At 74.8% G+C, this 57,164-nt stretch carries 51 protein-coding genes and 2 tRNA genes (1 of these 53 running past the window's edge); 35 read left to right on the plus strand and 18 right to left on the minus strand.

Going from position 1 to position 57,164, the window contains the following annotated elements; translation table 11 throughout:
- Positions 1–99 precede the first annotated feature (99 nt).
- Complete coding sequence (locus tag Q5530_RS15735) at positions 100–1,440, plus strand: endo-1,4-beta-xylanase (RefSeq protein WP_415362969.1); 1,341 nt, start codon at positions 100–102, stop codon at positions 1,438–1,440.
- A 178-nt stretch (positions 1,441–1,618) separates the two neighbouring features.
- On the opposite strand, the gene Q5530_RS15740 is transcribed toward Q5530_RS15735, so the two are convergent.
- On the minus strand, positions 1,619–2,923 hold the full coding sequence (locus tag Q5530_RS15740) for a hypothetical protein (RefSeq protein WP_415362970.1): 1,305 nt from the start codon (positions 2,921–2,923) through the stop codon (positions 1,619–1,621).
- 465 nt (positions 2,924–3,388) lie between these two features.
- On the opposite strand from Q5530_RS15740, the gene Q5530_RS15745 reads away from it, so the two are divergent.
- Both Q5530_RS15745 and Q5530_RS15750 read left to right on the plus strand, forming a co-directional pair.
- On the plus strand, positions 3,389–3,799 hold the full coding sequence (locus tag Q5530_RS15745) for a MarR family winged helix-turn-helix transcriptional regulator (RefSeq protein WP_415362971.1): 411 nt from the start codon (positions 3,389–3,391) through the stop codon (positions 3,797–3,799).
- Positions 3,800–3,865: 66 nt separating this feature from the next.
- A complete protein-coding gene (locus Q5530_RS15750; protein ID WP_415362972.1) occupies positions 3,866–4,495 on the plus strand; it encodes a hypothetical protein in 630 nt (209 codons plus the stop codon).
- A gap of 117 nt (positions 4,496–4,612) precedes the next feature.
- Here the strand turns inward: Q5530_RS15750 and Q5530_RS15755 are convergent, their stop codons facing one another.
- A complete protein-coding gene (locus tag Q5530_RS15755; RefSeq protein WP_415362973.1) occupies positions 4,613–6,202 on the minus strand; it encodes an amidohydrolase in 1,590 nt (529 codons plus the stop codon).
- Between the two features lie 69 nt (positions 6,203–6,271).
- Here Q5530_RS15755 and Q5530_RS15760 point away from each other — a divergent pair, with 69 nt between their 5' ends.
- A complete protein-coding gene (locus Q5530_RS15760; RefSeq protein WP_415362975.1) occupies positions 6,272–7,219 on the plus strand; it encodes a methionyl-tRNA formyltransferase in 948 nt (315 codons plus the stop codon).
- Here the strand turns inward: Q5530_RS15760 and Q5530_RS15765 are convergent.
- The 3 genes from Q5530_RS15765 to Q5530_RS15775 form a co-directional block, all read right to left on the minus strand.
- Positions 7,182–8,102, minus strand: a complete 921-nt coding sequence (locus Q5530_RS15765; RefSeq protein WP_415362977.1) for a hypothetical protein — start codon at positions 8,100–8,102, stop codon at positions 7,182–7,184. The genes Q5530_RS15760 and Q5530_RS15765 overlap by 38 nt on opposite strands.
- Before the next feature lie 67 nt (positions 8,103–8,169).
- Positions 8,170–8,823: a response regulator gene (locus tag Q5530_RS15770; protein WP_415362978.1), complete on the minus strand. Its 654-nt coding sequence runs from the start codon at positions 8,821–8,823 to the stop codon at positions 8,170–8,172.
- Positions 8,820–9,860, minus strand: coding sequence for a sensor histidine kinase (locus Q5530_RS15775; protein WP_415362980.1), 1,041 nt, complete (start codon positions 9,858–9,860; stop codon positions 8,820–8,822). Before Q5530_RS15775 ends, Q5530_RS15770 begins: the two co-directional genes overlap by 4 nt.
- 83 nt (positions 9,861–9,943) lie before the next feature.
- On the opposite strand from Q5530_RS15775, the gene Q5530_RS15780 reads away from it, so the two are divergent.
- Complete coding sequence (locus Q5530_RS15780; RefSeq protein WP_415362981.1) at positions 9,944–10,612, plus strand: HNH endonuclease family protein; 669 nt, start codon at positions 9,944–9,946, stop codon at positions 10,610–10,612.
- A 103-nt stretch (positions 10,613–10,715) separates the two neighbouring features.
- Here Q5530_RS15780 and Q5530_RS15785 read toward each other — a convergent pair whose 3' ends face one another.
- Positions 10,716–11,507 carry a hypothetical protein gene (locus Q5530_RS15785; protein ID WP_380638360.1) on the minus strand — a complete coding sequence of 264 codons (792 nt, stop codon included), beginning with the start codon at positions 11,505–11,507 and terminating at the stop codon, positions 10,716–10,718.
- Between the two features lie 149 nt (positions 11,508–11,656).
- On the opposite strand from Q5530_RS15785, the gene Q5530_RS15790 reads away from it, so the two are divergent.
- Complete coding sequence (locus Q5530_RS15790; protein ID WP_415362982.1) at positions 11,657–13,144, plus strand: CHAD domain-containing protein; 1,488 nt, start codon at positions 11,657–11,659, stop codon at positions 13,142–13,144.
- Between the two features lie 167 nt (positions 13,145–13,311).
- A complete protein-coding gene (locus tag Q5530_RS15795) occupies positions 13,312–14,904 on the plus strand; it encodes a beta-N-acetylhexosaminidase (RefSeq protein WP_415362983.1) in 1,593 nt (530 codons plus the stop codon).
- A gap of 129 nt (positions 14,905–15,033) precedes the next feature.
- On the opposite strand, the gene Q5530_RS15800 is transcribed toward Q5530_RS15795, so the two are convergent.
- Complete coding sequence (locus Q5530_RS15800; RefSeq protein WP_415362984.1) at positions 15,034–16,524, minus strand: aldehyde dehydrogenase family protein; 1,491 nt, start codon at positions 16,522–16,524, stop codon at positions 15,034–15,036.
- 137 nt (positions 16,525–16,661) lie between these two features.
- Here Q5530_RS15800 and Q5530_RS15805 point away from each other — a divergent pair, with 137 nt between their 5' ends.
- The 6 genes from Q5530_RS15805 to Q5530_RS15830 all read left to right on the plus strand — a co-directional run bounded on the left by Q5530_RS15805 (position 16,662) and on the right by Q5530_RS15830 (position 20,431).
- Complete coding sequence (locus Q5530_RS15805) at positions 16,662–17,609, plus strand: GAF domain-containing protein (protein ID WP_415362985.1); 948 nt, start codon at positions 16,662–16,664, stop codon at positions 17,607–17,609.
- A complete protein-coding gene (locus tag Q5530_RS15810) occupies positions 17,522–18,073 on the plus strand; it encodes a hypothetical protein (RefSeq protein WP_415362987.1) in 552 nt (183 codons plus the stop codon). Before Q5530_RS15805 ends, Q5530_RS15810 begins: the two co-directional genes overlap by 88 nt.
- A 158-nt stretch (positions 18,074–18,231) precedes the next feature.
- Positions 18,232–18,828 carry a DUF402 domain-containing protein gene (locus Q5530_RS15815; protein WP_415362988.1) on the plus strand — a complete coding sequence of 199 codons (597 nt, stop codon included), beginning with the start codon at positions 18,232–18,234 and terminating at the stop codon, positions 18,826–18,828.
- Positions 18,825–19,439 (plus strand): uridine kinase, encoded by a 615-nt coding sequence (locus Q5530_RS15820; protein ID WP_415362989.1) that lies wholly within the window; start codon positions 18,825–18,827, stop codon positions 19,437–19,439. The genes Q5530_RS15815 and Q5530_RS15820 overlap by 4 nt, the downstream gene beginning before the upstream one ends.
- 13 nt (positions 19,440–19,452) lie before the next feature.
- Complete coding sequence (locus tag Q5530_RS15825; RefSeq protein ID WP_415362990.1) at positions 19,453–19,719, plus strand: DUF6412 domain-containing protein; 267 nt, start codon at positions 19,453–19,455, stop codon at positions 19,717–19,719.
- A gap of 43 nt (positions 19,720–19,762) precedes the next feature.
- Positions 19,763–20,431 (plus strand): YidC/Oxa1 family membrane protein insertase, encoded by a 669-nt coding sequence (locus tag Q5530_RS15830; protein WP_415362992.1) that lies wholly within the window; start codon positions 19,763–19,765, stop codon positions 20,429–20,431.
- On the opposite strand, the gene Q5530_RS15835 is transcribed toward Q5530_RS15830, so the two are convergent.
- Positions 20,340–21,329, minus strand: coding sequence for a fatty acid desaturase family protein (locus Q5530_RS15835; protein ID WP_415362994.1), 990 nt, complete (start codon positions 21,327–21,329; stop codon positions 20,340–20,342). The genes Q5530_RS15830 and Q5530_RS15835 overlap by 92 nt on opposite strands.
- 71 nt (positions 21,330–21,400) lie before the next feature.
- Positions 21,401–22,942 carry a PucR family transcriptional regulator gene (locus tag Q5530_RS15840; RefSeq protein WP_415362996.1) on the minus strand — a complete coding sequence of 514 codons (1,542 nt, stop codon included), beginning with the start codon at positions 22,940–22,942 and terminating at the stop codon, positions 21,401–21,403.
- 137 nt (positions 22,943–23,079) lie between these two features.
- Here Q5530_RS15840 and pruA point away from each other — a divergent pair, with 137 nt between their 5' ends.
- Complete coding sequence (pruA, locus tag Q5530_RS15845) at positions 23,080–24,705, plus strand: L-glutamate gamma-semialdehyde dehydrogenase (protein WP_380638351.1); 1,626 nt, start codon at positions 23,080–23,082, stop codon at positions 24,703–24,705.
- Positions 24,706–24,707: 2 nt separating this feature from the next.
- Positions 24,708–25,631 carry a proline dehydrogenase family protein gene (locus Q5530_RS15850; RefSeq protein WP_415362998.1) on the plus strand — a complete coding sequence of 308 codons (924 nt, stop codon included), beginning with the start codon at positions 24,708–24,710 and terminating at the stop codon, positions 25,629–25,631.
- On the opposite strand, the gene Q5530_RS15855 is transcribed toward Q5530_RS15850, so the two are convergent.
- Positions 25,618–28,326 carry an AAA family ATPase gene (locus Q5530_RS15855; RefSeq protein WP_415363000.1) on the minus strand — a complete coding sequence of 903 codons (2,709 nt, stop codon included), beginning with the start codon at positions 28,324–28,326 and terminating at the stop codon, positions 25,618–25,620. The two genes, Q5530_RS15850 and Q5530_RS15855, sit on opposite strands and share 14 nt — an antisense overlap.
- A 40-nt stretch (positions 28,327–28,366) precedes the next feature.
- Here Q5530_RS15855 and Q5530_RS15860 point away from each other — a divergent pair, with 40 nt between their 5' ends.
- The 3 genes from Q5530_RS15860 (at position 28,367) to Q5530_RS15870 (ending at position 32,372) form a co-directional block, all read left to right on the plus strand.
- A complete protein-coding gene (locus Q5530_RS15860; protein ID WP_415363002.1) occupies positions 28,367–30,040 on the plus strand; it encodes a bifunctional 3'-5' exonuclease/DNA polymerase in 1,674 nt (557 codons plus the stop codon).
- 199 nt (positions 30,041–30,239) lie between these two features.
- The gene (locus Q5530_RS15865) at positions 30,240–31,634 is read left to right on the plus strand and encodes a carbohydrate-binding protein (protein WP_415363003.1); all 1,395 of its coding nucleotides are present in this window, start codon (positions 30,240–30,242) and stop codon (positions 31,632–31,634) included.
- A gap of 66 nt (positions 31,635–31,700) precedes the next feature.
- Positions 31,701–32,372: a helix-turn-helix transcriptional regulator gene (locus tag Q5530_RS15870; RefSeq protein ID WP_380638346.1), complete on the plus strand. Its 672-nt coding sequence runs from the start codon at positions 31,701–31,703 to the stop codon at positions 32,370–32,372.
- Here the strand turns inward: Q5530_RS15870 and Q5530_RS15875 are convergent.
- From Q5530_RS15875 to Q5530_RS15895, 5 genes are all read right to left on the minus strand, one after another.
- Positions 32,354–33,211: a hypothetical protein gene (locus tag Q5530_RS15875; protein WP_415363005.1), complete on the minus strand. Its 858-nt coding sequence runs from the start codon at positions 33,209–33,211 to the stop codon at positions 32,354–32,356. The two genes, Q5530_RS15870 and Q5530_RS15875, sit on opposite strands and share 19 nt — an antisense overlap.
- 66 nt (positions 33,212–33,277) lie before the next feature.
- Positions 33,278–34,444 (minus strand): lactate 2-monooxygenase, encoded by a 1,167-nt coding sequence (locus Q5530_RS15880; protein ID WP_415363007.1) that lies wholly within the window; start codon positions 34,442–34,444, stop codon positions 33,278–33,280.
- A gap of 117 nt (positions 34,445–34,561) precedes the next feature.
- Entirely contained in the window at positions 34,562–36,718 is a 2,157-nt protein-coding gene (gene secD / locus Q5530_RS15885; RefSeq protein WP_415363008.1) for a protein translocase subunit SecD, read from the minus strand.
- A gap of 36 nt (positions 36,719–36,754) precedes the next feature.
- A complete protein-coding gene (locus tag Q5530_RS15890; protein WP_415363010.1) occupies positions 36,755–37,096 on the minus strand; it encodes a hypothetical protein in 342 nt (113 codons plus the stop codon).
- Positions 37,097–37,121: 25 nt separating this feature from the next.
- The gene (locus Q5530_RS15895; protein ID WP_415363012.1) at positions 37,122–38,114 is read right to left on the minus strand and encodes a tetratricopeptide repeat protein; all 993 of its coding nucleotides are present in this window, start codon (positions 38,112–38,114) and stop codon (positions 37,122–37,124) included.
- 262 nt (positions 38,115–38,376) lie between these two features.
- On the opposite strand from Q5530_RS15895, the gene Q5530_RS15900 reads away from it, so the two are divergent.
- From Q5530_RS15900 to Q5530_RS15925, 6 genes are all read left to right on the plus strand, one after another.
- Entirely contained in the window at positions 38,377–38,850 is a 474-nt protein-coding gene (locus Q5530_RS15900) for a MarR family winged helix-turn-helix transcriptional regulator (RefSeq protein WP_415363013.1), read from the plus strand.
- A gap of 199 nt (positions 38,851–39,049) precedes the next feature.
- Positions 39,050–39,253, plus strand: a complete 204-nt coding sequence (locus Q5530_RS15905; RefSeq protein ID WP_380638327.1) for a hypothetical protein — start codon at positions 39,050–39,052, stop codon at positions 39,251–39,253.
- Positions 39,254–39,526: 273 nt separating this feature from the next.
- Positions 39,527–41,119: an AMP-binding protein gene (locus Q5530_RS15910; RefSeq protein ID WP_415363015.1), complete on the plus strand. Its 1,593-nt coding sequence runs from the start codon at positions 39,527–39,529 to the stop codon at positions 41,117–41,119.
- 306 nt (positions 41,120–41,425) lie between these two features.
- The gene (locus Q5530_RS15915) at positions 41,426–41,575 is read left to right on the plus strand and encodes a hypothetical protein (RefSeq protein WP_380638325.1); all 150 of its coding nucleotides are present in this window, start codon (positions 41,426–41,428) and stop codon (positions 41,573–41,575) included.
- 61 nt (positions 41,576–41,636) lie between these two features.
- Positions 41,637–42,128 carry a PH domain-containing protein gene (locus Q5530_RS15920; protein ID WP_415363016.1) on the plus strand — a complete coding sequence of 164 codons (492 nt, stop codon included), beginning with the start codon at positions 41,637–41,639 and terminating at the stop codon, positions 42,126–42,128.
- A gap of 131 nt (positions 42,129–42,259) precedes the next feature.
- Positions 42,260–43,825: a PH domain-containing protein gene (locus Q5530_RS15925; RefSeq protein ID WP_415363070.1), complete on the plus strand. Its 1,566-nt coding sequence runs from the start codon at positions 42,260–42,262 to the stop codon at positions 43,823–43,825.
- Here the strand turns inward: Q5530_RS15925 and Q5530_RS15930 are convergent.
- Positions 43,795–44,766, minus strand: a complete 972-nt coding sequence (locus tag Q5530_RS15930) for a GlxA family transcriptional regulator (protein ID WP_415363018.1) — start codon at positions 44,764–44,766, stop codon at positions 43,795–43,797. The two genes, Q5530_RS15925 and Q5530_RS15930, sit on opposite strands and share 31 nt — an antisense overlap.
- Before the next feature lie 73 nt (positions 44,767–44,839).
- Between Q5530_RS15930 and Q5530_RS15935 the strand changes: the two genes are divergently transcribed.
- From Q5530_RS15935 to Q5530_RS15950, 4 genes are all read left to right on the plus strand, one after another.
- Complete coding sequence (locus Q5530_RS15935; protein WP_415363019.1) at positions 44,840–46,129, plus strand: MFS transporter; 1,290 nt, start codon at positions 44,840–44,842, stop codon at positions 46,127–46,129.
- Between the two features lie 10 nt (positions 46,130–46,139).
- Positions 46,140–46,751, plus strand: a complete 612-nt coding sequence (gene orn / locus Q5530_RS15940; protein ID WP_415363021.1) for an oligoribonuclease — start codon at positions 46,140–46,142, stop codon at positions 46,749–46,751.
- A gap of 63 nt (positions 46,752–46,814) precedes the next feature.
- Positions 46,815–46,890 (plus strand) — tRNA-His (locus Q5530_RS15945).
- Positions 46,891–46,951: 61 nt separating this feature from the next.
- A complete protein-coding gene (locus Q5530_RS15950; RefSeq protein WP_380638321.1) occupies positions 46,952–48,586 on the plus strand; it encodes an ABC-F family ATP-binding cassette domain-containing protein in 1,635 nt (544 codons plus the stop codon).
- Here Q5530_RS15950 and Q5530_RS15955 read toward each other — a convergent pair.
- Positions 48,583–49,626, minus strand: a complete 1,044-nt coding sequence (locus Q5530_RS15955) for a L,D-transpeptidase (protein WP_415363023.1) — start codon at positions 49,624–49,626, stop codon at positions 48,583–48,585. The two genes, Q5530_RS15950 and Q5530_RS15955, sit on opposite strands and share 4 nt — an antisense overlap.
- Before the next feature lie 378 nt (positions 49,627–50,004).
- Here Q5530_RS15955 and Q5530_RS15960 point away from each other — a divergent pair.
- Positions 50,005–50,077, plus strand: a tRNA-Lys gene (locus Q5530_RS15960).
- Positions 50,078–50,309: 232 nt separating this feature from the next.
- Here Q5530_RS15960 and Q5530_RS15965 read toward each other — a convergent pair.
- On the minus strand, positions 50,310–50,954 hold the full coding sequence (locus Q5530_RS15965) for a hypothetical protein (protein ID WP_415363025.1): 645 nt from the start codon (positions 50,952–50,954) through the stop codon (positions 50,310–50,312).
- Positions 50,955–51,044: 90 nt separating this feature from the next.
- On the opposite strand from Q5530_RS15965, the gene Q5530_RS15970 reads away from it, so the two are divergent.
- From Q5530_RS15970 to Q5530_RS15995, 6 genes are all read left to right on the plus strand, one after another.
- A complete protein-coding gene (locus tag Q5530_RS15970; protein ID WP_415363026.1) occupies positions 51,045–52,157 on the plus strand; it encodes a DUF2786 domain-containing protein in 1,113 nt (370 codons plus the stop codon).
- A 142-nt stretch (positions 52,158–52,299) separates the two neighbouring features.
- Positions 52,300–52,686: a very short patch repair endonuclease gene (locus Q5530_RS15975; protein ID WP_415363071.1), complete on the plus strand. Its 387-nt coding sequence runs from the start codon at positions 52,300–52,302 to the stop codon at positions 52,684–52,686.
- A gap of 4 nt (positions 52,687–52,690) precedes the next feature.
- A complete protein-coding gene (locus Q5530_RS15980; protein ID WP_415363027.1) occupies positions 52,691–53,788 on the plus strand; it encodes a DNA cytosine methyltransferase in 1,098 nt (365 codons plus the stop codon).
- Between the two features lie 58 nt (positions 53,789–53,846).
- Positions 53,847–54,377, plus strand: coding sequence for a hypothetical protein (locus tag Q5530_RS15985; protein WP_415363028.1), 531 nt, complete (start codon positions 53,847–53,849; stop codon positions 54,375–54,377).
- 39 nt (positions 54,378–54,416) lie between these two features.
- Positions 54,417–54,686: a GlsB/YeaQ/YmgE family stress response membrane protein gene (locus Q5530_RS15990; RefSeq protein ID WP_415363030.1), complete on the plus strand. Its 270-nt coding sequence runs from the start codon at positions 54,417–54,419 to the stop codon at positions 54,684–54,686.
- A gap of 704 nt (positions 54,687–55,390) precedes the next feature.
- Positions 55,391–57,164, plus strand: the 5' portion of a protein-coding gene (locus Q5530_RS15995) for a DEAD/DEAH box helicase (RefSeq protein WP_415363032.1). The gene runs 947 nt beyond the window's last position; the window shows 1,774 of its 2,721 coding nt (coding positions 1–1,774); it begins with the start codon at positions 55,391–55,393; its stop codon lies off the right edge, out of view.

Below are 57,164 nucleotides of genomic sequence, written 5' to 3' on the forward strand. Positions count from 1 at the left end.
TGTCTCGCCCGTCTTTTTCGGTTGATACTGCTGAAAGTTTCAGTCGATCACCCGCTCCACCTGCGCCGACCGCAGGTGCTCCCCAGAAGGTGCCAACACATGAAGCTGACAGTGAAGTCAGTCTCACGGGTCGCGCTCGTGTCGACACTGGTGGCCGCCGCCACGGGTGCGGCGGTGCTCGTGGCCTCGCCCGCCAGCGCCGCGACCACCCTCGGGGCCTCGGCTGCCGAGAGGGGGCGTTATTTCGGTACGGCGGTGGCGGCGAACAAGCTGTCGGACTCGACCTACGTGGGCATCCTCAACCGTGAGTTCGACATGGTCACGGCCGAGAACGAGATGAAGATCGACGCCCTGGAACCGCAGCAGAACCAGTTCAGCTACGCCAACGCCGACCGCATCGTCAACCACGCCCGCAACCAGGGCAAGAAGGTCCGCGGGCACACGTTGGCGTGGCACTCGCAGCAGCCCGGCTGGATGCAGAACATGAGCGGCACGGCGTTGCGCAACGCCATGCTCAACCACGTCACCAAGGTCGCCACCTACTACCGGGGCAAGATCCACTCCTGGGACGTGGTGAACGAGGCGTTCGCGGACGGCAGCGGTGGCGGGCGGCGTGACTCCAACCTCCAGCGCACCGGCAACGACTGGATCGAGGCCGCGTTCCGGGCGGCGCGGGCGGCCGACCCGGGCGCGAAGCTCTGCTACAACGACTACAACACCGACAACTGGTCGCACGCCAAGACCCAGGGCGTCTACCGGATGGTCCAGGACTTCAAGTCCCGCGGCGTCCCCATCGACTGCGTCGGGTTCCAGGCCCACTTCAACAGCGGCAACCCCGTGCCGTCGAACTACCACACCACGCTCCAGAACTTCGCCAACCTCGGCGTGGACGTCCAGATCACCGAACTCGACATCGAGGGCTCCGGCTCGACCCAGGCCCAGCAGTACCAGGGTGTGGTGCAGGCTTGTCTGGCCGTGTCGCGCTGCAACGGCGTCACCGTGTGGGGCATCCGCGACAGCGACTCGTGGCGCGCCTCGGGCACCCCGCTGCTGTTCGACGGCAGCGGCAACAAGAAGGCCGCCTACAACTCGGTGCTCTCCGCGCTGAACAACGGCTCGTCGACGAACCCGACCACGCCGACCAGCCCCACCACGCCGACCAACCCGGGTGGCGGCTGCACCGCGACCTACTCCGCCGGCCAGAGCTGGAGCGACCGCTTCAACGGCCAGGTGACCGTCTCCGGCGCGAGCAACTGGATCGTCACGGTCACGACGTCCTCGCCGCAGAAGATCATCGCCACCTGGAACACCGCCGCGAGCTGGGACTCCAGCGGCAACGTGATGACCGCCCGCCCCAACGGCAACGGTGACGTCTTCGGCTTCACCGTCCAGCACGGCGGCAACACGAGCCGGCCCACCGTGTCCTGCCGGGTCGGCTGACCGACCGCGATGACCGAGGGGGGTCCGGCAGCGTCGCCGGGCCCTCCTCCCCGTTCCCGGGGTCCGGGTGGAGTGACCAGTGCGGTTCCCCAGCGCGGAGGGGAACCGCCGGCGTGGGGTTCGGGGAGTTCACCGCGTGAAGGCGCGGCGCGGGCGGTGTCCCGGCGCGGCAAGGGGGTCACGCGGTTCGGCAGCAGGTCTTCGCCCGGCACGGCCAGCTGACCGCGGAGCCCACGGTGACCAGGGCGGCGTGGGTGAGGAACTGGTCGCGCCGGGCGCGTTCGTCCAGGTGCGAGCAGCCGCACGGCTCGGCGGGGACCGGCCGCTCGTGGTGGGCCAGGCCCATGTAGCCCGGCGGGATGCCCAGGCCGTGCGCGATGGCGGCGAGGGTGTCGTAGTCCTCGACCCGACCGCCGTCGAGCACCCGGTGGACCTCCCGCGCCGGCCGGTCGGTCAGCTCGGCGATGCGCCGCGCGGGCACGCCGTGCCCGATCAGCAGGCGGTAGGCGGTGGTGATGTCGCGCGACGCCAGCGCGGCGCGCATCTCGTGCTGCTCCCACAGGTCCGGCAGGTCGGGGTGGGCGCGGACCGGGCGCACGGCCCGTTCCCGCACGGCCGGGCCCGGCGCGGTGGCGGCCAGCCACTCGACCCAGGCCCAGTCCGGTTCACCGGTGGTGGTGGTGGTCGGGCGCCGGTGGGCGGTGGTCAGGGCCACGCCGCGCACCGCGTCGCGGAACTCGTGCGCCACCGCCGCGGCGCCCGCGATGCCGCAGGCGGACCGGGTCAGGATGGCGGCGACCGACCGGCTGGGCGGACCGCCGCGCCAGTGCAGCTCCAGCACGTCGCCGACGACCACGCCGTCCAGCCAGGCCGCGCCCCGCCACAGCGGCAGGCGGCGCAGGACGCCGCTCATCAGGCCGGCGGGTGTGGGTAGCGGCGGGACCGGGGCGAGCCCGGCGGGTTCGGTGAGCCCGGCAAGCCCGGCGGGTTCGGTTAGCCCGGTGGTCCCGGCAGGTTCGGCCGGCTCGACGGATTCGGCCAGCCCGGCGGCCGCGCGCCGCCAGCGCTTCCTGGTGACGCCGAGCAGCCGGAGCTCGCCGTCGGGGGTGCGCAGGTCGAGGTGGTCGCGGCCGGGGTGGGCGCGCAGGCCCGGGACGCCGCGGACCCGGCCGCCCGCGGTCGTCGGCAGCACCTCGGCCAGCAGGTCGTCCAGCGCGGTGTCGTCGACCTGGAGGCCGACCGCGTGCGAGCCGAGCTGCACGCGGTTGATCAGGGAGGTCGGGCGCAGCGGGTGGCCGCGGCGGCGCAGGCCGGCCATGGCGCGCACGGCCGCCTGGAGGAACTCGGCCTCGACCCGGGCCTGGCCGGGGGTGGTGGCGCGGGGCACCAGGGCCTGGCCGTCGGTGGTGCGCTGCCGGCGCACCGCATTGGGCGTCTCACCGGTGCACCGGCAGCGCCGGCGCAGGTCGGAGCTTGTGAACACGGGGAACCTCCGCGGCCGCCGCCCGGTCGGCGCCACCGGGTCCGCGCACGCCGAACCACGGGAGTGGAGTGGGGATGCGGACACGCCCACGCGGGACGCGCTTCGGAGGCACTCGCTCCAACCGGGTCAGGAGGAGCCTCGGCGGCAGCCGCACCTGCCAGGTCACGAAACTACAACACCGGCAGGTGGGGTGGACCGCTGATCACTCGAAGGTGCGAGCGGGTCAGGCGATCGGGTTCCGGGTCCTCGGCGTGGGCCCGCTCCCGGAACGGGTGCTCGTCGGTGGCCACGAGGGGTGGCGCCGACGCCGTCCACGACCGGCCCGCGGGCACGCGGCGCCGGCGGACGTCCTGATCACGGGCGTGGCGCCCGCCGGAGGGGGCCCGGGAACGGCCGTTCCCGGTCCCGGCCCTGGTGGCGCGCATAGGATGGGAGGTACACGAGCCGCTCACCAGGGGGTCGACGTTGTCCGTCCACGCCACGTGGTCCGGTCTGCGGGCGCTGCACCACCGGATCAACGCGAACCTGGAGCGGGCCCTCCAGCGGCGCTTCCACTTCGGCCTCTCGGAGTTCGCCGCGCTGTCCGCGCTGGTGCGGGCGCCGGACGGCGGGCTGCGGATGCAGGAGCTGACCGAGGTGGTCGGGCTGAACCAGAGCTCGGTGAGCAGGCTGGTGGCCCGGCTGGAGCAGTCCGGGCTGACCGGGAGGGAGCTGTGCGAGACCGACCGGCGCGGGGTCTACAGCTGCATCACCCCCGCGGGGCGCGAGGTCCAGGCCGCCGCGGCGACGTTCTTCGACGAGACCCTGGAGACGATCTTCAGCGAGGTCTCCCGGGACCCGGAACTGGGCCCGATGCTGGCCAAAGTGCGTGCTTGAGGGCCGTTTTCTGTCGGTGCCCCGCGGTAGGATCGAACACGAGTTCGAGCCCGAGGGGAGCATGCCGTGGCACCGATCAGCGTCACCGCCCTGTCCTTCACCGAGTACGTCATGAGCGGCCAGCGCGGCCGGATCAGCATCGTGAACGACCAGCGGCGGATCTACCTGTCGTCGGAGCACTGGGTCGCCGGCTTCTACAACCCGATGCGCGACGCGATGCGCCGGGCCGCGAACTCGCCCGACCCGGAGGCCGAGCTGGAGAAGGCCGTCGGCACGGCGCTGGACCACCCGCGGGCCGGGCAGCTGCGGGCGTTCGAGGAGATCAAGGCCGGGTTCCTGCCCTGGCTGCTGGAGACCAGGGCCACCGGGGTGCCGACCGGGTCGGCGCTCTGGCACGCGGGTGACCTGGAGCTGCGGGTGCGGCCGCACCTGGGGCTGATCGCGCCGGACGGGTCGCGGGCCGCGGTGATGGTGTACGTGAAGGAGCCGCCGCTGACCCAGGAGTCGGCGAACGTGGCGCTGCGCATCCTCCAGCAGACCATGGACGACGTGCTGCCGGGCGCCACGCCGCTGGTGCTGGACGCGCGGCGCGGCCAGGCGTTCCGGATGTCGCGGCGGACGAACCTGACCAAGCTCGACGCCCTGATCGCGGCCGAGGCCGCGGGCTACGTCGTCCACTGGCGGATGAGCGCGTGACCCCGGGCGCCGGCCCCCGCCCGTCCCGGGGGCCGGCGCGCGGGGTCAGCCGGTGGCGGGACCCTCGGGGTCATCGGCGGCGAACCCGCGGGGTCAGTCGGTGGCGGGACCCTCGGGTCAGCCGGCCGCGAGGCCCGCCGCGTCGTGGGCGAAGTCCCCGCCGACCACGGTGGCCAGCACCCCGATGTCCCCGATCCGCGACACCTCGCAGGTCAGCGGGTCGGTCTCCAGGACGGCGAAGTCGGCGTGCCGCCCCGGCGCGACGCGGCCCAGCGCGTGCTCCAGCCGGCAGGCGTAGGCGCCGCCGAACGTGTAGGCCCGCAGCGCCTCCTCGACCGTCACGGCCTCGTCCGGGCCGATCGCGGCGCCCGCCCGCGACAGCCGCTCGACCATGAACTGGACCGCGCGCAGCGGGCTGCCGTCGACCACCGGGCGGTCCGAGCTGCCGGCGAGCACGATCCCCCGGTCGAGGAACGCCCGCCCCCGGTACATCCACGGCGCCCGCTCCGGCCCCATGACACGCGCGTAGTCGTCCCCGTAGGCCCACAGGAACGAGGGCTGGACCACCGGGACCACCCCCAGTCCGGCGATCCGGTCCAGCTGGTCGGGCCGCACCAGCCCGCAGTGCTCGACGCGGTGCCGGGCGCCGGGCCGGGGCACCACCCGCTGGGCCTCCGCCAGCGCGTCCAGCGCGAAGTCGACCGCCCGGTCCCCGATCGCGTGCACGGCCAGCTGCCACCCGGCCGCGTGGCCGTCCAGGATCGCGGCGCGCATCACGTCCGGGTCGTCCTGGAGCTGACCGGCCGTGTCCAGGCCCGCGTAGGGCTCGGTCAGGGCCGCGGTCCGGGCCATCATGCCGCCGTCGGTCCACAGCTTCAGCGCGCCGATGGACAGCCGGTCGCCGCCCAGGCCGGTGCGCAGCCCCAGCGGCACGGCCCGCCGGATGCCGTCGGCGACGTGGGCGACCACGGGTTCCAGGCGGTCGGCCGACACCATCAGCTGCACCCGGATCGGCAGGTCGCCCCGCTGGTACGCCTCCACCTCCAGCGGGCTGCTGCCGATCAGGCCGCCGCCCACGCCGGCCTCGGCGGCCAGCACGACGCCCTCGCGGGCGCACTGCGCCGCGCCCAGCGCCACGTCCGAGGCGATCTCGTCGAGGGAGTAGGGCAGCCGCAGGGCCCGCACCGCGGTCTGCGCGCCCTCGGCCAGGAACCCGGTGGGCCTGCCGTCCGGGCCGCGTTGCGCCTCCCGCAGCACGGATGCGGGCAGCAGCTCCAGCACGTCGCCGCTCACCACGCAGGCGTGCCCGGACAGGTCCTGCACGTACACCCGGGACCCGACCAGGTCCAGGTCGCGCGAGGTCAGCGGCCGGTCCAGGGCCCGGTGGTCGTACCCGGCCACCTCCAGCCAGCCGGCCGACCCCGGCAGGGCCCGCAGCAGGTCCACCACCTGCGCCGCGGTCGCGCACCGGGAGATGTCCGCGGTCCTCGACGCCCGCCCGGCCCAGGCCAGGTGGGTGTGCGCGTCGACGAACCCGGGCAGCAGCACCGCCCCGTCCAGGTCCACCACCCGCCGGGCGGGCAGGTCGGCCACGTCGGCGTCCAGGCCGACCACCCGGCCCGCCCACACCCCCACCTCGTTCGCCACCGGCCTGGCCGGGTCCATCGTCACGACCCGGCCGTTCACGTACCTCTGGTCCAGGATCACCCGTGCAGGCTAGCGACCACCTACTTAGGTTAGGGTGCCTTAAGTTAGGTGAGGCTAAGGAGAGCAGCCATGCGAGTCGTCATGTTCGGCTACCAGACCTGGGGCCACCGCACCCTCCAGGCGCTGCTGGACTCCGAGCACGAGGTGGTCCTGGTGGTCACCCACCCCAGGAGCGATCACGCCTACGAGCGCATCTGGAGCGACTCGGTCGCCGACCTCGCCGCCGAGCACGGCGTCGAGACCCTGGTCCGCGAGCGACCGGACGACGACGAGCTGCTCCAGCGGCTCGAGGAGGTCGACCCGGACGTCATCGTCGCCACCAACTGGCGCACCTGGATCCCGCCGCGCGTCTTCACCCTGCCCCGGCACGGGACGCTGAACGTGCACGACTCGCTGCTGCCCGCCTACGCCGGCTTCTCGCCGCTGATCTGGGCGCTGATCAACGACGAGAAGGAGGTCGGCGTCACCGCGCACCTGATGGACGAGACGCTGGACGCCGGTGACGTCGTGCTCCAGCGGTCGGTCCCGGTCGGCCCCCGCGACACCACCACAGACCTGTTCCACAAGACGCTGGAGCTGTTCGGCCCGATCACCGTCGACGGGCTCGCCGAGATCGCCTCGGGCCGCACGGACTTCGCCAAGCAGGACCGGTCCAAGGCGAGCTTCTTCCACAAGCGGGCCGAGGAGGACCTGCGCATCGACTGGACGTGGGAGGCCGAGGAGCTCGACCGGCTGGTCCGCGCCCAGTGCGCGCCGTACCCGAGCGCGTTCTGCTTTCACCGGGGCAGGCGGCTGGAGATCGTCGAGGCCGAGGTCTCCGCGCAGCGCTACGGCGGCACGCCCGGCCGCATCTTCTACCGCGAGGGCGACGGCGTGGCGGTGGTGGCGGGCGCGCTGGCCCGGCGCGGCCACAACCACGCGCTGCTGGTGAGGAAGGTCCGCACCGAGGACGGCCGCGAGCTGGGCGCGACCGAGTACTTCACGCACATGGGCGGGTACCTGACGAGCCGGCCCTGAGACCGAGCACCACCAGCAGCGCCCAGGTCAGCGCGATGAGCACGGCGTGCGCGATCAGCGGTCCGGGTGACTTCTCCACCAGGAACCAGCCCAGCCACGTGTAGGTGACCAGGGCGCCGGCCGCCGCCGCGAACCGGTGGCCGGCGCCCCACCGCGCGCCGCGCCCGAACCACAGCCCGAGCGCGGCGGCGACGACCAGCCAGCCGATCTTGAGCGCGAACCCGGTCCAGTCGTCGGGCATGAGGACGAACAGCGAGGACAGCAGGAACGCGCCGACGCCCACCACCCGCGGCCGCGGCACGCGCCGGTCCACCCGGGGCCGGGGGCGCAGCGGCAGCGCGGCCAGGACGAGGGCGACCACGGTGAGGGCGGCCCCGACGCGCTGCGCCGGCGTGGCGAGGAACCCCTCGGCGCGCAGCAGGAAGCGGAACACCAGGACCGAGCCCCCGACGAAGACCAGCGCGCACACCGCCAGGCCGGTGCGCCTCAGCCAGGGACCGGGTCGGGCCGCGGACTCCACCAGCGCGATCGGCACGCCGATGCTCCACACCGCGTGGCCGACCACGAAGGCCAGCGCGTTCACCGCGCTGATGCCGAGCGCCGGGACCGGGGTCACCTCCAGGAACCGGTGCCCCTCGAAGTCCGGGTTGAACAGCGACTGGTCCAGCAGCCCCGCCTCCAGCACCCCGTAGGCCAGGCCGAGCACGAGGATCGCCGGCCAACCGCGACCGGTGCGCCGGGCCACCTCGCGGATCAGCACCGCGCCCCCGCCGTACATCCCGGCGAGCACGACGAGCGCGGGCAGCGCCGACACCGGGACGTTGCCGAGGACGTACTCGCCGACCAGGGGCGCGAGGAGCAGGAGGGACAGCGTGGGCCACATGCCCCGGACGCTAGGAGAGCCGGACGCCCGGCACATCGGGCGCGGGAACGGTCCCCGGCCTCATCCCTCAGGCGGAGCGCGGGCGGACCAGGCCCACCTCGTAGGCGAGCACCACGGCCTGCACGCGGTCGCGCAGGCCGAGCTTGCGCAGCACCGCGGAGACGTGCGTCTTCACCGTCGCCTCGGTCAGCACCAGGTGGGCGGCGATCTCGGTGTTCGACAGGGCCAGCGCCACCAGGCGCAGCACCTCGCGCTCCCGCCCGGTCAGCACGTCCAGCGCGCGGGGCGACGGCGCGGGCAGGGCCCGCACCAACCGGTCCAGCAGCCGCCTGGTCACCGACGGCGCGAGCAGCGCGTCACCGCGGGCCACCACCCGCACCGCCTCCACCAGCTCCACCGGCCGCACGTCCTTGAGCAGGAACCCGCTCGCGCCTGCGCGCAGCGCCGCGTACACCGAGTCGTCCACGTCGTAGGTGGTGAGCACCAGCACGCGCGCCACGGCGCCCGAGGCGACGATCTCGCGGGTCGCGGTCAGGCCGTCCACGCCGGGCATCCGCACGTCCATCAGGACCACGTCGGGGTCCAGCGCGGCGGTCAGCTCGACGGCCTCCGCGCCGTCCGCGGCCTCGCCGACCACCTCGACGTCGTCCCGCGACTCCAGGATCATCCGGAACCCGCCGCGCACCAGCGCCTGGTCGTCGGCGATCAGCACGCGGATCACGCGGTCACCGCCAGCGGGAGGCGGGCGCGCACGCGGAAGCCGCCGCCGGGCACCGGGCCCGCCTCGACCGTGCCGCCGAGCAGCGCGGCCCGTTCGCGCATCCCGGCGATGCCGCGACCCGGACCGACCGGCGCGCCGCCGCGGCCGTCGTCGCGGACCTCCAGCTCCAGCACACCGCCGTCGTCGCGCACCAGCACCTCCGCCCGGCTCGCGCGGGCGTGCCGCAGGGTGTTGGTCAACGCCTCCTGCACGATCCGGTAAGCCGACTCGTCGACGCCCGGGGGCAGCGGCGGCCGCTCGCACCGCACGTCCACCAGCAGGCCCGCCGCCCGCAGCGGCCCGACCAGGTCGGCCAGCCGGTCCAGGCCGGGTCGTCCGTCCGGGCCGGCGAGGAGCTTGCGCAGCTCGTCGAGCGTGGCGCGACCGGTGGCCTCGATCGACCGCAGCGACTCGCGCGCCCGGTCCGGGGCGCGGTCGAACACGTCGTCCGCGGCGGCCGCCTGCACCACGATCACCGAGACGCCGTGCGCGATCACGTCGTGCAGCTCGCGGGCGATCCGGGCCTGCTCCTCCGCCACGGCGCGCTCGGCGGCCTGCGCCACGGCGACCCGGCGGTTGCGCACCGCCTCGCCCAGCGCCCACACCACCACCGCGACGGCCAGCACGAACCGCGCGTCCTCGGCGGTGGTGGTGCGGAAGTTCAGCGAGACCAGGCCCAGCAGCAGGACCAGGGCGGGCAGCGACAGCCGGGGCGGCCGGGTCGCGGCGAGCGAGCCGACGGCGACCAGGGCCGCGAGCGGGAACACGGTCATCGGCGCGACCAGCTGGACGGCGAGGCCCCCGGCGAGCGCGACGGCCGTGACCGGGACCGGGTGGCGGCGGCGCCACCACAGCGCGGCGCCCGACACCAGCGCCGCCAGGGCCGTGAGCACCGTGACGACCCCGGCGTACCGAGACGTGCCCAGGACCGCGAACGCGCAGAGCAGCGCGACCGCGACCGGCACGACCACGTCGAACGCCATTCGAAGCACGCGCACGGACGGGAATTGTCCCAGAGCGTTCGGGTGCGGTGTTCGGATCGGGTGTTTGCACGGCGGCCGACATCACTGATCATGGGTGCATGAGTGGCAAGCGGTCGTCCACGGTCGCCGGCGTCGTCCTGTTGGTCCTGGTGATCATCGTCGGCTACTACATATCCCGGGAGCCGGACACCGACCAGGCGCCGGGCGGCGGGCCGACGACGTCCAGGCCCGCCGCGCCCGGCGACGACCCGGCGGCGCAGCTCGCGGCCCTGGCCCTGGCGCCCGAGGGGAAGATGACCGGTTACAGCCGCGACCGGTTCCCGCACTGGAGCTCCCAGGGCGACTCCTGCGACACGCGCGAGATCGTGCTCCAGCGGCAGGGCTCGGACGTGCAGGTGGACGACCAGTGCCGGGCCACCTCCGGGACGTGGGTCAGCCCGTACGACGGGGTGACCGTGACGCAGGCGGGCGACCTGGACATCGACCACACCGTGGCGCTGGCCGAGGCGTGGCGGTCGGGCGCGGCCGAGTGGACCGACGAGGAGCGCAAGAAGTTCGCCAACGACCTGGGCGGGTTGCAGCTGTTCGCGGTGACGGCGAGCAGCAACCGGTCCAAGGGCGACCAGGACGCGGCCAAGTGGAAGCCTCCGGTTGAGGACTACTGGTGCACCTACGCGCGGTCGGTGGTGTCGGTGAAGACGCTGTACTCGCTGAGCGTGGACGAGGCCGAGCGCGACGCGCTGGCGACGATGCTCCAGACCTGCTGACCCCGGGGCGGGCACCCCTCCGGGGGTGCCCGCTCAGGACTGCTCGTTCAGGGCTGTTCGCTCAGGAGCGCCTGCTCAGTGCTGCCCGCTCAGGACTGCCCGCTCAGGGATGCAGGGAGTCCAGCTGGTCCACCAGGTCGGCGTGGATCTCGGCCCGGCGGACCCACGCGGCGATGCCCGAGCCGGCCGAGGGCACCTCGCCCAGGGGTGAGACGGGGTCGGTGACGCCGTACTCCAGGCGGTAGGCGATCAGGGTCACCGCGGCCTCCACCCAGGGCGCCGGGTCCGGGTGGGTGATCTCGCCCAGGCCGACGCGGAACCACAGCGGCAACCGGGTGTCGGCGGCCAGGGCGCGTTCCAGGCGCGTGCGGGCGATGTCCAGGACCTCCTGGCGGGCCTTGTCACCGGCCACCACGGCTTCGGCGCGCCACGGCTCCTCGGCGGCGGCCCGGTCGGCGGCCAGGCGCTCGGCCGCGGCCGCCGCGTCGGTCTCCCGCACGCTGAGCTGCCACTCCAGGTTGTCCACCCGGTGCTGGAGCTGGTCGCGCTCCATGCGCGGCACCCGGCCGGAGGTGAGCCGGCCGGCGACGGCGTCCAGCTCCTGCCGCAGCGACTCGTACTCGGCCACCTCGGCGCGCAGCTCGGCCCGCACCGAGTCGGCCAGCAGCTCCTGCTCCGCGTCCCACGCGGCGCGCAGCGCGGCCACGGTGTCGGCGATGCCGTCCACCGCGTCCAGGTCCTCGTCCGGGCCCGAACCGGTCCCGGAGAGCCTGCTCTCCAGCACGCGCAGGCGCGTGCTGACCCGGTTGAGCTCGGCCTTCAGCGACTCCGTGGTGGCGACGAGGTCCGCGACCGTGGGCTCGACCTCGTCGAGCCGCTCCTTCTCCGTGGGCACGTGACCAGCCAACCCCACCGGCCGGTCCTGTCCAGGGACGAACCGGGAAAACCACGCCAACGGTCCGACGCAAACCCCCGGCCTGGTTAACGCGCCGTCACCCAGGGTGAGGATGACTGAAACACCACCAAGCGGTGTATGCCTGTTCCATGGCGAGGTCGGTGCACGAGACGGAACGCAAGTACGAGGCGCCCGAGGGTGTGGGGCTGCCGGAGCTGACCGGGCTGCCCGGCGTCGCCGCCGCGGCGGGCCCCGAGGAGCAGCGGCTGGAGGCGGTCTACTACGACACCTCCGACCTGCGGCTGGCCCGCGCCGGACTGACGCTGCGCCGCCGCACGGGCGGTGACGACGCGGGCTGGCACCTCAAGCTGCCGGTCGGCGGCGACACCCGCGAGGAGGTGCGGCTGCCACCGGGCCGGGCGGCCAAGCACCCGCCCCGGGAACTCGGCTCGCTGGTCCAGGTGCACACGAGGGGCACCGAGCTGGCGCCGGTCGCCCGCATCCGGACCACGCGGCACCGGTGGCAGCTGGTGGACGACCGGGGCCGGCTGCTCGTCGAGGTGGTCGAGGACCTGGTCACGGCGCAGGACACCGCCGACGACTCCCGCGTCGAGTCGTGGCGCGAGATCGAGGTGGAGCTGGGCGAGCGCGGCGACACCGGGCTGCTGGACCGGGTCGAGGCACTGCTGGCGAAGGCCGGGATCGCGCGGTCGCGGTCGTCGGCCAAGCTGACGCGGCTGCTGGCCGGGCGGCTCCCGTCCGCCACGTCGCGCGGTGGCGCCGGGGGCACGACCGCGGGCGACGTGGTCCGGGCCTACCTGCGCGAGCAGGCCGACGCGATCAAGCACCAGGACCCGCGGGTGCGCCGGCGCGAGGAGGACGCGGTGCACCAGCTGCGGGTGGCCACCCGGCGGATGCGCAGCGCGTTGCAGGCGTTCGGCGCGGTGGTGGCGCGCGACCGCACCCGCGAGCTGACCGACGAGCTGAAGTGGCTGGCCGGGGTGCTGGGCGAGGCGCGCGACCTGGAGGTGCTGCGCGACCGGTTCGAGCGGGCGGTGGACGGGCTGGACGAGGAGCTGGTGCTCGGGCCGGTGCGGGCGCAGCTGACCCGGTACTTCGCCCCGAAGGAGGTCGCCGCGCAGGAGGCGGCGGTGGCGGCGCTGGACAGCCCCCGGTACTTCGCCCTGCTCGACGCGGTCGACGCGCTGGTCGAGGACCCGCCGTTCACGCCGCTGGGGGCCAAGAAGGCCACCAAGGTGCTGCCGGACCTGGTCGCCCGGACCTACCGCAGGCTCGCCAAGCGGGTCGCGGCCGCCGACGACGACACGGGGCTGCACGAGGCGCGCAAGTCGGCCAAGCGGCTGCGGTACTCGGTCGAGGTGGCCGAGCCGGTGTTCGGCAAGCGGGGCAAGGCGTACCGCGACCGGGTCAAGGAGGTGCAGACGCTGCTGGGCGAGCACCAGGACGGCGTGGTGGCGCGGCCGGTGCTGCGCGAGCTGGGCGCCAGGGCGCAGCTGGACGGGGAGAACGGGTTCACCTTCGGCCTGCTGCACGGCCTGGAGGCCGGGGCGGCCCGGCAGGTGGAGGAGCGGTTCGCCGCCACCTGGCCGGAGCTCGGACGCCCCCGGCTGAAGTGACCCCACCGGGCCCCGAGCAGGTCCCGACCGGGTCCCCACCCGTGGCCGCGTTCGGCACCTCACCCGCGACCGAACGCCGATTGGTCTGGACCTTGACACCTCCTGGCGGGGCTGTAACGGTGAATTCGGGCCGCCGCCCTTGACGCACGCCCGCCAGGAGGACGTCAGTGTCCAGAAAGAAGGAAGGCGCCGCGAGGCGCGGGCTCGGTCGAGCGCTCGCCGCACTGCTGTTCCTGGGCGCGGTCGGCACGGCGACCCCCGCGCACGCAGCCCCGGAGACATCGTTGCACCACATCGTGCCCGCGCCCGTGCAGGTCAGCCCGCGACCGGGCACGACCTACCAGCTCGGCGCGCACACCCTCATCCACACCCACCCCGGCTCGGCCGCGGCCCGGCAGGTCGGCGAGTACCTGGCCGGCGTGCTGAGGCCCTCCACCGGCTACCGGCTGCCGGTCGTGCCCGGCGCGTCCACGCGCGGCATCACGCTGCTGCTGGCCGGCGCGGACCCGTCGGTCGGCGCCGAGGGCTACCAACTCGACGTGACCCGCTCCGGCGTGCTCATCCGGGCCCGGACGGCGGCGGGCCTGTTCGCCGGCGTGCAGACGCTGCGCCAGCTGCTGCCCGCCCGGGTCGAGGCCAAGACCAGGCAGCGCGGACCGTTCACCGTGCCCGGCGGCCGGGTGCTCGACCACCCGCGCTACGCCCACCGCGGCGCGATGCTGGACGTGGCGCGCCACTTCTTCTCGGTCGACGAGGTCAAGCGGTACGTCGACCAGCTCGCGCTCTACAAGATCAACCGGCTGCACCTGCACCTGACCGACGACCAGGGCTGGCGGCTGGAGATCAAGAGCTGGCCGCGGCTGACCACGCACGGCGGCAGCACCGAGGTCGGCGGCGGGCCGGGTGGGTACTACACGCAGGAGCAGTACCGCGACCTGGTCGCGTACGCGGCGTCCCGGCACATCACGGTGATCCCGGAGATCGACCTGCCGGGCCACACCAACGCGGCCCTGTCCTCGTACCCGGAGCTGAACTGCGACGGCGTCGCCCCGCCGCTCTACACCGGCATCGAGGTCGGGTTCAGCTCGCTGTGCATCGACAAGGAGATCACCTACCGGTTCGTCGAGGACGTGCTGCGCGAGGTCGCCGCGCTGACCCCGGGCCGGTACGTCCACATCGGCGGGGACGAGGCGCACGCCACCGCCGACCCGGACTACGACCGGTTCATGGACCGGGTCCTGCCGCTGGTGTCGAAGTACGGCAAGACCGCCACCGGCTGGCACGAGTTCGTCAAGTCCGGTCCGCCGGTGGAGGCGGTGCCGCAGTTCTGGGGCACCCGGACCACCGCGCCGGACATGGTGGCGGCCGCGGCGCGGGGCAGCCGGATCGTGCTGTCGCCGGCGTCCAAGGCGTACCTGGACATGAAGTACGACGCGAGCACCCCGCTGGGGCTGAGCTGGGCGGGCTACACCGACGTGCGGGACGCCTACGACTGGAACCCGGGCGCCTACATCGAGGGGCTGCCGGCCGAGGCCGTGCACGGGGTCGAGGCCCCGCTGTGGAGCGAGACGCTGACGAACTCGGCGGACATCGAGTTCATGGCCTTCCCGCGCCTGCCGGCGATCGCGGAGCTGGGCTGGTCGCCGTGGTCCACCCACGACTGGGAGGCGTTCAAGGTGCGCCTGGCCGCGCAGGCCGACCGGTGGCGGGTGATGGGCGTGAACTTCCACCCCGCCCCCGAGGTCCCCTGGCGGAGCTGACCCGACCGGAGGGGCGGTTCCCGCCGAACCGCCCCTCCGCGAGTCGTACGTCCAGACCCACCGTGTCGTACGTCCAGACCCACCGTGTCGTACGTTCAGGACGGGTGAGTTCTGCGTTCGGGACAGGGATCAGCAGAAGCCCTGCGCCGTGTCCGAGTACCCGACCAGCAGGTTCTTGGTCCGCTGGTAGGAGTCGAGCACCACGTGGCCGCCGAACGCGGTGTGCGCCGGGTCGCCGTGGTGGCTGTTCACCCGGACCAGGCCCGCCTGGACCTCCCGGGCCGCCCGGTGGGCCACGCCGCCGTCGCGGGACCAGATGCCCGCGCCCGAGCCGCGGTCGGTGTCGTTGACCAGTTTCACCGCGTCGTCGAAGTCGTCGAACCCGGTCACCACCACCAGGGGGCCGCAGACCTCCTCACGGAAGATCCGCATCTCGTCGTCGCCCTCGAAGATCGCCGGGGTGACGTAGTAGCCGCCGGACAGCTCGCCGCCCAGGTCGGCGGGTTCGCCGCCGCAGACCAGGCGCGCCCCCTCCGCCCGGCCCGTCCCGACGCAGGCCAGGAAGCGGTCCACCTGCTCCCGGCTGACCTGTGCGCCGATCGTGGTCCCGGGATCCAGCGGGTGGCCGTGCCGCACGGCCTTGGTGCGGGTGGTGGCGTCGGCCAGGAACCGGTCGTAGGCGCTCCGCTGCACCAGCGCCCGTGCCGGGCCCGTGCCCGCCTCGCCCCGGCCGAGGGCGAACGCGGTGAAGCCCTCCAGCGCCCTGTCGTAGAACGCGTCGTCCTGGGCGGCCACGTCGGCGAAGAAGACGTCCGGGCTCCTGCCGGCGAGCTCCAGCGCCACCGGGACCAGGTTCTCCCCGGCGCAGCCCAGGACCAGTCGGCCGGTGGCGGCCCGGCCGGTGAAGTCGACCTTGGCCACCCGGCGGCCGGCCGCCAGCGGCCGGCCCGCTTCCGGACCGGAGCCGGTGACCACGTTGACCACGCCCGGCGGCAGCAGCTCGGCGATCAGGCCCAGGAGCACGTGGATGGAGGCCGGGGTCTGCTCGGCGGGCTTGAGCACCACGGCGTTGCCGGCGGCCAGGGCCGGGGCGAGCTTGCGGGCGGCGGTCAGGATCGGGGAGGTCCACGGGATGAGCTGGCCGACCACGCCCAGCGGCTCGGGGAAGCGGTGGGCCACCAGGTCCCGGCCGATCCGCGAGGTCCCGCCCTCCTGGGCCCGGACCACGCCGGCGAAGTGGCGGAAGTGGTCGACCGCGAGCGGCAGGTCGACGGCCAGGGCCTCCCGGACCGGCTTGCCGCTGTCCCAGGTCTCCGCCACGGCCAGGGCCTCCAGGTGGTCCTCGACGCGGTCGGCCACCTCGTTGAGCACGGTGGCGCGCTCGGCCGCCGACGTGCGGCCCCACGACCGGGCCGCGCCGTGGGCCGCGTCCAGGGCCCGGTCGACGTCCTCCGCGGTGCCCCGGGCGACCTCGGTGAACACCTCGCCGGTCACCGGGGTCCGGTCGGGGAGGTAGTCGCCCCGCGCGGGTGGGACGTAGTCGCCGCCGATGAAGTGGTCGTACCTGGACCGGTACGACACCGCGCTGCCCGGCTCGCCGGGCGCCGCGTACCTCGCCATGTCTCGCCTCCGGGGTCGTGGTCGAGCACGCAGCGTGCGCGGCGCCACGTTGCACCCGCGTTGCACCCGAACGGCGCAGCGGCCGGCTTGCCGCGCCCGCCGGACCGGGGCCATGCTGGGTGGCGGGAGGGCCGCCGATGCAACCGGATCCGCGACGACTCGCGCGCCAGCGCGAGCTGGTGCTGGGCGGTGACCGGGTGCGGGGCGCGCGCGAGGTGATCGTGGAGTCGTGGCGGCGGTCGCTGGCCGCGCGGGTCGACCCGGAGCGGCACGAGGCGCCGGTGGTGCTCGACCGCGCCGGCGTCGTCGACCGGCGGGACGCGCACCCGCTCGCGGCGGCGCTGCCGGTGCTGCGCGAGACCCTGGTGGGCATCGCCGACGAGGCCGAGCACGTCATGCTCGTCACCGACGTGGACGGCACCGTCCTGTGGTGCGAGGGCTCCACCCCGGTGCGCGGCCGGGCCGAGCGGGTGCGGCTGGCCGAGGGCGCGTGCTGGAGCGAGACCGCCATCGGCACCAACGCCATGGGCACGGCGCTGGTGGTGGACCGGCCGGTGACCGTGCACTCGGCCGAGCACCTGGTGCGGACCTACCACGGGTGGACGTGCACGGCGAGCCCGGTGCGAGACCCGGACACCGGCCGCACCATCGGCACGGTGGACGTGAGCGGGCCGCTGACCAGCGCGCACCCGGTGACGGCCGCGCTGGTGTCGGCGGCGGCGCGGTTGGCGGAGGGCCAGCTGCGGCTCCGGTCGGCGGCGCGGGACGAGCGCCTGCGGTCGGCGAACATGCGGCACCTGATCGCCCTGCGCGGCGAGCCCGGGGCGCTGCTCGGCCCGAGCGGGCGGGTGCTGGCGGCGGAGCCACCGGGCCTGCTGGGACGAGCGTCGACGTGTCCGGCGACCGGGTCCTGCTGGGGTGCGGGCGCGAGGCGCTGCTGGAACCGCTGGACGAGGGCTACCTGCTGCGGGTGCCGCGCCGGGCACAGCGGCGGCCCGTGCTGTCGCTGCGGTTCCTGGGCGCGGTGGCGGGGTCGCTGGAGGGGCGGGAGCTGGCGCTGTCCGCGCGGCACGCGGAGCTGCTGACGGCGCTGGCGCTGCACCCGCGCGGGTCGACCGCGGAGGAGCTGGCGCTGCACGTGTACGGCGAGCGGGGCAACCCGACGACCGTGCGGGCCGAGCTGCACCGGTTGCGCGCCCAGCTCGGCGGGGTGCTGCTGACCAGGCCGTACCGCCTGGCGGCCGACGTGCGGGGCGATTTCCTGGCGGTGCGCGAGGCGTTGCGCGCGGGGGACGTCGGCGCGGCCGCGGCGGTCTACCGGGGTCCGCTGCTGCCCCGGTCCGAGGCGCCCGCGGTGCGCGAGGAGCGCGAGGACCTGGCCTCGGCGGTGCGGCGGGCCGTGCTGGACCGGGGCGACGTGGCGGCGCTGTGGGCGTTCGGGCTGGTCAGCGACGACGTGGCGGTGCTGGAGCGGCTGGTGTGGCTGCTGCCGGGCACCGACCCCCGGCGCGAGGTGGCGACCCGGCGGCTGCGGCGAGCGCTGGCCTAGCGGGACCGGCGGACGTGGCGGACGTGGCGGGTCCGGCGGGTTCCGGCCCCGGGCACGACCGCGCGACGGGCCGGTCACCCGAGCGAGCACTACCGCGTGACCGGCACCAGCCCGAGCACACCCGCGTGACCGGCGCCGCCGCGTCCTAGGCTGTCCGCGTGGGGTTCTTCCAACCGGGTGACGTGGCGTTGCGGCGCGAGGTGCTGCACGGGAAGCCGTGGTCGGTGACGCCGACGCGGGTCGTGCTCGACGGGCCCGACCTGCTGGTCGTGTTCACACCGCCCGGCGCGGTGTTCGGGTTCCCGCCGCACCACCGGGCCCACCACTGGCAGGCGCGCGGCCGGACGCACTGGCGCGGGGTCGGCAAGCTCCAGCTGCACCGGCCCGGCGACGCCTACTCGGTGGACCTGTACTGGGGCGGGGACGGCCGGTTCAAGGGCTGGTACCTCAACCTCCAGGACCCGTTCCGGCGCACCGCGCTCGGGTTCGACACCCTCGACCACGCGCTGGACTACTGGGCGCCGGTGGACGGGGACTGGGAGGAGCTGGACCGCGACGAGTTCGAGGAGCAGGTCGCGGAGGGCAAGTACACCGCCGGGCAGGCCGGGGCGATCCGCGCCACCGGCGAGGAGGTCGCGGCCATGCTGACCGCGGGCACGACGTGGTGGGACCCGGCGTGGGCGGCGTGGCGACCGGACCCGGACTGGCCGGTGCCGGCGCTGCCGGCCGGGTGGGCGGACTACCCGCTGCCGTGAAGGTCGTGCCCCTCTCCCCCCGCGCCCTGGTGGACGAGCTGGTCGGGCGGGTCGACGCCCTGCCGCGCTCGACGTGGGCCCGCGTGCTCCTCGACGGCGCGCCGCCGACCCGGCCGGGCGAGCTGGCCGACCGCCTGGTGGAGCCGCTGCGCGCGCTGGGCCGCCCGGTGCTGCGCGTGTCCGCCGACGACTTCCTGCGGCCCGCGTCCGTGCGCCTGGAGCACGGCCACGAGGACCCGGACTCGTTCCGCGACTCGTGGCTGGACGTGGGCGGGCTGACGCGGGAGGTGCTCGGACCGCTGGACCCCGGCGGTTCGGGGCGGGTGCTGCCGAGGCTGTGGAACGCGGCTGCGGACCGGGCGCACCGCGCCGACTACGTGGCGCTCGGCCCGGCCGGGGTGCTGCTGCTCGACGGCACGCTGCTGCTGGACAGGTGGCTGCCCGCCGAGCTGTCCGTGCACCTGTGGCTGTCACCGGCGGCGCTGGAGCGGCAGCTGCCGGACGCGTGGCGGTGGACGCTGCCCGCGTACGACTCCTACGAGCCCCGGGCCGATGTGACGGTGCGCTACGACCACCCCGCGCGACCCGCTCTCGTGGGTACAGTGGACTGAGGGGGTGATGGGCGTGGACGGGGTGCGGCTGCTGATCGCGCTGGTCCTGCCCGCGCTCTACTGCCTCGCGGTGCTGAACTCGCCGGCCGAGGTCATCGCCGCCGTGGCGGCCGTGGCGCTGGTGCTGCTGCTGCTCACCGCGCCGGTGGTGCACGCCGCGCCCGCGTGGGTGCGGTCGCTGTCGATCCGCGAGAAGTCGCTGCGCGCCGCGTTCCTGCGGTTGCGCGACCCCGACGCCGCCGGGCGTCCCCGTCCCAGGGCACCGGGATTCGGCCGATAAGCGCCGAGTCCCCTTTTCCCCGCTCTGAAGACGGAGTTCCCCCTTGTTCCACGCCCTGGGCTCAGCCCTGGCCGGGATCGCCACGCCCGCCCTGGCCATCGTCCTGCTCACCGCGGCCGTCCGGCTGCTGCTGCACCCGCTCAGCCGGGCCGCCGTGCGCGGCGAGAAGGCCCGTGCCGCCCTCGCCCCCGAGCTGCGCGCGCTCACCGACAAGTACGGCGAGGACCGGGTGAAGCTCCAGGAGAAGACCCTGGAGCTCTACCGGGAGAACGGCACCTCGCTGTTCGCGGGCTGCCTGCCCGCGTTGGCCCAGGCGCCGTTCTTCATGGTCGTGTACCAGCTCGTGACCACGCCGAACCCGCTGCTCGACGGCACGCTGCTGGGCGTGCCGCTGGGCGCGCACTGGTTCGGCGCCTGGACGCACACGCCGGTGTTCGCCGGGTTGTTCGCGCTGCTGGCGGTGGTCGCGTTCGCGACCTCCCGCCGGCAGGCGACGGTGGCCAGGCGCGGTGGAGCGCCGCAGCCGCCGTTCGCGGGGCTGCTGCGGCTGCTCCCCTTCGGCACGGTGCTGATCGCCGCCGTGCTGCCGCTGGCCGCCGGGATCTACCTGGCGACCACCACTAGCTGGACGCTGCTGGAGCGAGCTTTCCTGTACCGCGCAGTTCAGCTCCCGCCTCGTGCAGGTACTTCAGCACGTGCGCGTAAGAGGTGAACAGGCCGCACTCGGCGTAGGACACCGAGTGCCGGCCGCAGAAGTCGCGGACCAGCGCCTGCGCGTGGCGCAGGTGCGGCCGCGGCATGTTCGGGAACAGGTGGTGCTCGATCTGGTAGTTCAGGCCGCCGAGCAGGAAGTCGGTGAACCAGCCGCCGGTGACGTTGCGCGAGGTGAGCACCTGCTTGCGCAGGAAGTCCAGCTGGTGGCCGGCCTGGAGCACCGGCATCCCCTTGTGGTTGGGCGCGAAGGAGATGCCCATGTAGACGCCGAACAGGCCCTGGTGGACCGCGATGAAGGCCAGGGCCTTGCCCGGCGACATCATCGAGAACACCAGCGCCAGGTAGCCGATGACGTGCACGGCCAGCAGCGCCAGCTCCAGCCGCCAGCTCTTGACCTCGCGGCGCACGGCGGCGGCGGCGCTGATGATGTGCAGGCTGAAGCCCTCCAGCAGCAGCAGCGGGAAGAACAGCCACGCCTGGTGCTTCACCACGAACCGGAAGAAGCCGCGCTTGCGCTGGGCCTGCTCGGCGCTGAACGCGAGCACCGAGATGTCCACGTCCGGGTCGTCGTCCTCGTGGTTGGGGTTGGCGTGGTGGCGGGTGTGCTTGCCCATCCACCAGCCGTAGCCCACGCCGACGAACAGGTTGCCCAGCAGCAGGCCGGCGGTCTGGTTGGCGCGGTGGCTCGCGAAGACCTGCCGGTGACCTGAATCATGTCCGAGGAAGGCGATCTGCGTGAAGACCACGGCGAGCACCGCGGCGGGCACGAGCTGCCACCAGGAGTCGCCGATGAGCACCACGGCAGCGACGGTGAGGAGCAAGGCGCCCACCACCCCGGCGAAGTACCAGGCGTAATAGCCGACGCGTCGGTCGAGCAGCCCTCGCTGCTTGACCAACCGGGATAGTTCAGCGAAGTCGCTGCCGCGGGTGCTCACCAGCGGAGGGTACGTGGGCCGGGGCCGTTCCTTCAGGACAGCCTCAGTTGCAGCTGCGCGAACAACCGGAGGAGGGGGTCGTCCAGGTCGAAGCCGCCGAGCTCCGCGGCGCGCCGGACCCGGTACCTCAGCGTGTTCGGGTGGACGTGCAGTTTCGCCGCCGCGGTGCGCACGTCGCCGAACTCGTCGAGGTAGGCCAGCAGGGAGCGGGCCAGCTCCGGGTCCAGCGCGGTCAGCCTCGGGTCGCGGATGCGCGGGTGCCCGGCGAGCAGCGCCAGGGTCTCCCCGACCAGCACCCGGGAGCGCACGTCGGCCAGGGTGGCGACGTCGGCGTCCAGGTCGCGGGCCATCGCGTCCAGCACCCGGTCGGCCTCCCCGCGCGAGACCATCACCTCGTCCACGGTCGGCACCGTGCACCCGACCGCGGCCTGCACGCGCAGGCCCATGTGCCCGCGGGCGGCGGCCACGATCTCCCTGGTCAGGGCGAGCAGCGGCGCCTTCGGCGGCAGGTCGGGCAGCAGCGCGTAGGTGCGGCCGGACCGCTGGCTGACCAGGGCGGTGCGCCGGTACGCGGCGGCGTGCACGGAGATCAGGCCGGTCATCTCGGCGCGGCGCAGCTCGTGCTCGGTGCGGTCGGCGTGCTCCTGCCCGCGCAGCGCGAACACCACGACCGCGGCGGGCCGGTCCGGGTCGGCGCCGATCTGCTCGGCCAGCGACCCGGCCTCCGTGCGGCCGTCGAGCAGCGAGGCCAGCAGGTTCTCCCGGAACGCGACCGCGGGCTCCCGCTGCTGCACGAGGTGCAGCGCGGTCACCCTGGCCGCGCCGAGCAGGGCGCGCTCGGCCTGCTCGGTGAGCGGCGCGGCGCCCTCCTGCACCCAGATCGCGCCCAGCGGCCGCGTGCCCGCGTGGACGCCGACCGCGAGCCGGCGGCGGATGCCCAGCTCGGGGTGCTCGTCGATGCGCACGACCTCCTCGCCCGCGCGCAGCCGCCGGTAGACGCCCCACTCGCGGAGCATCTTCAGGTAGGGCTCGGGCCCCTGGCGGCCCAGGATCGACAACCGGCGCAGCTCGTCGACCTCGTCGGACGAGCGGGAGTAGGCGAGCACGCGGCTCGCGGTGTCCTCGATGCTGACGCTGCCGCCGGTCAGCGCGGCGATCGTCTGGGCCAGGCCGAACAGGTCGCCGACGGCCTCGCCCGCGCCCGCGTCGGCGGTCAGGCGGGCGTTCGTGACCACGCCCCTGGCCAGGGCTTCGAGGTGTTCCCAGCGCACCTCGGGGCGGACCGCGAGCAGGGCGACGCCCGCGTCCGCCGCGGCCTGCCTGAGCACGGGCGCGGGCGCGTCGGCCTTGACCGCCACGGCCACCGCGCCCCCGGCCGCGGCCGCCTTGACCAGCGGCAGGGCCGCGCGCCCCCGGGCGCCCACGACCAGGACCAGGTCGCCGGGCCGGATGTCGGGCACGTCGTCGGGGTCGAGGATCACGACGTCGAGCACGTCGGCCTCCAACCCGTGCGGTGCGGCCTGCACCTCGACGAACGGGTCGCCGAGGGCGATCAGCACCTGACGCAGGCTCATCCTTTTGTCCATTCGCACAACAACGGGTGGCCAAGCCTAGACGTGAGGACAACAGCGCGCAGGGTCGGAAGTCCTACCGTTTGGGGAACCCAACCACAGTTGGGGTACTCCCCGATCAGGTGGCGAAGGAGCAGCTTGTGGATGCCGTGACCGCGGTCCCCGCACCGGTGAACGAGCCCGTCCTCGGTTACGCCCCCGGCGCCCCGGAGCGCGCGCGGCTCCAGGCGGAGCTGGCCGAGCTGACCAAGGAGCCCGTCGAGCTGACCCTGACCATCGGGGGCGAGCAGCGCGCCGGCGGAGGCGATCCCTTCGACGTCGTGCAGCCGCACAACCACCGCGCCGTCCTGGGCACCGCGCGCGGCGCCACCGGGCAGGACACCCGGGACGCCATCGCCGCCGCCCGCGAGGCCGCGCCCGCGTGGCGCGCCCTGTCCTTCGACGACCGGGCCGCGATCCTGCTCAAGGCCGCCGAGCTGCTGGCCGGCCCGTGGCGGGCCAGGATGAACGCCGCCACCATGCTCGGGCAGTCCAAGACCGCGATCCAGGCCGAGATCGACGCCGCGTGCGAGCTGATCGACTTCTGGCGCTTCAACGTCTCGTTCGGCCGGCAGCTGCTGGCCGAGCAGCCGCAGTCCTCCCCCGGCGTGTGGAACCGCACCGACCACCGCCCGCTGGAGGGCTTCGTCTACGCGATCACGCCGTTCAACTTCACCGCCATCGCGGCCAACCTGCCCACCGCGCCCGCCCTGATGGGCAACGTCGTGCTGTGGAAGCCCTCGCCCACGCAGGGCCTCGCCGCGCACCTGACCATGCGGCTGCTGGAGGAGGCGGGCCTGCCGCCGGGCGTGATCAACCTGCTGCCCGGCGACGGCCTGGCCGTGTCCGAGGTCGCGCTGGCCGACCCGGACCTGGCGGGCATCCACTTCACCGGCTCCACCAAGACCTTCCAGCACCTGTGGGGGCAGGTCGGCGCGAACATCGCGAACTACCGCGCCTACCCGCGCGTCGTCGGCGAGACCGGCGGCAAGGACTTCGTGCTGGCCCACCCGTCGGCCGACCTGGACGTGCTGCGCACCGCGCTGGTCCGCGGCGCGTTCGAGTACCAGGGCCAGAAGTGCTCGGCCGCGTCCCGCGCCTACGTGCCGCGCTCGGTGTGGAACCGGCTCAAGGACGACCTGCTGGCCGAGGTCGAGGCGCTGACCGTCGGCGACGTCACCGACCTCGACAACTTCATGGGCGCGGTGATCGACCGGCGGTCGTTCGACAAGCTGTCCGGCGTGCTGGACGCGGCGCGGCGCGACCCGAAGCTGGAGGTCGTGGCCGGCGGCACCGCCGACGACACCGACGGCTACTTCGTGCGGCCCACCGTGCTGCTGGGCGAGGACCCCGGCCACGAGGTGTTCACCACCGAGTACTTCGGCCCGGTGCTCGCGGTGCACGTGTTCGACGACGCCGACTACGACACCGTGGTCGAGCAGATGGAGAAGGCCGCCCCCTACGCCCTGACCGGCGCGGTCATCGCCCAGGACCGGCGCGCCATCGTGAAGGCGCAGGAGGACCTGCGGTTCGCCGCGGGCAACTTCTACGTCAACGACAAGCCCACCGGCGCGGTCGTGGGCCAGCAGCCCTTCGGTGGCGGCCGGGCCTCGGGCACCAACGACAAGGCCGGCTCGGTCCACAACCTGCTGCGCTGGGTGAGCCCCCGGTCCATCAAGGAGACCTTCGCGCCGCCGACCACCATCCGCTACCCGCACCAGGGGTGATCATGCTCCGCTCCGCGCTGCTCGCCGCCGCCCGCTCCGGGGCCGTCCGCGGGCTGGTCGAACGCACACCGCTGACCCGGCCGGTGGTCAGGCGCTTCATCTCCGGCGACGACGTCGACGCGGCCGTCGCCACCACCGGCGAGCTGCTGGCCGACGGCCGGTACGTCACCCTGGACCACCTCGGAGAGGACACCCGGGACGCCGCGCAGGCGACCGCGACCGTCGAGGCGTACCTCGACCTGCTGCGCCGCCTGGAGCTCGCCGGGCACACCGGGCGGGCCGAGGTGTCGGTGAAGCTGTCCGCGGTGGGCCAGTTCCTGCCCGTGGACGGCGAGAAGATCGCGCTGGAGAACGCGCGCCGCATCTGCGCGGCGGCGGGCGTGGTCGGCACCACGGTCACCCTCGACATGGAGGACCACACCACCACCGACTCCACCCTGGGCATCCTGCGCGAGCTGCGCGTGGACTTCCCGTGGGTGGGCGCGGTGCTCCAGGCGTACCTCAAGCGCACCGAGCAGGACTGCCGGGACCTGGCGCACGCCGGGTCGCGCGTGCGGCTGTGCAAGGGCGCCTACAGGGAACCCGCCTCGGTGGCGTTCCAGGACAAGGCCGACGTCGACCTGTCCTACGTGCGCTGCCTGCGGGTGCTGCTGGAGGGCTCCGGCTACCCCATGGTCGCCTCGCACGACCCGCGGCTGATCGCCATCGCGGGCGAGCTGGCGAGCCGGCGCCCCAAGAGCAGCTACGAGTTCCAGATGCTCTACGGCATCCGGCCCGAGGAGCAGCGCCGCCTCGCCGCCGAGGGCCACCGGATGCGGGTGTACGTGCCCTACGGCGACGAGTGGTACGGCTACTTCATGCGGCGGCTGGCCGAGCGGCCCGCGAACGTGGGGTTCTTCCTGCGCTCGCTGATCACCACGAACTAGCCCGCGGCCGGGCGCGCGTCACCTCCGGGTCGGCGTGCGCCCGGAGCACGTCGTCCACCGCCGCGGTCGCACCCCGGCACACCTCCGCCGGCGCGCCGGCCGCGCGCAGCACCTCCACGGCGCGGTGCGCGAGCAGCAGCGCCCGGTCGAGGTCGGTGTTGCCCTCGACGCACAGGCGCACGCGGAACAGCAGCGCGTCCGCGTAGCGCGCCTCGGCCGCCAGCTCGTCCGGCGCCCTGGTCAGCTGCCACGCCAGCACGGCCCACCGGGCGTGGTCCGCCGCGCCGGGGTGGTCCTGGGCGCGGCGCAGCACCGCGGCCCGGTGCACGGCCTCCGGGAACGCGGTGGCCGCGGCGCGGTGGCGGCCCAGCAGGTCCCGCCAGGTCGCGGCGGCGCGCTCCACCAGGCGCGCGGCCAGCTCGTCGGTCTCGGGCAGCTCGTCGGCGAGCGCGCGCAGGGCGCGGGCCGGCTCGGGACCCTGCCCCACGAGCACGTGGTGCGGCAGGTCCCCGGCCGCGACCAGCACCTCCTCCGCCAGCCGCCGCGCCTCGCGCTCGCGGCCGGCCGCGAGCAGCAGCCCGACCACCTTCGCCCGCGCCGCCGTGAACGCGGCCGGGTGGCGGACGGCCGACGGGCGCAGCAGCTCCACCGCCTCCTCGGCCACCGACAGCCGCTCCAGCACGCCCGCGCCGCCGTCGGCCGCCACGTCCACCTGCGCGACCAGGGCCGCGGCCAGCCTCGCCACCGCGTCCGGGTCCCCGCCCCGGGCCAGCCGGCGGCGCACCAGCACGACCTCGTCCGCGGCGGCCGCGGCCTCGACCGGGCGGTCCCGGTGGGCCGCGGCCAGCTCGCCGAGCGCGCCCGCGAGTTCCGACTCGAAGTCGCGCGGGTTGGCCCGCGCGAGCCGGCGCAGCACCGCGACCGACTCCTCCACCGCCGCCACCGCCTCCTCGGGCAGGCCGCACGAGGACAGCAGCGCGGCCACCGAGACCAGCGCGCGGGCCAGGTCGGCCTCGAAGCGCGGGTCGGCGGCCGCGACCGAGCGCCAGCGCGCCACGGCCAGCCGGGCGGTGCGCGCGGCCTCCTCGCGGCGGCCCGCGTCGAACAGCCGGGCCGCGTGGTGGTGGGTGACCTTGGCCAGGTCGAGGCCGAACAGGGCGTGCTGGTGGCCGGCCAGGTCCCGGCAGCGCACGGCCGCCTCCGCGACCGCGGCCAGCGCCTCGTCGCGGCGGCCCACCGCGGCGTAGCGCAGGCTGAGCTGGTCGAGCGCGCCGACCAGGCGGGGCGCGTAGTCGACGTCCTCGGCGGCGGCCAGCCGGCACAGCTCGACGGCCTCCTCCGCCGCCGTCACGGCCTCCGCGTCCCGGCCGACCGCGACGAGCTTCAGGCCGAGGTCGCCCAGCGCGTCCGCGAGCGCGGACCGGTGCTCGACCGGGTCCGCCGCGGTCAGCTCGCGGTAGAGGCCGACCTCCAGGCTCGTGGCCTCCAGCGCCTCCTCGCGCAGCGCGGCCAGCGCGGCGCGGGCGCTGAGCACCCCGTGCAGCTCGGCCAGCTCGGACTTGCCCGCGCCACCGGCCCGGTTGCGGTCGGGGTCGCGGTCGCGGTCGGTGGCGCGGTCGGGGTCGTGGCCGCGGTGGCGGTCGCGGTCGTCGTGGCGGTCGCGGTCGCGCAGCAGGGCCCGGGTGAGCACGGCGGGCAGCGGGTCGCCGTGGAAGCGGGCGTCGTCGAACACGTCCCTGGCCACGGCCGCGGCCGCCGCGGGCAGCCCGGCCACCGCGCGCAGGGTGGCCGCGGTGGCGGTGCGCGCCAGGTCCGGCCGGGCGGCGAACAGCCGCTCCGCGCGGCGCGGCACGTGGGGCCACCGGTCGGCGGCGCGCAGCAGCGCCTCCAGCGTCTCCGGGGTGCACTCGGGCTCGATCCGCTCGTCCAGCAGCGCGACGGCGAGCACGTCCTCGGCCAGGCGGCCCCGGTCGGTCGCGGCGGGGTCGACGCTGACCAGCCAGCGCACCAGGTCGGCCCGGTCCGGGTCGCGCACCCCGTGCACGACGGCGAGGGCGCTCAGGTGCAGGTCGTGGTAGGTGGCCGCGGCCGGGTCGGGTGCCGCCGGGTCGGGTGCCGCCGGCGCGGTCGGGCGCGGGAGGCCGAGGGCGTCGGCGAAGCGGTCGCAGGCGTCGGCGAAGGACGCGGCGTGCTGCTCCGGGCAGGGGCCCAGCGCCAGCTCGGCGCCGGTGCGCCCGAGGTCGGCCGCGCGCTGGCGGGCCGCCGACCACCACCAGCCCGCCGTGCGGGCGAGCAGCAGGACGTGGGTGTCCGGTTCGCGCAGCAGGTCGTGCAGCTCGCGCCAGGGGAGGAGGTCGGCGTCGTCCACCACGCGGACCGGCGCGCCCGCCGCGAGGCGCCGCGCCAGCCTGGTCTTCCCGACGCCGGCGGGGCCGTGGAGCAGCAGCACGGACGACCCTCCGCCGTCGACCCACCGGTCCAGCTCCCGCAGCTCCGCCGCCCGGCCGCGGAACGGCACCACCTCGTACCGCGGGTCGAGCAGCTCACCGGGCGACAGGTCCACGATCACCATCTTGCCGGGCTGCTGCTTGCCCGATCGGGTGATGGTGTTCCGGGTGGACCCGAACCCCGCGCCCACCGGTCCCGGAACCGGCGCTCCGGGCCCCGCCCACCCGGCCCACCGCAGCTCACCCATCGACCCACGGTTGTCGGACCCCGGGGGCACAATCCAGGACGTGCTCGTCGCCCTGGTGCCCGACGCGGAGAACGCGGGGAGGTTGCGCCCGCTCTCCGACGCCGGCGTGCCCACCGGCCCCGTCGTCGAGGCGTCGGACCTCGCGGCGGCCGTGGCCGATTTCGAGGCCCGGCACCGGCCCCGCTGGCTGTGGTCGGCGACCACCGACGTCTACCCCGGCCTGCTGGCGCGCGGGGTCCGCGTGGAGCGGTGCCAGGACCTCTCGCACGTCGAGCACCTCCTGCTGGCCTACCGGAAGCGGCACGGGGAGCCGCGCGGGTTGGGGGCGGCCGTGGCGCGGTTGCGCGGGCTGCCGGTGCCCGAGGACCACGGGCCGCGCAAGCGCGACAGCCAGCCGACGCTGTTCGAGCCGGAGCAGGAGCGGCTGCCCGGCGGGGTGGACCCGCTGGACGCGGTGGTCGAGGTGCACGGCGAGCAGCAGCGGGTCGCGGCCGGCCTGCCGCACGCGGACCGGTTGCGGCTGCTGTTCGCGGCCGAGTCGGCGAGCGCGCTGGCCGCCGCCGAGATGACGCACTTCGGCCTGCCGTGGCGGGAGGACGTGCACGAGCGGCTGCTGGAGGACCTGCTCGGGCCGCGGCCGGTGACCGGGGCCCGGCCGCGGGTGCTGGCCGAGCTGGCGGACCGGATCACGGCGGCGTTCGGCGGCAGGCAGGTCAACCCCGACCACCCGCCGGGGATCGTGCGGGCGTTCGCGCGGGAGGGCGTCGACGTGCCGTCGACGCGGGCGTGGGTGCTCAAGGGCGTCGACCACCCGGCGGTCGGACCGCTGCTGGAGTACAAGGAACTGGCCAGGCTGTGGGTCGCGCACGGCTGGTCGTGGCTCGACGCGTGGGTGTCGGACGGCCGGTTCCGGGCGGACTACGTGGTGGGCGGCGTGGTGTCCGGGCGGTGGGCCACGCGGGGCGGGGCGGCGCTCCAGATCCCGCGCGTGCTGCGGACCGCGGTGCGGGCCGACCCGGGGTGGAAGCTGGTCGCGGCGGACGCGGCCCAGCTGGAGCCGCGCGTGCTGGCGGCGCTGGCGGACGACCGGGGGTTCGCCGGCGTGTCCACCGACGACGACCTCTACACGACGTTGGCGGAGGAGGCGTTCGACGGCGACCGGGACCGGGCGAAGCTCGCGATGCTGTCGGCGATGTACGGCGGCACGGGCGGCGCGGCCGCGCCCGCCATGGCCGTGCTCCGGCGCCGGTTCCCCGAGGCCGTCGGCTACGTCGAGGCCGCCGCCCTGGCGGGCGAGCAGGGCCGGGTGGTCCGCTCCCGGCTGGGCCGCACCAGCCCGCCGCCGTCGGAGGCGTGGCGCGAGCTGACCGGCAGCGCGGACGAGGGCGAGGACGCGCTGCGCCGCTCCCGGCGCGCGGCCCGCGACTGGGGCCGCTTCACCCGCAACTTCGTCGTGCAGGCCAGCGCGGCGGACTGGACGGCGGCCCTGCTGGGCGCGCTGCGCCGCCGCCTGCACCAGGCCGCGCCGGGCTCGCACCTGGTCTTCTTCCAGCACGACGAGGTCCTGGTGCACTGCCCGGAGGAGCAGGCCGAGGTGGTGTGCGCCGAGGTCACCGCGGCCGGGCAGGAAGCCTCCCGCCTGGTGTTCGGCGACACCCCGGTCCGCTTCCCCCTCAAAGCCGTCCCGGTGGACACCTACGCCGAGGCCAAGTAACCGCGAGTCGAACGTTCGGGACCACCGTGTCGAACACCCGTGACGGGTGAGTTCCACACCCGCGTTCGGCCCACGACCCGCGCACCCGCGTCTCCTTTGGGCTGTTCGGTCTCTTGAACGATCATTGTGAGAGCGCTCTCATGAGAGGGGAACGCCCTTCGTCGTCGCGCAGCACCCAGTGACAAGGAGGTCACCGCGCATGGTGCTCAAGCCGAGCCGCCGACAGCGCGTACTCGCGATCGCCGCCGCCCTCATCACCGCCGTGCCCCTAGCCGCCATCGCCACGGCCAACGCCTCGGTGCCGTCCACACCACCGGGCTGGACGCTCCAGTGGAGCGACGACTTCAACGGTGCGGCCAACACCCTGCCGTCCTCGCAGAACTGGATCTTCGACCTCGGCCACGGCTACCCGGGCGGCCCCGGGAACTGGGGCACCGGCGAGATCCAGAACTACACCAACAGCACCAACAACATCAAGCTCGACGGCTCCGGCAACCTGCGGATCACCGCGCTGCGCGACAGCGGCGGCGGCTGGACCTCCGCCCGCATCGAGACCCAGCGGGCGAACTTCAAGGCCCCCGCCGGCGGCAAGCTGGCCATCGAGAGCCGCCTCCAGATGCCCAACGTCACCGGCGCGGCGGCCCTCGGCTACTGGCCCGCGTTCTGGGCGCTCGGCTCCCCCTACCGCGGCAACTACTGGAACTGGCCCGCCATCGGCGAGTTCGACGTCATGGAGAACGTCAACGGCATCAACTCCGTCTGGGGCGTGCTGCACTGCGGCGTGAACCCCGGCGGCCCGTGCAACGAGACCAACGGCCTCGGCGCGAGCAGGCAGTGCCCGGGCTCGTCGTGCCAGTCGGCGTTCCACACCTACCGGTTCGAGTGGGACGAGAGCGTCAGCCCCAAGCAGCTGCGCTGGTACGTGGACGGCCAGCAGTTCCACAGCGTCAGCCAGAACCAGATGGACGCCACCACGTGGAACAACATGACCAGCCACGCCGGGTACTTCCTGCTGCTGAACCTGGCCATCGGCGGCGCGTTCCCCAACGGCGTGGCCGGCCACGCCACGCCCACCTCCGCCACCGTGCCGGGCCACTCCCTGGTGGTCGACTACGTCGCGGTGTGGTCGGCGGGCGGCAGCGGCCAGAACCCGACCACCACGACCACCACCAACCCGCCCGGCGGCAGCGGCTGGGACGCCTACGCCGACATCCAGGCCGAGCAGGCCACCACCCGCAACGGCGGCACGGTCGAGTCGGCCGACGGCGGTCAGGCGGTGGCGCAGCTGCGCAACGGCAACTCGCTGCGGTTCTCCGGCGTCCGGTTCGGCTCGGCCACCGCGCGCCAGTTCTACGGCCGGGTGGCGTCCGGCGCGACGGGCGGGGCGAGCGGCCTGGTCGAGGTGCGGCTGGGCAGCCCGACCGCGACCCCGATCGGCAGCTTCGCCGTCGGCAGCACGGGCGGCTGGCAGAGCTGGCGCACGGTGCCGGCGAACATCTCGGGCGTCACCGGCACGCACGACGTCTACGTGACGTTCACCAGCGGCCAGCCCAACGCGTTCGTGAGCCTCAACTGGATCAGGTTCGGCACGTGAGACCCGTGGCGGGCCGCGCCCGCGCCTCCCCCGCGCGGCCCGCCACTGCCGACTACAGTTCTCCGCGTGTACGTCGAACGCCCGTTCGCCGGCCTGGCGTGCGCGTGGCAGCGGAGCACGACCCGCCCGGTCACCGGCCGCGTCGTGCCCGACGGGTGCACCGACATCATGTGGTCGACGTCCGGCCGGCTGTTCGTGGCCGGACCGGACACCGGGGCGCACCTGAGCTCGGGCGAGCCGGGCACGCTGTACGGCGTCCGGTTCGGACCGGGCGCCGGGCCGGCCGCGTTCGGCGTCCCCGGCCACGCGCTGCGCGACCAGCGGGTGCCGCTGGCCGAGCTGTGGGGGCCGACCGCGGCGCTGGAGGACGAACTGGCCGCGGCGGACGACCCGTGCGCGGTGCTCGCGGAGGCCGCCCTGCGCCGGCTGCGGGCGACGCCGCCGGACCCCGCGGCGGCCGCGATCGTGGCCGCCGTGCCCACCTCCGGCGTGGCCCGCCTGGCCGACGACCTGGGCATGTCCGTGCGGCAGCTGCACCGGCGCAGCCTGGCCGCGTTCGGCTACGGGCCGAAGGTGCTGCACCGGGTGCTGCGGTTCGACCGGGCGGTGGGGCTGGCGCGGCGGGGGGTGCCGTTCGCCGACGTCGCCCACCGCACCGGCTACGCCGACCAGGCGCACCTGTCCCGCGAGGTGCGCGAGCTGGCCGGCGTGCCGCTGGGTCAGCTGATCCGACCGTAGGCACGCAGGGTCAGCAGCGCCTCGATCGTGACGATCGGACGCCACTCGTGGGTGGTGACCGGGGTCCACGCCGGCCACGGGAACGTCCACCCGCCGTCCTCCTGGCGGGCGGCGGCGAGGGCGTCGAGGTCCCGCTCGACCTCCTCGTCGCGGAACCAGCGCCGGGCGAGGCTGTCCGGGGTGGGCGCGTAGTGGTGCGGCTTGTGCGTCTCGCCCGCCGCGTAACCCTCGTGCGCCCGACCCTGGCCCAGGTCGACCAGGCCCTGCTCCCGCACGAGCGCGCCCAACCGCTCCGCCGCCGCGCCGGCGCGGTCCCGGTCGGGCACCGCGTCGAGGAAGTGGGCGCAGGCGGCCGCCTCGTACGGGTGCGACTCGACCAGCTCGTCGAGGCGGCGCCAGCAGAACGCGGTGGCCCCGTCCAGCCACGGGTGCTCGGCGCCGGTCCGGTGCAGGACGGACGCCAGCAGCGCGGTCATCAGCAGGTCGCTGTCCGCGGACACCTGCCACCACGGCGCCCTGGGGTGCTCGCGCGCGGTGGCCAGGCAGTTGGGCACACCGCCGTCGGGGTTGGTGACCGAGGCCAGGAAGTCGAGGGCCCCGGGCGCGGTCCCGCCGACCTCGTGCAGCAGCGACAGCGCCGTGAAGGTGTGCAGCGGCTGACTGGTCGGCCCGCGCCCGTCCGGTTCCAGCGCGTGGCCGAACCCGCCGTCGTCGTTGCGGTACGCGAGCACCGCGCGCACCACCGGCTCGGCGGGCCCGCCGTCGAACAGGAACGCGAACCGCCGCTGCTCCAGGACGCGCGCGTGGTGCCAGAGGAAGGTCCGTGCCGCTTCGATCATGCCCGGAACGGTAGGCCCGCGGTCACCGCCGCGTCTTGGACGAATCGGCCATCCCGCGCGGACGGGTCACCGCCGCTCGCGCAGCACCCCGCGGTGCAGCTCGGCCGGGCTGCGGTGGCCGGACAGCCCCAGGGTGAGGTCGAAGTCCGCGAGCAGGCCGCGCAGCACGTGCCGCACGCCGACCTCGCCGCCGTGGGCCAGGCCGTAGGCGAACGGCCGGCCGACCAGCACGGCCCTCGCTCCGAGGGCGAGCGCCTTGACCACGTCCGCCCCGCCCCGGATACCGGAGTCGAACAGCACCTCGACCTGCTCCCCCACCGCGTCGGCGATCTCCGGCAGCACGTCGAGGGACCCGACCGCGCCGTCCACCTGCCGTCCGCCGTGGTTGGACACCACGATGCCGCTGACCCCCGCGTCGACGGCCTTGCGCGCGTCGTCCACGTGCTGGATGCCCTTGAGCACGATCGGGCCGTCCCAGTGCTCGCGCAGGAAGGACAGCTGGTCCCACGACTTGTCGGTGCCGGTGAACAGCTGCACCCAGCGCAGGATCGCCATCGGCGCGTCCTCCTCGGGCGGCGCGGCCAGCCCCGCCCGGAACGCCGGGTCGGAGAACGGGATGGCCGTGCCGACGCCCCGGATGAACGGCAGGTAGGACTGGTCGAGGTCGTGCGGGCGCCAGGCGAGCGTCCACGTGTCGAGCGTGACCACCAGCACGCGGTACCCGGCCTTGCGGGCGCGGTCGAGGATGCTCGCGGCGACGTCCGGATCGTTGGGCCAGTAGAGCTGGAACCAGCGGGGACCGTCCCCGGCGGCCTCGGCGACCTCCTCGATCGTGTGCGAGGAGGCGGTGGAGAGGATGAACGGGACGCCCAGCTCGGCCGCCGCGCGGGCGGTGGCCAGCTCGCCGTCCGGGTGCAGGATCGACTGGACGCCGACGGGCGCGAGCAGCACGGGCGCGGGCACCTCGGTGCCGAGCACGGTGGTGCCGAGGTGGCGCTCGGTGGCGTCGGTGAGCATCCGCGGCACGATGCGCCACCGGTCGAACGCCTCGCGGTTGGCCCGCGCCGTCGCCCCGGCCCCGGCCGCCCCCGCCACGTACCAGAACGGTCCCGGTCCGAGGCGCTCGCGGGCGGACTCCTCCAGCGCCTCGGGGTCGGTGGTGAACGGCGGCACGTTGCCCGCCAGTCCCTGGAGGTAGATCTCGTTCTGGTAAGCGGCGAACTGGCCGGTCATCGTCGTCCTCACCTTCCGCTCGGCGTGCCGATCATGCTGGTCCCCCGCACCCGCGCCCGCAAGCAGTCGGCGACGGGGCACGCGCCGCCGGGAGAGCGACGACGCGTGCCCCGCGCCTCACCTCCGCTCCTCCAGCACGATCGCCACCGGCGCCGCCGTCAGCACCGTCGACGCCGTGCCCGCCACCAGCCCGATCAGCAGCGCCGTGGCGAAGTCGGCCAGCGAGCCGTCCCCCAGCACCAGCAGCGCGGCCAGCACGAACAGCACGCCGATCCCCGTGTTCACCGTCCGCGGCAGGGTCTGGAGCACCGCGGAACTCATCACGTCGGGGAACGGCCCACCCGCCCGCCGCAGCTCCCGCACCCGGTCGAACACCACCACCGAGTCGTTGACCGAGTACCCGATGACGGTCAGCAGGGCGGCCAGGAACACCGCGTCCGCCGTCTTCCCCAGCCACGCGAACGCGCCCACCAGCACGACCACGTCGGTCACCAGGGCGACCACGGTGGCCAACCCCAGCCGCCAGTCGAAGCGGTACGCCAGGTAGGCCAGCTGCGCCGCCACCGCGACGGCCAGGGCGATCAGCGCGTTGCGCCGCAGCTCGTCACCCAGGCTGGGGCCGATCAGCTCGTTGCTCAGCTGTTCGGCCCCGCCCGTCGCCCGGTCGACCGCCTCGCCGACGCGCACCGCGGCGGCCGAGTCGATCGGGCCGGTGCGCACGGACAGGCCGTCGCCGGAGGTGACGACGACCGCGTCGCCGAAGCCGGCCGTCGCGAGTTCCGCCCTCACCCGACCGACGTCCGCCGACGCGGTGGCGAACTCCATCGCCCGGCCGCCGGTGAACTCGACGCCCAGTTCCAGGCCCCGCGCGAGCAGGCCGGCCACCGCGACCAGCAGCACGGCGCCGGCGGCGAGCAGCCAGCGCCGCGGCCGGCGGTAGAGCCGGATGCCGCGGGTGGTCAGCCACGTGCGCACCCGGCCGAGGGTGTGCAGGCCGCTCCAGCCCGGCTTCTTCTCCAGCAACGGCATCACCACCAGGTGCAGCAGCGCCCTGGTGAGCACCAGTGCGCTGAACAGCGACGCCAGCACACCGACGGACAGGGTGACGCCGAAGCCCTTGACCGGGCCGGTGGCCAGCCAGAACAGCAGGCCGGCGGCGAGCAGCGTGGTGATGTTCGAGTCGGCCACCGCGCTCAGCGCGCCGCGGAACCCCTGGTCCACCGACCGCGGCAGCCTCCGCCGTCGCGCGTACTCCTCCCGCGACCGCTCGAACACCAGCACGTTGGCGTCCACCGCCATGCCGATGGCCAGCACGAACCCGGCCAGGCCGGGCAGGGTGAGCGTCGCCCCGATCGCCAGCAGCGCCGCGTACGCCACCGCCGCGTAGCCGACCAGCGCGAGCACCGCCACCAGCCCGGCGAGCCGGTAGGCGAACACCAGGAACAGCCCGGTCAGCGCGACGCCGATGACGGCCGCCCTGGCACTGGCCTCGATCGCCTCCGCGCCGAGCGTCGGCCCGACGGTCCGCTGCTCCACGACCTCCACCGGCACGGGCAGCGCGCCGGACCTGATCACCAGCGCCAGCTCGTCGGCCTCCGCCTGGGCGAACCGGCCGGTGATCTGGGTGCTGCCGCCGATCATGCCGGTGCCGCACGCCACCGTGCCGTCGACCTGCGGCGCGGACACCACCTCGTCGTCGAGCACGAACGCGACGCGACGCCCCGGGTCGCCGGGTGGCGAGCACGCCGCCTCGGCCGTGACGCGCTGCCAGGCCGACGGCGCGTCGCCGCGGAAGTCGACGCCGACCACGTAGCCGACGCCCTGGGCGTTGGGGGTGGCGCGGGCGTCCGCGATGCCCTCGCCGGTGAGCACGACCTCGCCCAGGCCGACCGTGTCGCCGTCGGGCGTCGGCACGTCCCCCGGTCCGGTGACGGGTCGCACCTGGAGCTGCGCGGTGCGGCCGAGCACCTCGATGGCCTCGGTCGGGTCCTGGAGGCCGGGCAGTTCGACCACGATCCGGTGAGACCCGGAGCGGGCCAGGACGGGTTCGGTGACGCCGAGTTCGTCGACGCGGCGGCGCAGCACCTCCATCGCCCGGTCGGTGGCGTCGGCGGTGGCCTCGGGCGGGGTCTCCAGCACGACCTGGGTGCCGCCGCGCAGGTCGAGGCCGAGGCGCGGTTGGACGGTGAGCAGGGTGAACGTGGACGCGGCGAGCACACCGAGGGACAACAGCCCCCGGACGAGCAGTGCCCGCCGCGCGCTGGGGCGCGGCATGGGTGGGAAACCTCCGGATGAGGTGAACGGGTGGGTTCAGCTACCGGGGGTCGGGGGCGGCGCGCGTTCGCCGAGGGGTGCGTGGCCGGTCCGCTCGGGACGGCGGTGGGCGGGGTCGACGACGTCCACGCGCACCGGCGGCGCGGGCGTGGCGTGCACGGGCGGCTGGACGCCGTCCAGCGGCTGCCCGAGGTGGCCGGCCTGCTGCACCGGGTGCGTCGGGGTGCCGCGGGTGGTCGTGCCGGCGGGCTGGGTGCCGGCCACGGTGGCGGGCACCGCGGACACCGCGACCGCCCCGGCGGCGGGTTCGGAGGGGTGCGCGACGACGACGAAGCCCGCGATCAACGCCAGGACCGCGAACAGCGCGCGCCGGGTCATCCGCCCTCCCTCCCGCTCCGCCAGGCTACCGGCCGCCGCCCAGCACGACGACGGCTCCGCCGAGCAGCGCGCACAGCAGGGCGAGCACGAGGGGCTGCGTCGTGCCCGCGCCGAGCAGGAGCGCGACCGACCACCCGGACAGCACCACCAGCGCCAGCCCGAACGCGATCACCACGACGGCGATCCGCGGCCGGTGCCGGGGCAGCCCCAGCAGCGCCCGCCGCACCCCGCCCCGGGCGCCCAGCAGCAGCCGCGCCACCACGGCGAGGCAGGCCGCGACCAGCGCGGCGGCGAACCACCCGAGCAGCGGCGTCGGCCGGGGCAGCGCCGCCAGGGTCAGCACCAGGCAGCCCGTGACCAGCAGCGCGGCCAGCCGGGACAGCGCGGGCCACACGAGGGCGCGGGCGGCTCCCAGCACGTCGGCGGCCGGCGCGGTCACGGGCGCGCCGCCGCGCCTGCGGCGCACGGTGGCGAGGTTGGCGCGCACGTCGGCGGCGTCGGGGTCGAGCCGCAGCGCGGTGCGGTAGGCGCGTTCGGCGGCGCCCCAGTCGCCCAGGCGCAGCGCGGCGTCGCCGAGCACCTGGTAGGCGCGGGCCTCGGTCGGCGCCAACCGCGTCGCCTCGCGGGCCTCCCGCGCCGCGTCCGGGAGGCCGGCCGCGTCCGCGGCGAGCGCTTCGGCCAGCACCACCCGGCACCGCCAGTCGTCGGGCCGGCGGCGGACGCACTCGCGCGCGGCCACCAGCGCCTCGGTGTGGCGGCCGAGTTCGGTCAGCGCCAGGGAGGTCAGCCGCTGGGCCCACGCGTGGTCGCCGTCGAGCACCAGGGCGCGCTTGGCCGCGTCGAGCGCCGGGTCGGGTTCGTCCGCGTCGAGGTGCGCCGCGGCGAGCCGGCACCAGCCCTCGGCGTGCAGGGGGTTCGCGGCGAGGGCCGGGCGGAGCAGGGCGACCGCCTGGTGCGGCAGACCTCGCGCGGTGAGGTCGGCGGCCCGCGCGACGACCGCGGCGATCGGCTCGGACATGCCCGCGAGTGTTCCAGCGTTCGACCGCGCTGCCTACGCGCCCTCGTGCTCGGGGGTGGCGGGGCTCCCCCCTGGACTCCGGTCCCGCCACCCCCGCGGTGACGCGGGCTGCCCCCTGCCCAGTCCCGTCACCCGGTCCCGCAAGGCCGATCGCACCATCGTCCTTGCCGAGAATTTCTTGAGCCAGAACTTACGGGCAGTCTCGTTCCGAGTCAATAACTTCTTATTCAAGAATATCCCACGACCGGCGTATGATCCGGCCATGGAACTCGCCGACCGAGCCGCCTGCACCGGGCGGTCCGGCCTGAACTGGCTGCTGCACCGCGCGGCGCAGAAGCTGGGCGCGGCCATGCAGGAGGCGGCGGCCCGGCACGACCTCACCGCGCGCGGGCAGCTGGTGCTCACCGCGCTGTGCGCCGAGGAGGACTCCCGGCGCACCCAGCTCGCCCTCGGCCAGGCGCTGGGTCTGGACAAGACCACCCTCACGGCCGAGCTGGACCGGCTGGAGCGGGCCGGCCTGATCGTGCGCGAGCCCCACCCGAACGACCGGCGGGTGCGCGTGCCGGTGATCACCGACCGGGGCCGCTCGGTGCAGGACGAGGTGGCGGAGCTGCACCAGCGGGTCGAGCGCGAGTTCACCGCACACCTCGCACCGCAGCAGTGCCGCGAGCTCCAGGCGACCCTGGAGCGCCTGATCGCCTCCTGCGGCGGTCCGGACAGCGGCTCCTGCCTCTGAATTTCGTCACGATCCGTGTCCACCGGCCGCTAATTTCCCCCTTCGGGGAACTCGATCGATCACGGCGTGCGACGCTAGGGCGAGCTCGGCAGGTTGCCGGCGGATTTCCCGTCACGGCGTCAACGCCCCTGCGTCCCCTTCCCGCGGGCGCCCGGGTTGGGCCGAGCGCACGTGTCGAGACAGCTGGAGGTCAAGGGCCGTGGGCACACCCAAGGAGTGGCAGATCACCTGCCGCGACATCGCGTCCCGACGTCGTGACATGACCGTCTTCGTCAGCCAGGGCCACGTGGTGGTAACCGTGCCGCCGGGCGAGGCCGCGGTGCTGACGCCGCTGGAGGTGGGCCGCCTGCGCGCGGCCCTGCGCGACGCCGTGGTGAACGCGTCCGGCACGCCGGAGCGCTGAACCGCACGCGTCCGATTTCTCCCGATCCTCTTCCTACTCACGGGTAGGTAATGCCAGTATCGGGTCCGTGAGCACCTACTTCGCCACCGGCGCGACGGCCTCCACCGGTCGACGCCCGGTCGAGAGGCACCTCCGGCGGCCCGACCGCGGGCCGGGATCCGCCCTGGTCGGACCGCGTCCGGCGAACCGCCCGGCGAACCGCCCGCCGCGGACCGCCGGGCCGACCCCGGTCCGGGACCACCCCGCCGCGGGCCCGACCCGGCGAGCCGCCCGGTGAGGCGGGTCGTGGGCGCGCTGCGCGCGCTGGCCACGCTGGTGCGCGTCGGCGTGGTGCGGCCGATGGCCCCGGGCCGGCTGCTCGGCGTGCTGGACGCCTACCTGCGCTGGGACATCACCCCCGCGTTCGGCTACGCCACCGGCGCGGCCCGCCACCCCGACCGGCCCGCGATCGTGGACGACGCGGGCGAGCTGACCTTCGCGCAGGTCGACGAGCGCACCACCCGCCTCGCGCACGGCCTGCGCGACCTGGGCGTGGGCGCCGGTTCGAAGGTCGCCGTGCTGTGCCGCAACCACCGCGGGTTCGTGGAGACCGTGGTCGCGTGCGGGAAGACCGGCGCGCACGCCGTGCTGCTGAACACCGGCCTGAGCGCGGGCCAGGTCGCCACCGTGCTGCGGGAGCAGGACGTGTCGGTGGTCGTCGCCGACACCGAGTTCCGCGACCTGCTGGTCCACGCGCCGCGCCGGGTCCGCCGGGTCGTGGCCCGGGTCGAGGGCGCCACGAGGAGCCGCACGCTGGAGCAGCTGATCGACGGCTCCCCCGCCACGCCGCTGCCCGCCCGACCGCCGCGCGGCAGGCTGATCGTGCTGACCTCCGGCACGACCGGCGCGCCCAAGGGCGCCAGGCGCCCCGAGCCCGCCAGCCTGGTGCCCGCCGCCGCGCTGCTCTCGCGCATCCCGCTCCGGGCGGGCGACCGGTTCTGCGTGCCCGCCCCGCTGTTCCACACCTGGGGCCTGGCGGCCTTCCAGCTCGGGCTCGTGCTGGGCGCGACCCTGGTGCTGCGGCCCGGGTTCGACCCCGCGCTGGTGCTGGCCGACGCCCGCGAGCACCGCTGCGGCGCGCTGTTCGTCGTCCCGGTGATGCTCCGGCGCGTGCTGGACCTGCCCGACCGGCCGGAGTTGCCGGACCTGCGCGTCGTCGCCTCCAGCGGCTCGGCGCTGCCGCCGCCGGTGGCCCGCCGGTGCCTGGCGGAGTTCGGCCCGGTCCTCTACAACCTCTACGGCTCCACCGAGGTGTCGTGGGTGAGCATCGCCCGGCCCGACGAGCTGGCCCGGCACCCCGACACCGCGGGCCGCCCGCCGCACGGCACCCGGCTGGCGATCCTCGACGAGCGGGGCGACCCGGTGCCGCCCGGCGCGACCGGCCGCATCTTCGTCGCCAACGACATGCTGTTCGACGGCTACACCGACGGCGCGGGCAAGGAGGTCCGCGACGGCCTGATGTCGACCGGCGACGTGGGCCGCCGCGACGCCGACGGCCTGCTGTTCGTGGCGGGCCGGGACGACGAGATGATCGTCTCCGGCGGCGAGAACGTCTACCCGCGCGAGGTCGAGGACCTGCTGGCGGGCCTGCCCGGTGTGCGGGAGGTGGCCGTGGTCGGCGTGCCGGACGAGCGGTTCGGCCAGCGGTTGGCCGCCTACGTGGTGCGCGAGGGGCCGGACGCGCCGGACGAGGACGCGGTGCTCGACCACGTGCGCGGCAACCTGGCGAAGTTCTCCGTGCCCCGCGAGGTCGTCTTCCTCGACGCGCTGCCCCGCAACGCCACCGGGAAGGTGCTCAAGCGCGACCTGGGCGACCGGCCGGGCTGAGCGCCCCCCGGAGGACGACCGCTCCCGGCCGGCACGCGGTGGGGCGGACCAGGGCGCGACCACCTCCGGGACCCGTCGGAGTCACCTCCGGGCCGTCCGCTCGTTGTCCCGCCGGGGCGGGGCGTCCGGGACGACCGGGCCGCCCGCCGCGTGGGCGCCGCCCAGTTGACGTGAGACGGAAGTGGGTGGTGACCGGCGTGACCCCGGTGTGCCATGCTCCGCTTGGACGCTTCCCCCCGCGTTCCCCGCGGACCTCGTCCGGCTGCCTGCCCCTGCCGACAAGCCGCTGCGATCGAACGGAGTTCGATGATGGTTGTGCACTCCCTGCGCAGAATCCTGGCCGCACTGGCCGTTCTGGCCGGCCTCACGGTGGTCCTCGGTGTGCCCGCGACCGCCGCCGCCGAGGGCGGGACCGCCACGGCCCGCGTCTTCCAGGCGCCTTACGGCCGGCCCTGACACCACGCCCCAAGGCCGGGTTCGCGCACGCGCGGGCCCGGCCTTGAGGCACAGTGGGCAGGTGAGCAGCGAAGTCCTGCGCCTGCGTGCGCCGCGGCACCAGGTGAGCCGCAAGTCGATCACCCTGTGGACCCTGCACGCCCTGATCGGTTGGGCGGTGCTGCTCGTGCCGCAGCTGGTGGTGCTGATCTTCGTCCGGTCGCCGTGGCAGCTGACCGCCGCGGTGGCGACCCTCGTGCTCGGCTCCGCGCACACCCTGGTGATGCCGCGCTGGCGCTACCGGGTGCACCGCTGGGAGGCCACCCCGGACGCGGTCTACACGCTGGCCGGCTGGCTGAACCAGGAGTGGCGCATCGCGCCCGTCTCGCGCATCCAGACCGTGGACACCAAGCGCGGTCCGCTCCAGCAGCTGCTGGGCCTGTCCACGGTGACCGTCACCACCGCGTCGGCCTCGGGTCCGGTGCACATCGAGGGCCTGGACCACGCCGACGCCGTGCGGCTGGCCGACGAGCTGACCACGACCACCCAGGCCACGCCGGGTGATGCCACGTGACCCGGTGGACCCCGGCGGACCCGCCCGCCGACCCGCCCCCCGGCCTCCCCGCCGACCTGCCCGCCGCGCCCGAGTACGCCGAGCCGGCCGACGCGGACCCGACGGCCGGCTGGCACCGGCTGGACGTGCGGATGATCGTCGTCCGCCCCCTCAACGAGCTGGTGAACCTCGTCCCGGTGTTCCTCGGCCTGCTGGTGCTCGGCCGGGGCGAGACGTGGCGGCTGCTGACCAGCGCCGGCGTGGTCGCGCTGATCGTGGTGTTCGGCCTGCTGCGCTGGCTCACCACCCGCTACCGGATCACCGGCGAGCAGGTCGAGCTGCGCACCGGCCTGCTGGTGCGCAAGCGCCTGGCGGTGCCGCGCGACCGCATCCGCACCGTCGACCTCACCGCGAAGCTCGGGCACCGGCTGTTCGGGCTGTCCGCGATCCGGGTCGGCACCGGGCAGCGCGACCAGCCCGGCGAGGACGGCCTGACGCTGGACGCGGTGTCCTCGGCCGAGGCGGAGCGGTTGCGGGTGCTGCTGCTCACCGCCGCCGTCCGGTCCGACGAGCCCGCCGCGCCGGCCGGGCCGGAGCGCCCCGGCGAGGTGCTGTCCGGGTGGGACACCCGGTGGCTGCGGTACGCGCCGCTGACGCTGTCGGGCCTGGTGGCCGCGGGCGCGCTGTTCGGCTTCGTGGTGAACTCCGCGCGGGAGCTGGACCTGGAGGTGCTCGGCCCGCTGACCGACGCCGCGCACTGGGTGGTGGACCAGCCGCTGTGGCTGACCGTCGCGCTGTTCACCGGGGTGGTGCTGGTGGTCGCGGGGCTGGGGTCGGTGCTGGTGTACGTGGTGCAGTTCTGGGGCTACCGGCTGACCCGGGAGCCCGACGACACGGTGCGGGTCCGGCGCGGCCTGCTCACCACGCGGTCGGTTTCCGTTGCCGAGCAACGGCTCCGCGGCGTGGAGCTGGTGGAGCCGTTGCTGCTGCGGTCGGGCGGGGGCGCGCACGCGAAGACGGTGACCACCGGCCTGGGCCGCAAGGGCGAGAGCAACCTGCTGCTGCCCGCCGCGCCGGTGACCGAGGCGCACCGGGTGTCCGCGGCGGTGCTGCGCCTGGAGGTCCCGCCGACGCTTACGCCGCTGCGCCGGCACCCCTCGGCCGCGCTGCGCCGCCGGCTGCTGCGCGCGGTGGCGCCGCTGCTGGTGCTCGCGGCCGGGCTGGCGTGGTGGGGGCCGGACTGGACGTGGCAGGTGGTGCTGGCGCTGGTGCCGTTCTCGGCGGCGCTGGGATGGGACCGCTACCGCAGCCTGGGCCACGCGCTGACCGACCGGTACCTGGTGGCCCGGAGCGGCTCGGTGATCCGGCAGACCGCGGTGCTCCAGCGCACCGGCGTGATCGGCTGGCGGGTGTCCCGCTCGTTCTTCCAGCGCCGCGCGGGCCTGGTCACGGTCACCGCCACGACCGCCGCCGGCGACGGCGCGTACTCCGTGGTCGACGTGGCCGAGGCGGACGGCCTCGCGCTGGCCGACGCGGCGGTGCCCGACCTGCTGCGGCCGTTCCTGGAGCGCACGCCGGAGGATCGGGTGGCAGGGGATGTGGTGGCAGGGGACCGGGTCGCGGGGGATCAAACTCCGGAGGACCGGACTCCGGGGGATCGGACTCCGGGGGACCCGACCACCGGCGATCAGCCCGCCGAGCGGAACGTGGTGCGGTAGACGCTGGGCGGCACGCCGAGGGCGGCGCTCATCTGCTGCCGCAGCGCGGTGGCGGTGCCGAACCCGGCGTGCCGGGCCACCAGGTCGATGGTCAGGTCCGTGGTCTCCAGCAGGTGGCGCGCCCGCTCGACGCGCTGCTGGTGGAGCCACTTGACGGCGGTCATCCCGGTCTCCTCGTGGAACCGGCGGGTGAACGTGCGCACGCTCATCCGGGCGTGGTCGGCCAGCGCCTTCAGGCTCAGCGGCTCCTCCAGGCGCTCCAGCGCCCACGCGCGGGTGGGCGCGGTGGAGGTGTCGGCCTCCTCCGGCACCGGGCGCACGATGTACTGGGACTGCCCGCCGGGCCGCCACGGCGGCACGACGCACCGGCGGGCGGCCATGTTGGCGACGCGGCTGCCGTGGTCGTGGCGCACCACGTGCAGGCACAGGTCGATGCCCGCGCCGACGCCGGCCGAGGTGAGCACGTCGCCCCCGTCGACGAACAGCACGTCCGGGTCGAGGTCCACGTCCGGGAACAGGCGGCGGAAGTTCTCCGCGTGGCCCCAGTGCGTGGTGGCGCGGCGACCGGCCAGCAGACCGGCGGCGGCCAGCGCGAACGCGCCCGTGCAGATGGACACGATCCGCGCGCCCCGGGCCGCCGCCGCGCGCAGGGCGTCGCGCACGGGGGCTTCGAGGAAGCCCCGCTCCAGCAGCGCGGCCTGGTGCACGCCGGCCACCACGACCGTGTCCGCCTCGGCCAGCAGTTCCGTGCCGTGGTCGGGGGTGACGGTGAACCCGGCGGTGCTGCGGACCGGGCGACCGCCGGGCGTGCACACCCGGACGTCGTAGAAACGGCGGTCCAGCTCGTCCCGCGCCGCGTTGAAGATCTGCGGCGGGGTGCCGAGGTCGAAGCCCACGACCTCGTCCAGCGCGAGCACGGCGACCAGGTGACGGCGATCCATGGCCGGATCCTTGCACATATTGGCTATCGGGCCACTGGTCCGGCCTCCCCCGACCGGGGAGGCTCGTCGCGTGATGCGGAGCAGGCAGAACTGGGCATGGGTGGTCGCGGGCGTGGCGTTCGTCGCGCTCGTCGGCGCGGCCGCGTTCCGGGCCACCCCGGGCGCGCTGATCGAACCGCTGCAACGGGAGTTCGGCTGGTCCACCGGCACCATCGGGCTGGCCGTGTCGGTGAACCTGCTGCTGTTCGGCCTGACCGCCCCGTTCGCCGCCGCCCTGATGGAGCGCTTCGGCGTGCGCCGGGTGGTGGCCGCCGCGCTGACGCTGGTCGCCGTGGGCAGCGGGCTGACCGTGTTCATGACCGAGGTGTGGCAGCTGGTGCTGTTCTGGGGCGTGCTGGTGGGCCTGGGCACGGGTTCGATGGCGCTGGCGTTCGTCGCCACCATCACCGGCCGGTGGTTCGTCCGGCACCGCGGGCTGGTCACCGGTGTGCTCACCGCGGGCGGCGCGACCGGGCAGCTGGTGTTCCTGCCCGCGGTGGCCGGGCTGGCGGAGACCTCGGGCTGGCGCTCGGCCTCGGTCCTGGTGTCGGTCGCGGCGCTGGCCGTGGTGCCGCTGGTGCTGCTGTTCCTGCGCGAGCACCCCGCCGACGTGGGCGTGCCGCCGTACGGCGGGACCGAGGTGGTACCGGTGCGCCCCGCCGGGGCGGGCGCCGCGCGACGGGCCCTGGGCGCGCTGCGCGAGGCCGCCCGCACCGGCCCGTTCTGGTACCTGGCGGCGGGTTTCGCCATCTGCGGCGCCAGCACCAACGGCCTGGTCGGCACGCACTTCATCCCCGCCGCGCACGACCACGGGATGCCCACCACCACCGCCGCCGGGCTGCTGGCCCTGGTCGGGATCTTCGACGTCGCCGGCACCGTGCTGTCCGGCTGGCTGACCGACCGCGTCGATCCGCGCGCGCTGCTGGCCGTGTACTACGCGCTGCGCGGCGCGTCGCTGCTGGTGCTGCCGCAGCTGTTCCACGACTCCGTGCAGCCGTCGATGCTGGTGTTCGTCGTCTTCTACGGCCTGGACTGGGTGGCGACCGTGCCGCCGACCGTCGCCCTGTGCCGGCGGGTGTTCGGCGCGTCCGCGCCGATCGTGTTCGGCTGGGTGTTCGCCTCGCACCAGGTCGGCGCGGCCCTCGCCGCCGGCGCCGCCGGCCTGACCCGGGACCACTTCGGCGACTACGCCCCGGCCTGGTACGTCGCCGGGCTGCTCAGCGTCGCCGCCGCGGTCCTGTCGACGAGGGTGCGGGCCGGGCGCGGTGAGGTCGACGGGGCGCGTGTGCCGGAGCCCGCCGGCGCCCGGCGGGCGGGCGACTAGGCTTGTCCCGGTGATGGATCGCCTGGTGTGGATCGACTGCGAGATGACCGGACTCGACCTCGGCAAGGACGCCCTGATCGAGATCGCGGCGCTGGTGACCGACGCGGAGCTGAACGTGCTCGGCGAGGGGGTCGACGTGGTGATCCACGCCGACGACACCGCGCTCGACTCGATGCCGGACGTCGTGGTGCAGATGCACGCCAGGTCGGGGCTCACCGAGGAGGTGCGCCGCTCGACCACGACGCTGGCCGACGCCGAGGCGCAGGTGCTGGCCTACCTCAGGGAGTGGGTGCCCGACCCGCGCACCGCGCCGCTGGCCGGCAACTCCATCGCCACCGACCGCGGGTTCATCGCCCGCGACATGCCGGAGCTGGACGCCCACCTGCACTACCGGATGGTCGACGTGTCGTCGATCAAGGAGCTGTGCCGGCGCTGGTACCCGCGCATCTACTACGCGCAGCCGGAGAAGGGCCTGGCGCACCGGGCGCTCGCCGACGTGCGCGAGTCCATCCGCGAACTGGCCTACTACCGGCGCACCGCGTTCGTGCCGCACCCGGGCCCGAGCTCGGAGCAGGCGCAGGCCGTGGCCGCCGAGCTCCTGGCCGCCGATCGCCGGGAATAGGGTCGATTTCAGACCCGGCGGCATGGCACTGTATGCTTCACGCCGCCGGGTCAACCGGTCTTGGTGGGTGTAGCTCAGCTGGCAGAGCACTGGGTTGTGATCCCAGGTGTCGCGGGTTCAAGTCCCGTCACTCACCCCAAGCGGAACGCCCCTCGACTCCGGTCGGGGGGCGTCTTCTTTTGTGCCTCCAGGAGGTTGTTGTGAGCGCCACGCTCGTGGCCAAGGGCCTGGCCGCCGGACACGGCGACCGCGTGCTGTTCTCCGAGCTGGACCTCGTCGTCGCGCCCGGCGACGTGATCGGTCTGGTCGGCGCGAACGGCGCGGGCAAGTCGACGTTGCTGCGCACGCTGGCGGGGCTGCTGCCGGCGGAGGCGGGTGTGATCCGCCTCTCACCCACCACGGCGACCGTGGGGCACCTGCCGCAGGAACCGGACCGGCGCCCCGGCGAGACGGTGCGCGGGTTCCTGGCCCGCCGCACGGGCGTGGCGGCCGCGCAGGCGGAGCTGGACCGGGCGACCGGGGCGCTGGCCGAGGGAGCCGCCGACGACGGCTACTCCGAGGCGCTGGAGCGGTGGCTCGCGCTGGGCGGGGCCGACCTGGAGGAGCGGTCCGGCGAGGTGGCGGCCGAACTGGGCCTGGCCGTGTCGCTGGACCAGCCGATGACCTCGCTGTCCGGCGGGCAGGCGGCGCGGGCGGGCATGGCCTCGCTGCTGCTGAGCCGGTACGACGTGTTCCTGCTCGACGAGCCGACCAACGACCTGGACCTGGACGGCCTGGAGCGGCTGGAGCGGTTCGTGGGCGGGCTGCGGGCCGGGACCGTGCTGGTGTCGCACGACCGGGAGTTCCTGGCGCGCACCGTGACCCGCGTGGTCGAGCTGGACCTGGCGCAGCAGCAGGTGCGGACCTACGGCGGCGGCTACGAGTCCTACCTGGAGGAGCGGGAGGTCGCCCGCCGGCACGCGCGCGAGGACTACGAGGAGTACGCCGCCACGCGCTCGTCGCTGGAGGACCGGGCCCGGTCGCAGCGGGCGTGGATGGAGAAGGGCGTGAAGAACGCCCGCCGCAAGGCGTCCGACAACGACAAGATCGGGCGCAAGTTCCGCACCGAGGCGACCGAGAAGCAGGCGGCCAAGGCCCGGCAGACGGAACGGCTGATCGAGCGGCTGGACGTGGTGGAGGAGCCCCGCAAGGAGTGGGAGCTGCGGATGGAGATCGCCGCCGCGCCGCGCTCGGGCGCCGTGGTGGCGGTGCTGCGGTCGGCCGTGGTGCGGCGCGGCGACTTCGTGCTGGGACCGGTGGACCTCCAGGTGGACTGGGCCGACCGGGTCGCGATCACCGGGGTCAACGGCTCGGGCAAGTCGACGCTGCTGGCCGCGCTGCTCGGGCGGGTGCCGGTGGAGTCGGGCTCGTCCTCGCTCGGCTCGGGCGTGGTGGTCGGCGAGGTCGACCAGGCGCGCGGGCTGTTCCTGGGCGGGGAGTCGCTGGCGGACGCGTTCGAGGCGGCCGTGCCGGCGATGGCGCCCGCGGACGTGCGGACGCTGCTGGCCAAGTTCGGGCTGAGGGCGGCGCACGTGCCGCGGCCCGCCGCCTCGCTGTCACCCGGCGAGCGGACGCGGGCGGCGCTGGCGCTGCTCCAGGCGCGTGGAGTGAACCTGCTGGTGCTCGACGAGCCGACCAACCACCTGGACCTGCCCGCGATCGAGCAGCTGGAGTCGGCCCTGGAGTCCTACACCGGGACGCTGCTGCTGGTCACCCACGACCGGCGGATGCTGGACGCGGTGCGCACGACCCGCCGCCTGGAGGTGGCGGCGGGCCGCGTGACCGACCACCGCTAGCGGTTGCCCTTCACCCACTGGTCCCACGGGACCTGCCAGTCGCCGAAGCCGTCCCACGGTTGCAGCACCGGGCCGCCGGAGTTGGTGACGACGACGACGTCGCCCTGCTTGGAGTTGTCGAACACCCACTTGGCGTTCTCGGGCGAGAGGTTCAGGCAGCCGTGGCTGACGTTGCGGTGCCCCTGGTCCCCGACCGACCACGGCGCGCTGTGGAAGAAGATGCCGCTGTTGGACATGCGGAACGCCCAGTCCACCGGGGTGACGTAGCCGCCGGCGTCCAGCGACAGGCCGTAGGTGCGGGAGTCCATCACCATGTGGGCGTGCTTCTCGGTCAGCACGTAGGTGCCCGTGGGGGTCGGGTTCTGGGCGTCCCCCATGGAGGTCGGCATGGTGCGCACGACCTGGCCGTTGACCTTGGTCACCACCTGGTGCGTGCCGCCGTCGGCCTCGTGGACCACCGCGTCGCCGATGGTGGTGGTGACGTGGCGGTCCTCCTCGCCGTAGACGCCGCCGCCGACGTGCTTGCCGTAGATCTTGGCGTCGATCGTGACCTTGGTGCCGGGGGTCCAGTAGTTCTGCGGGCGCCAGTGGACGGTGTCCTCGTCGAACCAGTAGAAGGCGCCCTCCACCTTCGGCTCGGTGGTGATGGAGATCATCGCCTCGGCGGCGGCCTTGTCGGCGATCGGCTCGTCGAAGTAGAAGGCCAGCGGCTGGCCGACGCCGACCGTGGAGCCGTCGAGGGGGTTGATGGAGAGGTAGGTCAGGGTGCGCGGCTTGACGGTGGTGAAGGACGAGGTCCGGGTGACCGACTGCCCGTCGGCGCCCACCCCGGTCACCGAGAGCCGGTAGGTCTTGCCGTAGCCCAGCGGTTCGCTGTTGGTCCACTGGAGACCGTCGGGGGTCACCTGCCCGGCGACCGGTTGGCCCTCGGGGTTGGTCAGCGCCACCTCGGTGATCTTGCCGTCGGTCGCGGTCGCCACCACCGGCACGCCGGGCGGCACGTCCACGGCCGCGTCGGCGGGCCCCGTGCTCAGCGCCACGGGCCGAGGCGGCGCCGTTGAGGAGGTCGAGGTCCCCTGCTCGCCGGAACCCCCGGTCGTGGCCGACCCCGATGAGCAGGCCGTGACCACCACCGCGACCAACCCGATCGCGACGATCCCCCGCGCCCCCCGCTTGTGGAACATCAACACCCTCCAGTCGTCCCCGGCAAGCCGCGCCTGCCCGTAGCGGCAGGACTTCGGCATCCCCTGACAAGGTGACGCCTGGAGGGTTGACGATGTTGCCCCAGATGCCGGATCGTTACCGGGGCGAAGTTCCCCCTGGACGAGGGCGCGAACACCTGCCCTGACCAGGCGATTGGGAGCCGCGCCGAGCGCTGTGCTAACGTTCTCCACGTCGGACGGAGCAAGAAGGTCCGGGCGCCGCTAGCTCAACTGGCAGAGCAGCTGACTCTTAATCAGCGGGTTCGGGGTTCGAGTCCCTGGCGGCGCACAAACACTCAGGGCCCCACCAGTGGTGGGGCCCTGAGTGTTTGTGCGCCTCACCACGGTGCGGCACTCCTTCTCCCGGAATGCGCGCGGCGCACCCCGACGGCTTTTCCCCGCTTTCGCCCCCCGATGTGCCGGTGCGCGCGAACCCGCCGTCGTTCTCCTTTTCCGACTTTCCCCGCTCCACTGACGTGGACCGCGCACGACACGTTCGTGTCAGCCCCGGTCCGGTGGGTTCAGCCGAACGCCAGCGCGATCCGCCGCCGGGCCAGCAGCCGGGTCCGCCGCACGTCCACGGCCACGTCCACGGCGCTGCGGTCCAGCCGGTCGTAGGACTTGGCCAGCAGCCAGTGGGCGGCGTCCGCGGCGATCAGCGTCAGCGGGGCGTGCCGGGCCAGCCGGCGGTGCGCGGTGTCCACGTCCCGCGTCGCGAACGCCTGGCGCACCACCCCGCCGGCCAGCTCGTCGATCAGGAACACCATCGCGTGCGCGTCCCGGGCGAAGCGGTACGCGCAGGTCAGGATCAGGTAACCGGCGTCGATCGAGCGGTCGCAGACCCACGCGTCGCCCACCTCCAGCGCGGGGCCGACGGGCGGCACGGCGTTGGCCGCCCACTCGCGCGGCCGCCCGGTGAGCAGGGCGGCCAGCACGCGCAGCAGGGCGTGGTTGTGCCGGCTGGGCAGGGACACGGCGTGCTCGATCAGCCCCGCCCAGAACTCCTCGTCCGGTCGCGCGTCGGCGACCGCGCCGCTGACCACCAGCTCCAGCTCCAGCGGGTCGACCAGGTCCGGGAGGTCTCGGCAGCGGCGCACGACCGCCCGCTGCGCCGGGGTCAGTCGCGTCCCCTGTGGACGGTGCACGACCGTCACCTTCCTGCTCACGGTGCGAGGCTGGCACGGTCGGCGGCACGCAGGCGCGCAACGCGCACCACGTGCGGCGACACCACACCCGAAAGAGGACAATCAGCGGTCGTGGACGACCTGCGCGGAGCGCTGTGGCGGGCCGCGACCAACCGTCGCGCCCGGTTGCCGCGCACCTCCTCCCTGCCCGGGACCGAAGTGGACGAGGCGGTGCGCGCGGTGCTCGGGCGCGCGTTCGAGCACCTGTGGGACCACGGGTGGCTGCCTTACGACGTGTACGAGGCGGTGCGGCGCGAGGCGGACGGGAGCGCGCTGTCGTTCCTCGTCGACTCGCTGGCGCTGGAGGCCGCGCGGTACCCGGTGCTGCACCCGCGGTGGCGGGCGCAGCTGGCCGAGATCGGCGCGGAGGTCTGGTGGGACGCCGGCGCGCCGCTGGTGGACGAGTGGGCGCGCCGGCACATCGAGCTGCGCGACGACGCCGTGGCCGCCGCGGTGGCGGTGCTGGCCGTGCTCGTCGAGCTGCCGGCGCTGCCGGTGATCGTGCCGAAGCCGGGCACGCCGCTGGCCGACCTCGACCACCACAACGTGGACCCGAAGGTGCTCAACCGGGTGCGCGGGCTGCTGGCCAAGGCCGAGTCGACGGCGTTCCCCGAGGAGGCCGAGGCGCTGTCGGCCAAGGCGCAGGAGCTGGTCACGCGGCACGCGCTGGAGCGGATGCCGGTCGAGGCGCCGACCACGACCTCCCGCAGGCTGTGGCTGGACAAGCGGTACTTCGACGGGAAGGCGCAGGTCGTGCACGTGGTGGCGAAGGCCAACCGGTGCCGCGCCGTGGTGTACGACCTGGGGTTCGTCGCGCTGGTCGGCGAGGAGCTGGACCTGGAGATCGTGGAGCTGCTGTCGGCGTCGCTGCTGGTCCAGGCGACGCGGGCGATGGTGGCCGCCGGTGAGCGGGCGGGCAAGTCCTCGGAGGAGCGGTCGCTGGCGTTCCGCAAGTCGTTCCTGCTGTCCTACGCGCACCGGGTCGGGGAACGGCTGCGCGCGGTCAACGAGGTGCCCGAGGACGACCGGCTGCTGCCCGTGCTGGCCGAGCGGAAGAAGGCGGTGGACGAGTACTTCGGCTCGATGTTCACCCGCACCGTGGCGAAGTCGACGACCGTGCGCAGCTCGGCGGGTTGGGACGCGGGTCGTTCGGCGGCCGACCGGGCGAACCTGTCGCTGGGCTGATCCGCTCGCCCGGAACCGCCGGTGCCCGCCCGCACCGGGCGCTCCCGAGGTTCCGGGCGTTCCCGCGCGACGTGCCGCACCCGGGGTGGGCCATCATGACCGGGTGCCGAAGCTGGAGACGACGGACGACGTCCGCGCCCGGATGAGCAAGCAGCGCTCGCGCGACACGGAGATCGAGGTGGCGTTGCGGCGCGAGCTGCACCGGCTCGGCCTGCGGTACCGGGTGCACCGGCGGCCGGTGCGCGCGGTGCGGCGGGAGGCCGACGTGGTGTTCGGGCCCGCGAAGGTCGCGGTGTTCGTCGACGGCTGCTTCTGGCACGGGTGCCCCGAGCACGGCACGTGGCCCAAGCGCAACGGCGAGTTCTGGCGCGCCAAGATCGAGGGCAACCGGGCCCGCGACGCCAACACCGACCGGGTGCTGGACGAGGCGGGGTGGCTCGCGGTGCGGGTGTGGGAGCACGAGGACCCGACCGTCGCGGCGAGTCGGGTGCGGGAGGCGGTGCTGGAACGGCGGCGTCGGCTAGCCTGAGCCCGTGCTGTCCGTGATCGACCTGTTCGCCGGCTGTGGCGGCATGACCTCCGGCTTCGCGGCGGCGGGCGGCTACGCGCCGGCCATGGCGGTCGAGTGGGACCTGCACGCGGCGGCCACGTACGCGGCGAACTTCGGCGAGGACCACATCCGCTGGACCGACATCGCGGCCGTGCCGGACAGCGCGATCCCCGAGGTCGACGTGGTCGTGGGCGGGCCGCCGTGCCAGGGGTTCTCCAACCTGGGCTCCAAGGACGTCAACGACCCGCGCAACTCGCTGTGGCGCGAGTACCTGCGGTTCGTGCGGCGGGCCAAGCCCGCGGTGTTCGTGATCGAGAACGTCGACCGGTTCCTGGCCTCCACCGAGTTCGCCCTGCTCCAGGCCGAGACCGAGGGCTACGAGTTGAGCGCGGGCATCCTGCTGGCCGCGGACTTCGGCGTGCCCCAGCGCCGCCGCCGGGCCATCGTGATCGGCTCGCGGGTCGGGCGCGTCCCGCTGCCCGCGCCGACCCACCCGCGCGGCCGCTGGCACACCGTGCGCGACGTGTTGAGCGGGCTGCCCGAGAAGCCGCTCACCACGGCGCTGCCGCGCTGCGAGGTCGAGTTCTTCGGCCGCACCCTGCCCGGCCGCTTCAAGAGCCCGGACCTGCACCTGGGCCGCAACCCCACGCCGCTGTCGGTGCTGCGCTACCGGCTGGTCCCGCCCGGCGGCGGGCGGTTCGACCTGCCGCCGGAGCTGCTGCCGAGGTGCTGGCGGGAGAAGAAGACCGGCACCACCGACGTGATGGGCCGGATGCGCTGGGACGAGCCCTCGGTGACCATCCGGACCGAGTTCTACAAGCCGGAGAAGGGCCGCTACCTGCACCCGCAGTGGGAGCCGGGCGAGGACGGCCACCGCGTGGACCGGCCGATCACCCACCTGGAAGCGGCCCGGCTCCAGTCCTTCCCGGACGACTTCGAGTGGTGCGGCTCCAAGGTCGAGGTGGCCAGGCAGATCGGCAACGCGGTGCCCCCGCTGCTGGCCAGGGCCATCGCCGAGCACCTCAAGCCGCACCTGACCGGCGTCCCGGCGGTCGCCCCGACCTGCCCCCTGTGCCCCTGACCTGCGACAACACCCTCGATCCCGAAAATTGTCAGACCCCCGGCCTACCGTCATCGTCATGACGACAACCACGTACGAGAACGCACTCCGCATCGGTTCCACGACCTACCGCCTGGCGGCCACCGCCGACCCGGACCTGGTGGTGGAGCTGACCGGCACCGATTCCTCCGGCGCGCTGGTGGCCGAGGGCGCCCTACGCCTGCCCGCCGACGCCGGGGGCAGGCTCGGCAAGCTCCTGGGCCAGGTCCTGGACGCGCTGGGCAGGCTGAGCACCCCCGCGCCCGCCTCGCCGGGGAACCGCCCGGCCAACGCCAACCAACCGTGGACCCGGGACCTGGACGAGGACCTGCGCGTCGAGTGGCTCGCCGCCGAGGAGGGGAGCCCGAGCGCCGACCTGATCAGGGGCGTGGCCCGCCGCCTGGAGCGCTCGCCCACCTCGATCAGGTCGCGCCTGGCCAGGATCGGCTGTGACCCGGACGTGCCGGGCCGGGTCCTCTCCGGAGGGGGCGCCGAGGTGTTCGGGGTTCAGGGTCCGGCTCAGGGGCGGGTCAGGGGTAAACCCGATTCGGGCGGGGAGGGGGTGTCGTGATGCTCGAGGTGAACGCGCAGGCGGGGGAAAGGACCTCTCGTGGAGATCACCGGGCTCATCTCGGCACTGGTCATCGGTCTGGTCATCGGCGGCCTCGGCAGGCTGGTCGTGCCGGGCAAGCAGCACCTCTCGATGGTGATGACGCTCCTGGTGGGCGTGGCGGCGGCCCTGCTGGGCACCTTCGCCGCGTCGGTGCTGGGGGTGTCGGACACCTCGGGGCCCGACTGGCTGGAGATGGCGCTCCAGGTGGGCCTGGCCGGTGTCGGCGTGACGACCCTGGCGCGGTCGAGGACCCGGCAGTTCCGCTGACCGGCTCCCGGCGCCGCCCCACCCGGTCCGATCCCGGGTAGACCGGCGCCGACCTGGACCGGTGGTGTCGGTGGCGACGCCTAGAGTCGCACCTCGTGTTGGTGCTGCACAGCCTTGGCGCTGTCGACGGTCGGGTGGCGCTGTGGGCCGAGGACTCGCGGCTGCCCGCCCGGGTTGCCGGGCGACTGCCGCGAGCGGCGGTTCCGCACCCGTTCGCCCTCGGCGGTGCGGAGTTGCGCGCGCTGCTCGGGGAGGCGGGTCGGGCGGGCACCGACGGGGCCGAGGCCGACAGGTTCGAAGCCGACAGGTTCGAAGCCGACAGGTTCGGGGCCGGCACGAACGGGGCCGGGCCTGGCACCAGCGGAGCGGGGAGCGGAGCCGACGGAACCGGTTCCGGCGTCAACGGCGCCGGAGCCGCGACCGGGGCCGGAGTCCGTGCCGGTACCGGGGCCGGAGTCGGGACCGGGGCCAGCAGGTCCAGGGCCGGAGCCGACAGCGCCGGAACCGGGGCTGGGACCGGAGTCGGGCCGGGCCGCGAGGTCGGTGAGCCCGAAGCCGGAGAGGTGGGCGAACTGCGGGTCTGGTTGCCGTCCTCCGCCTCCGGTCCGGTCGCCTCCCCCGAGTTGGCGCGGGAACAGCCGTCCCGGCGCGGGGCCCTCCGGTGGCGGGAGTGGGTGGTTCCCGTCCTCTGGTGGGAGGGAACCGTGCCGAACCGGGCGGTGGACTTCCGGCTCGGCGCCTCGGCCAAGTTCCTCACCGAGGTGGTGGACTTCGGGCTGGACCTGGTGCGGCGCGGCCGCGTCCTGCCGGTGCTCGACGACACCCGTTCCGCCCGGTGGCGCGCGGCGCTGTCCGGGGTCGACTCGTTGCGGCACGCCGCGCTGCGGGCGACCACACCGGACTCGTTCCACGCCGCCGCGAGCGGTGTCGGGGACGGGCCCGGGGGCAGCGGCGGAGGAAGCGGAGGAAGCGGCGGCAGAGGAGGCGGCGGCGACGGGGTGCTGACCGACGTGCTCGACCGGCTCGTCGACCGGGAGGTCCGGCGGGCACTCGCCGGCACCGGCGTCGCGGCCACCACCGGCTCGGCCACCACCGGCTCGGGCGAGGACGGGGTGGTCGGGCGGTGGTTGGCCGCGTTGGCGGGGGCTCCCCGGGTCGAGGCCGCCTCCGGTGAGGTGGACGGGTTGCGCCGCGTGCTGGGCACGTGGGCCGCGCGCGGGTTGCGGGAGAGTCCGGTTCGGACCTGCTTCCGGCTCGTCTCGCCGGAGCAGGGCGGGTTCCTCGAAGACCGGTGGCGGGTCGAGTTCCTGCTCCAGGCCGTTGACGAGCCGAGCGTGCAGGTGTCGGCGAACCAGTTGTGGCGCAAGCGGGATGCCGCGTTGAGGAGGTGGGTGGATCGACCGGACGAGGTGCTGCTCGGTGATCTCGGCCGGGCCAGTCGGCTCTACCCCGCACTGGACCGCGCCCTGGTGGCCAAGCGGCCCGCCGAACTGGCGCTGGACGTCGAGGGCGCCTACGACTTCCTCACGCACGCGGCGCTGCTGGCGCAGGCCGGGTTCGGGGTGCTGCTGCCCTCGTGGTGGCGGCAGCCGAGCCGGCTCGGGCTCACGCTCGACGCGACCGGTCGCGGCACGGCCGGGGCCGTTGCCAAGGAGGGCGAGCTGGGGCTGAAGGCGCTCGTCGACTTCCGGTGGGAGCTGTCGCTCGGGGACGAGCGGCTGACCGAGGCCGAGCTGACCGCGTTGGCACGGGCCAAGGTGCCGCTGGTCCGGGTGCGCGGCCAGTGGGTGCACGTCGACCGCAAGCGGCTCGCCGCGGGCCTCGCGTTCCTCCGGCGCGGCGGCGGTGGGCGGATGACGGCCGCCCAGGTGCTGCTGCACGCCGGTCTGCACCCGGACGACGCGGAGCTGCCGTTGCCGCTCAACGGGGTCCGGGCCACCGGCTGGCTCGGTGACCTGCTGTCCGGTGAGGCGGAGCACCGGCTGGAACCGGTGGAGCACCCGCCGGGGCTGGTCGGGGAGCTGCGGCCGTACCAGCAGCGCGGGCTGGCGTGGTTGGCGTTCCTGGACCGGCTGGGGCTCGGCGCGTGCCTGGCCGACGACATGGGCCTGGGCAAGACCGTGCAGCTGCTGGCGCTGGAGGCGCACACCCGGCGTCGCGGCGGCCGGCCGCCGACGCTGCTGGTGTGCCCGATGTCGGTGGTCGGGAACTGGCAGCGGGAGGCGGCCCGGTTCACCCCCGGCCTGCGGGTCCGCGTCCACCACGGCGCGGAGCGGGCGCTCGACCTCGACTGCGACCTGGTGGTCACCACCTACGCGGTGGTGGCGCGGGACGCGGACAAGCTCGCCGACGTGGTGTGGGACCGGGTGGTGCTCGACGAGGCGCAGAACATCAAGAACAGCGCCACGCGGCAGTCCGAGGTGGTGCGGTCGCTGCCCGCGCGCCACCGGGTGGCGCTGACCGGGACGCCGGTGGAGA

The sequence above is a fragment of the Saccharothrix sp. BKS2 genome (genome assembly GCF_047689505.1).
Classification (GTDB): domain Bacteria; phylum Actinomycetota; class Actinomycetes; order Mycobacteriales; family Pseudonocardiaceae; genus Actinosynnema; species Actinosynnema lopnurensis.

What these genes read in the sequence shown, in the direction of transcription:
- Q5530_RS15735 (WP_415362969.1), top strand. Translation starts at nt 100, where the DNA reads ATGAAGCTGACAGTGAAGTCAGTCTCACGGGTCGCGCTCGTGTCGACA.
- Q5530_RS15760 (WP_415362975.1), top strand. Translation starts at nt 6,272, where the DNA reads ATGCGAGTCGTCATGTTCGGCTACCAGACCTGGGGCCACCGCACCCTC.
- Q5530_RS15765 (WP_415362977.1), bottom strand. Translation starts at nt 8,102, where the DNA reads ATGTGGCCCACGCTGTCCCTCCTGCTCCTCGCGCCCCTGGTCGGCGAG.
- Q5530_RS15780 (WP_415362981.1), top strand. Translation starts at nt 9,944, where the DNA reads ATGAGTGGCAAGCGGTCGTCCACGGTCGCCGGCGTCGTCCTGTTGGTC.
- Q5530_RS15790 (WP_415362982.1), top strand. Translation starts at nt 11,657, where the DNA reads ATGGCGAGGTCGGTGCACGAGACGGAACGCAAGTACGAGGCGCCCGAG.
- Q5530_RS15800 (WP_415362984.1), bottom strand. Translation starts at nt 16,524, where the DNA reads ATGGCGAGGTACGCGGCGCCCGGCGAGCCGGGCAGCGCGGTGTCGTAC.
- Q5530_RS15805 (WP_415362985.1), top strand. Translation starts at nt 16,662, where the DNA reads ATGCAACCGGATCCGCGACGACTCGCGCGCCAGCGCGAGCTGGTGCTG.
- Q5530_RS15840 (WP_415362996.1), bottom strand. Translation starts at nt 22,942, where the DNA reads ATGAGCCTGCGTCAGGTGCTGATCGCCCTCGGCGACCCGTTCGTCGAG.
- Q5530_RS15850 (WP_415362998.1), top strand. Translation starts at nt 24,708, where the DNA reads ATGCTCCGCTCCGCGCTGCTCGCCGCCGCCCGCTCCGGGGCCGTCCGC.
- Q5530_RS15855 (WP_415363000.1), bottom strand. Translation starts at nt 28,326, where the DNA reads ATGGGTGAGCTGCGGTGGGCCGGGTGGGCGGGGCCCGGAGCGCCGGTT.
- Q5530_RS15865 (WP_415363003.1), top strand. Translation starts at nt 30,240, where the DNA reads ATGGTGCTCAAGCCGAGCCGCCGACAGCGCGTACTCGCGATCGCCGCC.
- Q5530_RS15875 (WP_415363005.1), bottom strand. Translation starts at nt 33,211, where the DNA reads ATGATCGAAGCGGCACGGACCTTCCTCTGGCACCACGCGCGCGTCCTG.
- Q5530_RS15880 (WP_415363007.1), bottom strand. Translation starts at nt 34,444, where the DNA reads ATGACCGGCCAGTTCGCCGCTTACCAGAACGAGATCTACCTCCAGGGA.
- secD (WP_415363008.1), bottom strand. Translation starts at nt 36,718, where the DNA reads ATGCCGCGCCCCAGCGCGCGGCGGGCACTGCTCGTCCGGGGGCTGTTG.
- Q5530_RS15890 (WP_415363010.1), bottom strand. Translation starts at nt 37,096, where the DNA reads ATGACCCGGCGCGCGCTGTTCGCGGTCCTGGCGTTGATCGCGGGCTTC.
- Q5530_RS15895 (WP_415363012.1), bottom strand. Translation starts at nt 38,114, where the DNA reads ATGTCCGAGCCGATCGCCGCGGTCGTCGCGCGGGCCGCCGACCTCACC.
- Q5530_RS15900 (WP_415363013.1), top strand. Translation starts at nt 38,377, where the DNA reads ATGGAACTCGCCGACCGAGCCGCCTGCACCGGGCGGTCCGGCCTGAAC.
- Q5530_RS15915 (WP_380638325.1), top strand. Translation starts at nt 41,426, where the DNA reads ATGATGGTTGTGCACTCCCTGCGCAGAATCCTGGCCGCACTGGCCGTT.
- Q5530_RS15925 (WP_415363070.1), top strand. Translation starts at nt 42,260, where the DNA reads ATGATCGTCGTCCGCCCCCTCAACGAGCTGGTGAACCTCGTCCCGGTG.
- Q5530_RS15930 (WP_415363018.1), bottom strand. Translation starts at nt 44,766, where the DNA reads ATGGATCGCCGTCACCTGGTCGCCGTGCTCGCGCTGGACGAGGTCGTG.
- Q5530_RS15935 (WP_415363019.1), top strand. Translation starts at nt 44,840, where the DNA reads ATGCGGAGCAGGCAGAACTGGGCATGGGTGGTCGCGGGCGTGGCGTTC.
- Q5530_RS15975 (WP_415363071.1), top strand. Translation starts at nt 52,300, where the DNA reads ATGAGCAAGCAGCGCTCGCGCGACACGGAGATCGAGGTGGCGTTGCGG.
- Q5530_RS15985 (WP_415363028.1), top strand. Translation starts at nt 53,847, where the DNA reads ATGACGACAACCACGTACGAGAACGCACTCCGCATCGGTTCCACGACC.